The following is a 57,671-nucleotide window of genomic DNA, read 5'->3' on the forward strand; positions in this document are numbered from 1 at the left end:
ATCATCCGCAGGGTGGTGGACTTGCCGGCGCCGTTGGGGCCGAGGAAGCCGGTGACGGTGCCCGGCCGGACGGTGAAGGTGAGGCGGTCGACGGCGGCCCGTGCGGTGGTGCCGCGGCCGTAGCGTTTGGTCAGCTCGATGAGTTCGATCACGGGATCCACGGTGCCGGGGCACGGGCCGCGGCACATCGGACCGGTGTCGACAGCGGGTGCCACCCCCGGCCGTACAACCACGGGTGGATGACGGCTCGTCGGCCCGCCGTTACGATCTTGAACCATGTCCACGACCCCCGCTCCGCCGCTGTTCCGGCGCCTCCCACCCGAGGCGTGGGTCGGGCTCGCCTGGTGCGTGGCCGTCGCCTACCCCGCCGTCCGGCTCGGCGGCGGCGCCGCGCAGCACCACGGCGCCGCCGCGCACGGCGGCTGGGCGTTCACGCTCGCCGACACGGGGGTGGCCTTCGCCGGCGCCGCGCTGGTGCGCCGGCTCCCGGTGCCGGCGGTCGCGCTGCTGCTGATCGCCGCCTGGACCGAGACCGACGGCTGGGCCGGGGGAACCCAGGTGCCGCCCGGCGCGCTGCTCGCCGTGGACACCGCGCTCTGCCTGATCACCGCCACCCGGCCGCGCCGCACCTCGCGGGCGGTGTTCGCCCTGGTCATGGGCTTCCTGGTACTGCACATCGGCCTGGTGCGGGGCAACACCGTCGGAATTTTCACCGGCACCCACATCGGCTCCGCCGATGGCGCCGCCCTGCTCGCCCTGGTCGCCTGGCTGGTCGGCCGCTCGGTGCGGCAGAACCGGGAGCACGCCGAGGCGCTGAGCAGCCGGGCGGCCGACGAGGCGGTCACCGCAGAACGGCTGCGGATCGCCCGGGAGATGCACGACACCGTCGCGCACAGCCTCGGTATCGTCGCCCTGCAGGCGGGCGCCGCCCGCCGGGTCATCGACAGCCGGCCCGAGCGCGCCAAAGCGGCGCTGGGCGAGATCGAGACCGCCGGGCGGGACACCCTGGCCGCGCTGCGCCGGATGCTCGTCGTCCTGCGGCGGGCCGCCGGCGAGACCTCGGCCACCGTGCCGCAGGGTCTGGCCGACCTCGACCGGCTGGCCGGGGCGACCACCGCTGCGGGCGTACGGGTGGAGGTCCGGCGGCACGGCGAACAGCGGCCGCTGCCACCGGAGATCGACCTCGCGGCCTTCCGGATCATCCAGGAGTCGGTCACCAACGTCGTCCGGCACGCGGACTCCGGCGCCTGCGTCGTCTCCGTCGACCACCGGACGGCCGGGGAGCTGTCCGTCGAGGTCACCGACCGGGGCCGGGGGCGCGGCACCGACCCGGGCAGCGGCTTCGGGCTGGCCGGGCTGCGCGAGCGGGTCACCCTGCTGCACGGCGAGTTCGACGCCGGGCCGCGCGCCGACGGCGGCTTCCGGGTTGCCGCCCGGCTGCCGGTCCCGGTGGAGGTGGGACCGTGATCCGGGTCGTGCTGGCCGACGACCAGCCGCTGGTGCGGGCCGCGTTGGAGATGGTCATCGCGGAGACCACCGACATCGAGGTGGCCGGTGAGGCGGGCGACGGGGCCGAGGCCGTCCGACTGGCCGCCGAACTGCGCCCGGACGTCGTGGTGATGGACATCCGGATGCGCCCCCAGCCCGGCGGCGGGGAGACGCCCCCGGTCCTGGACGGCATCGAGGCCACCCGGCTGGTGACCGCCGCCGGCGGCCCGACCAGGGTGGTCGTGCTCACCACCTTCGACGAGGACGAGCACGTCTACGCGGCCCTGCACGCCGGGGCGTCCGGCTTCCTGGTCAAGGACATGGCGCTGGACGACATCCTCGGCGCGGTACGGGTGGTCGCCGCCGGGGAGGCCCTGATCGCGCCGAGCGTCACCCGGCGGCTGATCGGCGCGTTCGTCGCCGGCCGGCCGCCGGAGCAGGTGACCGGGAGGGGGGCGCACGACGGAGCCGTCCGCCGGCTGGAGGTGATCACCGGGCGCGAGCGCGAGATCCTCACGTTGGTCGGCCGGGGCCTGTCCAACACCGAGATCGCCGCCGAGCTGGTGCTCAGCATCGCCACCGTCAAGACCTATATGACCCGGCTGCTCGCCAAGCTCGACGCCCGCGACCGGGTGCACCTGGTCATCCTGGCCTATGAGGCGGGCCTGGTCTCCGTCGCCGGCTGAGCTCCGACGGACGGCGCGGGCCCGCCCCCCTCGGCGCCGCTCAGCGCTTGACCGCGACGCCCGCGTACATCGCGATGTCCCGGTCGCGCACGGGCGCGGCACCGGCGTCCGGGCGCCAGTGGTGGACCAGGGTGACGCCCGGGTCGAGCAGCTCGAAGCCGTCGAAGAAGGCCTCCGTCTCGGCCTTGTCGCGGATCTGCAGCGGGATGCCGCGCGCGTTGTACTCCCGGCCGACGCCGCCCACGCCCACCGGGTCGGTGTCACCGGTGAAGACGGTCAGGGCGAGGAAGCTGCCCGGCGCCAGGGCGTCCATGAAGCGGCGCACGATGCCCTGCGGGTCGTCCTCGTCCAGCACGAAGTGGACGATGGCGATCAGCGACAGTGCCACCGGCTGCGAGAGGTCGAGCACCTCGCGCAGCCGGGCGTTGCCGATGATCGATTCCGGGTCGCGGAAGTCGGCGTCCACGTAACAGGTGCGGCCCTCGGGCGTGCTGTCCATCAGCGCACGCGCGTGGGTCAGCACGATCGGGTCGTTGTCCACGTACGCGACCCGGGCCCCGGGCGCGATCCCCTGGGCGATCTCGTGCACGTTCGGCGAGGTGGGGATGCCGGTGCCGATGTCCAGGAACTGCCGCACGCCGTACTGCTCGGTGAGGTGGCGCACCGAACGCTGCATGAAGTCGCGGGTGGTGCGCATCGAGATCGGCAGCGACGGCCAGGCCTGCACCGAGGCGTGCGCGGCGACCCGGTCCGCCTCGAAGTTGGTCTTGCCGCCGATGAGGTAGTCGTAGACCCGGGCGGAGTGCGGGACGTCCATCCGCAGGTCCACCGACGGGTAATCCTGCTGCGGGCCTCGCTCCGCCCGGACCTCGTTCGCCATGCTCGCCCTCCCGTTGGGGATCCGTCACCGGCCGCCGCGGTGGCGGTCCTTGGTGCGCATGGTAACGGTCGTCCGGTACGACGAGATGACAGGGCCTCAGTCTCGCGCCCCGACGGCCCGGGGCCCCGACGGCCCGGGTCCGGGTGGTCGGGCCCGGGCCCTCGGGGCCCGCCGTCACGCCGGGGCCTCCGGCTGGACCGCCTCCGTCACCGCGCCGCCCGGCTGCCGCGGCACGACGGCCCGGTCGGAGTCGCCCCGGTGATGCGCGGCCAGTTCGCGCGCGGCCCCGATCCAGGCCGCACCGAACGACCACGTCGCCAGCCACTCGCTCAGGTACAGCGGCCGCACCGCCCAGTCGTCGCCGACGCCCGTCGCCCCGGCCGCGACGGAGAGCAGCAGGGCGACCAGGATCAGCACCCCCGCCGCCAGGTAGGCCGCGCCGACCCGGGCCGGCTGGGTCGACCGGGGATTGCGGAAGGAGTAGAGGCAGAACATCGCCAGCATGACGAACAGCAGGCTCGCGAAGACCAGGTGCAGCACCCCGACGGTGCGCTGGAGGGCCGACGCGTCCGACGGGGACGTCGGGCACAGCGCCACCCCGAGTGCGAAGACCCCGGCGGCCGAACTCCACCGGTCGTCCCGGCGGTCGAAGCGGTAGCAGATCAGGAACACCCCGAGCGCGCACAGGGCGCCGACGAAGACGTTCCGCGTGCCGGTGTAGTACGAGGCGCTCATCGAGCCCGGCCAGAAGCCGTCCGTGCTGCGCCCCGTCACCTCGGCGGCCAGCCAGTTGCCGAACGGCAGGGCCGGCGGCAGCAGGATGCCGATCAGGCCGACGCCGAGACGGAGGAATGTGACGGTCCGTTCGTCCTGGACGCCCCGCCGGGCGCCAGGGGAGTTCTGCGCGCGTGAGTCGTGGGTCACGGACGCCTCCTTGCATGCGTACGGGCGCGGGCGCCCGCGGACTTCTCGGGCCGCGTGGGGACAGGGCGGATCGGCACCGACGGGCACCACCTCACCTGAACGACCGTCAGCTTGTGTACCCGCAAAGACGTTCGGAGCACCACCGAATCGGGTGGTTTACCGGCCGGGCCGGCCCCCGGGATTCCCCCGGTGACCAGCGTCGATCAGGCCGCCCCCGGCGGCCCGGCCCGACCCGGCTGCCCGTCGCGGTTGCCCGACCCGGCTGCCCGTCGCGGGCGCCCGCCGCGGCGGACCTTACTGACCGGCCGGCTGCCCGGTGCGCGCGATCAGCGCGTTGAGCAGGGCGGCGCCGCGCTCGGCGTCGTCGACACTGACCGCGAAGTCGGTGCCCCGGCGGGTGCGCACCACCAGGCAGCCGCCGCCGCGCAGCATCACCGTGGTGCCGAGCCGGTTGATCCGGTAGCCCCAGCCGCCCGCCTGCGCGGCGGTGCGGTGCTCGGCGCGGGCCGAGGCGAGGTCGGCGGGGGACCAGTGCCGGGCCGGCCGGCCGAACGGGCCGAACCCGACGGTCAGGCCCCGCTCGGTCACCCGGGCCTGGACCGAGGAGCAGGCGAGGACGGCGACCGCGGGAAGCGCGAACGGCAGGACGAACGACCAGTCCAGCCCGGCCAGTCCGCTCGCGGCCGCCAGCACGCCCACGGCGGCGGCCAGCCCGAGGACGACGGCCAGCAGCTGCAGCCACGGGTTCGCGGCCCGCGACAGCCAGACGAACCGCTCGCCCTCCGGTACGTCCAGCACCGGCGCCCCGGCGTCCGGCCCCTTCCCGGCCGGGCCGCGGAGCTTGCGGCCCGACAGCCAGGCCAGCGCCCCGGCGGTGGCCGTGGCCGCGAGTACCAGGACCACCTCGATGCCCATCGGCGCGGCGTCCTGCCAGCGGGCGCGGTCCAGGTTCGCGTGCACGATGGCGGTCTGCGCACCCGTCAGCAGCACCCCGCCGGCCACCAGCGCCGCCGCCCCGCTGCCGGGCGACCGCTCGGCGCAGTACCGCTGCAGCAGCGCGGCGACCAGCACCAGGACCAGCCAGATGCCCGCCGGGAACAGCGCGGCCGCCGTCACCGACATCGAGCCGTCCGCGGCCCGGCCGCCCCAGTGGGTGGCCAGCGGGTCCGGCAAGCGGTGGCGCGCCACCAGCGGCAGCGCGACCAGCAGCGCCGTCACGCCGAGCGACCAGGCCGCCGCCCCCCACCACGCGCCCCGGTGGGCCGGCTTCGCCGGCTGTGATCCTTCGTCCGTCACGACATCCCCCTGATCATGTCCACGAGATCGTTCCTGCTGTAGCCGAACCGGGCCGCGTCCTCCACCAACTGCCGTACTCGCTCGGCAAGTTCGGAGCGGGTATCGGCGCCGGCCGCGATCGTGATGCCGCGGCCCCGACGGAACTCCAGCACCCCCTCGTCGCGCAGCGTCCGCAGTCCGCGCAGCACGGTGTTGGTGTTCACGCCCAGCGCCCGGGACAGCTCCCGGGCGGGCGGCAGTTTGTCCCCGGGGGCGCACTCGCCCTCGGCGACGGCGCGTCGGATCGCCCCCGCGACCTGTTCGTGCAGTGGTCGGGTGTCCCCGACGTCCAGCTTCAGCAACATGGTGCTACTGACGATAGCACCATGTTGGTCTCGGGGCCGGGGCGCGGTGCCTCCCCACAGGCCGCTCCCGCTCTCGTCGCCGGCCGCTCCGGCTCTCGCCGTATGGGGTGCGTACGGATCGCTCCCCCGGCCGTCAGGGAGGCGTCAAGGAGCAGGGCGGGCGCCCGCCCCGGCGGTTGGGTGGAGAGCACGAGGCATCACGGCACCCACGACACGAGGACGGACCATGCACGGCAGCGGGCGGCAGCAAGGCGGCGCGGCACCCAGGGTGGTGGTCGGGGTCAGTGGCTCGCTGGGAAGTCTGGCGGCACTGCACCGGGGAGCGGCCGAGGCGTGGGAGCGGGGAGCGGAACTGCTGCCGGTCCTGGCCTGGGAGCCGCCGGGCGGCGAGTTCGGCTACCGGCGGTCGCCCTGCCCGCCGCTGCTCGCCGCCGTCCGGGACGCCGCCGAACAGCGCCTGCGCACGGCCCTCGACGAGGCCTTCGGCGGCGCCGACCCCGGGGTGCCGCTGCGCCCGGTGGTGATCCGGGGCGAGACCGGACCGGCGCTGGTCGACGTCGCCGACCGGCCCGGCGACCTGCTGGTCCTCGGGCGGGGTGGCGGCCTGCTGCGCCGCAGGCTGCGGCGTTCGGTGTCCGCGTACTGCGCGCGGACGGCGGGCTGCCCGGTGCTCACCGTGCCCACCCCCGAACTCCTCGCCGAACTGCGCCAGCTGGAGGCGAGTCACCGGCGCTGGGCCCGGCCCGAAGCCGAACTCCTCCCGGTGCGGGGGTAGTCCGCGATGCGGATGTACTCGGCCCGCCCGGGTGGCACCCGCTACCACCCCGTGCCGGCGCGGCCGTCGGCCGGCACCTCGGGCACGCTCGCCCTGCTCGCGGGCGGCGCGCCGGCGCTCGGACTCGGCGGATTCGGCGCACTGCACTCCGGACGCCCCGCCTTCGTCGCCTATCTGGCCCTGCGCGGCCTGGTCGGCGCCTTCTCCCGGCCGCGGGCCGCACCGCTGGTCGGTCTGGCCGGGTGGCTGTGCGGCAACGCCCTCGCCGAGCACCACCACGCCGAACTCGGCTGGTCCGGCATCCGGTGGGAGGGCGGCCACTACGCGGTGTTCACCGCCGCCGCCCTGCTGCTCGCCGTGCCCGCGGCGCTGCCGCGACGCACCGTACGGGTCTCCGTGGTGCGTCTCGACCGGCCGCACTGAGGCCTCCCCGGACGGCCCCCGTCGCCCCCGGCGGCGGGCCGCACCGGGGGCCGGGGGCTCCGGCCGGTACTCCGGAGCCCCCGGCGACCCGGCGAGGGGACGGGCGGGCGGGTGCGCGGAGCGGTCGCCGGTTCGGACAGCGGGGCCCGTCCGGGTGGACGGACCCCGCCGCGACCGGCTCCGCGCGCCCGGCCGGCTACCGGCCGAGCAGGACGCGGCCGGCCATCCGGGTGTCCCGGGGGGCCCGAGGGCGAGCCGGACCGGCGCGAGGACGTTGTCGTCGTCGGCGATCCGCTCGGGGCTCGACTCCGTTCAGGACAGGCCATGGCGGATGACCGGCCGCCCGCCGTCCGGGCGGCCGGCCAGGCAGATCGGGCCGTGGTTGCGGTGGGCGGTGCCAGGGCGTCCGACGGCAGCCGACGCAGCGGAACCCGCGCGCCCGGTGGCCGCCCCGACGGTGCGGGACGTCCTGGTGCCGCTGTCGGCGGCGTTGTGGCCGGCCGTCGCCGGCGCTGTTCGTGCGTCGGGGCATCGACGGGTCCTCCCTCCTCCCGGCGGGCGCGTCAGGAAGTGCCGAACGCTTCGAGCGGGAAGGGCGGTCGGGCGAGCGGCCGGACGGCCGGCCGGATCAGGACGAGCCGGTTGTCGTCCGTGCAGGCCGGCATGGACGTCAGTGCGTCGCAGCGCACGCCACGGCGGACGACCGTCCGGTCGCCGGTGCGCAGCACGGCGTCGGCGATCGGCGACATCCGGCCGTGGCAGTCGCCCGGACGGTCACCGACGTGGTCGAGGGCGTGCCGGGACTGCGGGCAGGACGGGCCGTTGGTTGCGCCGCGTGCCGTCGGCGGCGTACACGGTGACGGCCGAACCGCAACAGGCGCAGGCAGTGCAGCGGCAGGAGATGTGACACGCTGTGGCAAACTCGGCGTCATGATCGCCCCCCTGCCCGAGCCGAGCACGCAACTCTCCGACCCCGGCACCCTGTTGCTGGATTACCTCGACTACTACCGCTCCGCGATCGGAGCCAAGATCGAGGGACTGTCCGACGAGGACCTGCGCACCAGCCGCCTCCCCTCCGGCTGGACGATGCTCGAACTCCTCAAGCACCTCGTCCACATGGAGCAGCGCTGGCTGCGATGGGGATTCCGCGCCGAGCCGGTCCCGGCCCCCTGGGGCGACCGCGGTCCGGAGGGCCGCTGGCACGTCACCCCGCAGGAGAGCGCCGCCGACCTCCTCGCCGCCCTGCGTGCCGGTGGCGAGTACACCCGGGCCGTCGCCTCGGGAACGCCCCTGTCCGCCGTCGCCGCAGCCGGCGGCCGCTTCCCCGACGATGGCCCCGAGCGCGCCACCCTGGGCTGGATCCTGTTCCACGTCCTCCAGGAGTACGCCCGCCACGCGGGCCACCTCGACATCGTTCGCGAACTCACTGACGGCGCCACCGACGAGTGACACCCGCGCACAGGAAGTCGGCGCCGCCGACTTCCTGTGCCACCGCCCTACCTGGTAGGGCTTGGTCAGGTTCGTATGAGTGCGGGTATGTCGCGGCGGCCGGTCCCGCTGCAGGACGGGGTGAACGGCCGCGCGGAGCCCGGCTGGGCACTGAGTGTGGTGGAGATTCCCACCACGTAGCTCAGCCCGCGCTCGCCCAGACCCAGGCGGAACGCCACCGCGTCGCCGTAGCCGGCATCCGCGACGACGAGCGGGACGTGGACGCCCCAGGAGCGGGTCTCATCGACCATGTCCAGGGCGAGTTGCCCTTCTCCACATGGCCCAGGTCCGCGGGAATCCGGCAGCGCTCGCGGCGGGCCACCTTCGCGGGCTCGGCCTTCTCGGAAGTCGGGTCCCAGGGCTTGGGGAGGAACAGTCGCCAGTCGACGGCGGTGGAGGCACGGTCGGTGGCCAGGTGCAGGGAGACGCCCACTTGGCAGTTGGTAACCTTGCCGGCGGTGCCGGTGTACTGCCGCGACACGCTGGCAGAGGCATCGCCGTCCTTGAGGAAACCGGTGTCGTCGATGATCAGCGCCGTCGGGTTCAACTCGGTCTGCATCTTCCACGCCAGCCGGGCCCGCACATGCGCCGGGTCCCACGGGCTGCTGGTCACGAAGTGCGCGAGCGCCTGCCGGTTGCCGTCCTCGCCCAGCCGGGCCGCCATCGGCTCCACCGACTTGCGCCCGCCGTCCAGCAGCAGTCCACGCAGTTAGACCTGCCCCCAGCGGCGCTGATCGTTGCGGGTGAACGCCTCGAACAGCTCCGCCGTGAACGCTTCCAGGCCCTCTCGGACCTCAGCCATCTCCCCGGGTGTCACACACCCTCAACGACACAACCCGCCAAAGGACACGCCCAACCACAACGAACCTGACCAAGCACTACTAGTCGTCCGACGGCAGTTCGGTCGGGACGGCGATCACGTCGACGAGGGCTTGGCCGCGCAGCACCGTGAGCGCCAGCGGGCTGCCGATCGCGTCGGCCAGCATCAGGTGCTGCAGGGCTTGGGCGCTGCTCGTCGGCTCTCCGGAGGCGGTGAGCAGCAGGTCGCCCTCGTGCAGTCCGGCGCGGTCGGCGGGGGCGCCGGGGACCACCTCGACGATCCGCAGGCCGGTGCGCTGCCCGGTGCGGTCGTGCAGGGCGGGCGGCAGCGGGGCGGGCACCCCGGCGAGGCCCAGGTAGGCGCGGCGGATCCGGCCGTCGGTGAGCAGGGTGGCGACGATCTGTCGGCTGGTGGCGTCGATCGGCACGGCCAGGCCGAGCCCGTTCCCGGCCACCGCCGTGGTGATCCCGACGACCTCGCCGTTCGCGGTGACCAGCGCGCCGCCGGAGTTGCCGGGGTTGAGGGCGGCGTCGGTCTGGACGACGTTGTCGATGACGCGCACGGTGCTGCCGGAGCGGGCCGGGAGCGAGCGGCCGAGGGCGCTGACCACGCCCGCCGTGACCGTCCCGGCCAGCCCGAGCGGGTTGCCGACGGCGACGACCAACTGGCCGACCTTCAGGGCGGTCGCCTCGCCGAGCCGTACCGGTGCGGGGGTCGGACCGTCGGCGCGCAGCACGGCCAGGTCGGAGAACGGATCGGCACCGATGGTGTGGAACGGGCAGGTGGTCCCGTCGGCGAACGCCAGCGTCCCGGCGTCGGCGTGGCCGACCACGTGGGCGTTGGTGAGCAGGAAGCCGTCGTCGGTGAAGACCACCGCCGAGCCGAGCGCGGTGCTGAACCAGCCGCCCCGGCCGCGTCGTGGCACCTGGAGCGAGGCGACGCGCGGGGTCACCGCGGCGGCCACGGTCGTGACGATCCGCGAGTAGGCGTCCAGCGCCTCCGAGGTCCCGTCGTCGAGGTGCGTGTCGTCGTCGGGGGCGTGTTCGGGCCCGGGGAGCGTGTCGGCCACGGTGCTCACCCCTTTCGCCGGCGCGGGTTCTGCCGCTCCCAACAACGCCGTGGTGCAGATGCTTCCGCCGTCGGCTCGCGGCGGTGCCGAGGCGTGCAGGGCCGACTACAAAGGACAGGCAAAGCAAGCGTATGGTGTGGGCAAAGCCACCTGGGCGGGGAGGGCCTGATGGAGACCACGCTGGAAGCGGACTGGCGCACGCTCGACGTCACGGGCGACGGTCGGCTCGGGACGGAGCACCTGCTGGCCGCGGTGGCGGGGGCGAGCGGCCCGGCCGGTGCCGCGCTGACCGCCGCCGGAGTCGCCGAGGGGGACCTGCGGGCCCTGCTGCGCGAGCGAGCCCACGGGCACGGCGCGGGCTGGGGCGCGGACGACGGGGCGGAGAGCGGGGTGCCCGCCCGGGAGGTCCTCGGCTCGACCGGGGCCCCGGACCTCGTCCTGACCGGCGCCGCCGCCCGCGTGCTGTCCGCCGCGGTGGCGCAGGTGCGGCGCGACGGCGGGCGGAAGCTCACGGCCGAGCACGTCCTGCGCGCCCTGCTCGCCGACGATCGCACCAGGGCCGCCGAACTGCTGCGTGCGGCGGGCGTCGTACCGTCGGCGGTCCGGGAGCGGCTGGACGGCGTGGCCGGCGGCCTCGATCCGCTGCTGCTCCCCACCCGGGACACGCTGCTCGGCCGCCGGTCGCACCGGCTCCCGCGCTGGCGGCGGATGGTGCGGTCCGGCACGGCCGGACCGGCGGCGTCCTCCGCGGACTGGATCCGGCGGGAGACGGACGACCAGGCCCGGCGCCTCGGCCGCCGCACGCCCGGTACGGAGCACGTCCTGCTCGCCGTCCTGGCCGTCCACGAGGTCCTGCGGCACGAGCCGCAGCCGGACGTGGACGACGCCGGGGGAGAGCTGCTGGCCTGGCTCGGCTTCGACTACGCCCGGGTCCGGGTGGCCGTCACCGCGGGGACGGTCGCGCTCCCGGCCGACCCGCGTTCCGTCGAGACCTACCTGGCCGGCGCGGCCCCCGGCCCGCTGGTGCGGGTGCTCCTCGACGAGGACACCCGGGCCCGGCGGCTGGCCGAGGCGCTGCGAGCAGGCGGCGTCGGGGCGGACGTGGCGGGGGTGGCTATGGCGGGGGCCGACGGCCGGACCGGGGGCGGCCGGACCGCAGACGCAGTGGCCCGCCCCGCCGGGTGGCAGGACGGGTGGTCGGACAGGCGGCAGGACGGACCCGGGCGGTGGCCGGAGGGTCAGCGCGTGGTGTAGCCGCCGTCGTCGAAGCGGGTCCGGCCGGTGATCCACCCGCCGTCGGTGGCCGGGAAGGTGACGATCGGCGCGATGTCCTCGGGCCGGTCCCCGCACCAGCAGCCGGTCCGGCTGCGCCTCGAACGCGCCGGCCGCGCCCTGCTCACCGCCCTGCTCGCCACCGACACTCCGATCGCGGCGATCGCCCGGCTGTGCGGCTCCGCCGGCCAGGGCCACCACGCCCGGACCGTGCGCCTGCACGCCGGCCTCACCCCGGCGGGGCTCCGCGCGGGCCGGGAGCGCCGAGGCGCCGAGCGGGTCAGAGCAGCGTCACCGCCAGGCCGACCGCGCCCAGCACCGTCAGCACGCCGAGCGCGAGGAACCCGTACTCCAGCCCCGCCCGCTCCCGCCCGTCCACCAGCACCTGCCGGGGATCGGCGGGGTCGTAGCGGACCGGTACGTAGCGGCCGTCCGGCAGCGGGTGGCGGGCGGTGGACGGGACGGGCGAGAAGACCTCGACCACCCGGCCGTCCGCGGTCTCGAACTGCAGCAGCGGACGCGGCGGCGGGGCGTGGTCCTCGGGCCGCCGGGCGCGGGCCCGCACCAGTGCCGACGCGGGGACGCCGACCCGGCGCAGGCGGCGCAGTTCGCGCAGCCCGACCACCCCGGCGAGATAGGCGACCACGCCGCCCAGCACGCCGAACACCACCACGGCGAACCCGGCCGTGCCGCCCACCGCGCCTCCCTGACCGAAGGGTTCCCCCTGCCGCCCAGTATCGCCCACCGCAGGCGCTCTTGACGCTCCGGAATGGTCCAGTCCACTGTGATCGACGGCATGTTCCTGCCACTCTCGACCGCGTAGGGAGCACCGTCCGTGAAGCCGCAGCCCGTGAACCCGCAGTCCGTGAACCCGCAGTCCGCCGGCCCGAAGCCCAGCCTCCTCCCGGGCGCCGTCCTTACCGCCCTCACCGCGCTCGTCCTCGGCAGCGCCCCCGTCGCGACGGCCGCCCCCGCCGCCCCGGCCGGGACCGTCGTCAAGGTCGCCACCGCCAAGCAGCTCCAGGCGGCGCTCGCCGCCGCCGTACCCGGCCGGACCATCCAGCTCGCCGACGGCACCTACTCCGGTACCTTCAGGGCCACCGTGCCCGGCACCCCCGCCGCCCGGATCACCCTCACCGGATCGGCCAGGGCCGTGCTCACCACCCCGACCGGCGGCGGCTACGGCCTCCACCTCGACGGCGCGAGCTACTGGACCGTCCACGGCCTGACCGTCACCGGCGCCCAGAAGGGCATCATGGCGGACGCCGCGAACTACGTGGTGATCGACGACGTGACGGTCCACCACACCACCATGGAGGGTGTGCACTTCCGCAACTCCAGCGCCCACGGCACGTTGCGCGGCTCGCGCATCCACGACACCGGACTGGCCCGGGACGGCCTGGGTGAGGGCGTCTACGTCGGCACCGCCAACACGCTCGCCGACCGCAGTGACCACGTGCAGATCGTCGGCAACACCTTCGGCCCGAACATCGGCGCGGAGAACGTCGACCTCAAGGAGGGCACCACCGGCGGCCTGGTCTCCGGCAACTCCTTCGACGGCGACGGCCTCACCGGCCGCAACCACGACGACTCCTGGGTCGACGTGAAGGGCAACGACTACGTCATCGAGGACAACACCGGTCGGCGCACCACCGACGACGGCTACCAGACCCACAGCGTCCGGCCGGGCTGGGGCTGCGGCACGGTGTTCCGGGGCAACCGCTCCGACCTCACCGGCGCCACCGGGCCGGACCGCTACGCGATCGACGTGACGAACCACGACGCCGCGACGTGCCCGGTGACGATCGGCGCGGGAAACACCGTCACCGGGGGCCGGGGCCTGGTGAACCCCGGCATCCCCGTCGGCTGACCGCTGCGACTCGCCGCTGCAGCTCGCCGCTACAGGTCGCCGAGCGGCACGTTCGGATCGGCCAGCGCCTTGGTGTCCACCGCCCGCCCGGAGCGCACCAGTTCGCGGATCGGGTCGGTGACGTCCCAGACATTGACGTTCATCCCGGCGAGCACCCGGCCGCCGGACAGCCAGAACGCGATGAATTCGCGGCCGGCCCGGTCGCCGCGGAAGACCACCTGGTCGTAGCCCCCGGGCTCGACGTAGCCGACGTACTCCATGCCGAGGTCGTACTGGTCGGAGAAGAAGTACGGGATCCGGTCGTGGACCGCGTCCGCCTGCCCGAGCAGGGCGCGGGCGGCGGTCTGCGGCTGGTTCAGGGCGTTGGCCCAGTGCTCGACCCGGATGTGCTTGCCGAACAGCGGGTGGTAGGCGTTGGCGACGTCGCCGGCCGCGTAGACGTCCGGGTCCGAGGTGCGCAGGTGCCGGTCGGTCTTGATGCCGTTGTCGACCTCCAGCCCGGCCGCCTCGGCGAGCCCGGTGGCGGGGACGATGCCGATGCCCACGACGACCGCGTCGGCCGCCACCGTCGTCCCGTCGGCGAGCACGACGCCGGTCACCGTGCCGCCGTCGCCGGTCAGTTCGGTCACCTGGACGCCGAAGCGCAGGTCCACCCCGTGCTCCCGGTGGAGGTCGGCGAAGACCTCGGCGACCTCCCGGCCGAGCACCCGCAGCAGCGGCAGTTCGAGCGACTCCAGCACCGTCACCTCGGCGCCGGCCGTCCGGGCCGCGGCCGCCACCTCCAGGCCGATCCAGCCCGCGCCGATCACCACGATCCGGGCGCCTGGCCGCAGCGCCGCCTTGATCCGGTCGCTGTCGTCGACCCGGCGCAGGTACAGCACGCCGTCCTGGTCCGCGCCCGGCACCGGCAGGCGGCGCGGCACCGAGCCGGTGGTCAGCAGCAGCTTCGCGTACTCCACCCGGCCGTCGTCGGCGAGCGTCACGGTGTGCCCGGCCGGGTCGATCGAGGCCACCGCCGTGCCCAGGCGCAGCGTGACGTCGTGCTCGGCGTACCACTGCGGCGGGTGGACGTAGATCTTCTCCCGGGCGTCCTTGCCGAGCAGGTAGCCCTTGGACAGCGGCGGCCGCTCGTACGGGCGCTCGTGCTCCTCGCCGATCAGGACGATGCCGCCCTCCCACCCGGCCCCGCGCAGCGCCTCGGCGGCCTTCGCGCCGCCCAGGGAGGCGCCGACGATCACGATCGGGCGGTCCTGCCCGCCGCCGGTTCCGGTGGTGCCGCTGTCCGTGCCCGCCATGCTCGACTCCTCGTAGTCCGGCCGTGGATGCGGGGCCAGCCTGCCGCCGTCCGGGTGGTGTGTCGAGGCCGCGCCGGGCGCGCCGCGCCACCCTCGCCCGTACGGGTGAACCGGTGGGCCGGGGCGGCGGGCCGCCGCTATGGGGTCATCGCGTCCCTGACCAGCGCGGTGTCGGTGAACTGCTCGAAGCGCACGATCCGGCCGCCGCGCACGGTGAAGTGGTGGGCGACCCGGACCGCGAGCGGTTTTCCGGTGGTCCTGTGGACGGCCGTGTAGCGGGCCAGCACCACGACGTCCTCGCCGTCCACCACGTAGGTGTCGTCGTGCGCCGTCCAGCCGTCCCACTCGGCGGCCAGCCGCTCCATCACGTTGGCGGTGACGCCCTTGGGGGTGCGGTAGGTGCCGGCCAGCGGGAAACCGGCCATCTCGGTCCACTCGACGTCCTCGGCGAGCGTGGCGCGCAGCGCGGCCAGGTCGCCCCGCGCGGAGGCCAGGTACTGGCGGCGGACCACGTCGGCGGGGGCGGTGGACTCGGCGAAGGCGGCGACGTCCCGGGGGATCTCGATCATCGTTCGCTCACCCCCACGCCATCTCGCCCATGACGACCTTGGTGCCGATGTCCACCGCGATCCGCAGCCCCAGCTCCGGGAAGCGGCGCTCCAGCGCCTCCTTGGCGGCGGACGCGTCCGCGGCCCGGCCGATCTCGGTCTCGAAGGCGCGCAGGTAGGCACGGGTGTGGTCGACGGCGTTCAGGTCTGTGGGCGCGCCGGCGACCCGGTGGCCGGCCGCCACCCAGGTCGGGTGGAGCGCCTCGATGCCGTCCAGCAGGTCGATCCAGGCGGCCCGTTGGGCCGGGCCCGGGGTGTCGGCCGTCCACACGTGCAGGCCCTCGAAGAGCAGCACCCCGCCGAGCACGGCGCGGTGGTGGTGCTGCCAGAGGTAGTGCCGGTCCGGGAGGTGGAAGTCGGCGCCGCGCAGCTCGAACCGGTGGCCCTCGAAGACGAGCTCGTCCCCGGGCAGCACCTCCGGCCGGACCAGCCGGGTGGGCAACTCGGGGCCCAGGTGGGACCAGGCGCGCAGCTTGTCGTCGAAGGTCTCCTGGATGTGCTCGACGGTCGAGGCGGTGGCCAGGAAGCGGGCCTGCGGGAAGGCGTCCTGCACTTCCTGGGCGCCGAAGTAGAAGTCCGGGTCGCCGTGGCTGACGAACACGGTGGTGAGCCGCTTGCCGGTGGCCCTGACCCGTTCGACCAGACGGCGGCCGTCGGAGCGGGTGAACCCGGCGTCGACCAGCAGCGCGTCCCGCGGCCCGGTGACCAGGACGGAGGTCTTGTTGAGCGAGCTGTCGGGGCCGTCGACGATCTCGAAGTCGAGTGCGCTCACGTCGGGTTTCCTTCCGCGGGGCCGGGCGTGCCTCGCCGCCAGCATCGGTGCTGGGTGTCGCGCCCGCATCCGGAGGGCGCCGGTGTCAGGCGCGCGTCCAGAGCGTGAGGTCACTGCTGGTGGCCACCGTGAGGGTCCGGCCGGTGGGGGAGAAGCCGGCGGCGCGCAGGGTCGACCAGCCGGAGTCGAAGACCTGCCACCAGCTCTCGCCGTGCTCGCCCTGCCACGGCCCCCGGCCGGTCGCGAGCAGCACCCGGTGGTGCGGCCACTCCGGGGCGGCGACCTCCACGTGCCAGCCGCCCTCGGCGCCGGTGTGCAGACCGCCGCCCCACGACCCGGCCACCGGGATCCGCACGTCCGTGACCTGGCCGAGGCCGGGGCAGCAGAGGTCCGGGCCGTCCGGGTCCTCGTCCGGCTCGTGGTCGCGCGCCAGCTTGAGGCCCGTCACCGCGTCGAACAGGCCGTGGCCGCTGTGCGACACGGTCAGCACCAGGTCGTGCCCGCTCTCCGGGTGGACGGCGAAGCCGATGCCGAGCAGCCCGCCGACCGCGATCGTGCCGTGGCCGACCGGCCGCCACGGCTCCGGCGGAGCGGTCACCGCGGCGGCCAGGATCCGGTCGCGCAGGTGCTGCTGGTACGGGGTCAGGGCCATGGGGCCGATCATCCCACCGGGCCGCTCCTACTGCGCCGGGCCCAGCCGCAGCACCGCCAGCGCTCCCAGCGCGGTGGCGGCGGCGAGCGGCACCCACAGCGCGCCCGGACCGGCCGCGAGCAGCGCCGTCAGCACCGCCGGCGCGGCCGCCCGGCCCACCCCCATCGACAGCTCCCAGCGCGCCAGCGCCCGCCCGAGCAGGTGCGGCGGGGCGACGGCCGCCACCAGCGCCGTCCCCGACCCGGTGTAGAGGATCTCGCCCAGCGTGTACAGCACCGCGACCACCGCGATGCCCGCCGCCCCCGGTGCTCCGCCGAGCGCCCCGGCCGCCCAGAAACCCAGGTACGAGACCGACAGCAGCGCCCCCGAGGCCGCCAGCACGGCCCGCCGCGGACGGTCCGCCAGCCGCAGCACCAGCGCCAGCTGCAGGGCGATCACCAGCACCGTGTTGCCCACGAACAGGCCCGAGGACCAGGCCGGGGACGCGTGCAGCTGCAGCACCAGCAGCGCGGGCAGCGCCACCTCCAGCACGTCGAAGCAGAACGCGTACGGCAGGTTGGCGAGGCTCAGCAGGCTGATCCGGCGCAGCGGTGCGCTCCCCTCCGCGGGGCCGTCCTGCGCCGCCCGCCGCGGAGCCTGTCGGTCGGCCCGCACCCGCAGCGAGCCCACCAGTGCGGCCGCGCCCAGGCAGGCCGCGCCGGTCACCCCGGCCAACAGCCGGATCGCCCCCGCCCCACCGCTCACCGCCACCGTGGCCAGCAGCGCGCCCACGCCCAGCCCCGCGTTGCGCACCGACCGCCCGGCGGCGAGCGCCGCGTCCCGCAGCCGCCCCTGCGTCAGGGTGCTCACCACCGCCGCGTGCGTGGTCGGCCAGGACTGGCTGCCCACCCCGAACAGCACCGCCGCCGCCGTGAACCCCGGCAGGCCGTCGGCGAGCAGCAGCGCCAGCGCGCCCGCCGCCCGCAGCAGGAGGGTGACGGCCGCCGGGAGCGTGCGGGCGCCCCGGTCGATCCAGCGGCCGGTCAGCGGCACCACCAGCAGGCCCGCCACCATCCCGGTCGACAGCGCCAGCCCGACCGCCCTCGCCCCCAGGTGCAGCATGCCGACGCCGTACAGCAGCAGGAACGGCCGCAGCATGCCGCCGCCCACGGCGTCCACCGCCAGCGCGACGGCGTACCGGGGACCGCCGGCGGCGGTCAGCAGGCCCAGCAGCGCGGACGGGCCCCGGCGGCCCGCGCCGATCGGCGGGGCGGGCGGCCCGCCGTCGCGGACGGCGGCGTGGTCATGGACGGACTTCTCCTGGATCAGGCTCATGACCGGTACCGTCCGCCCGGGCCGGGCCCCCTGGCACGTCGATTGACGGTTCCCGTCAATCGGTGGCGGACGTCGCCGGAACGGGTGACAGGATCTGCTGCGTGAGCGAGTGGAGCGCGTGGAAAGCGCGGCACGGGCCGCACGGGCCGTACGGGCCGAACGGACGGACCATCGGGAACGGCGCGCGGGCGGAGGCCCCCGCCGAGAGCAGCAGGGCGGACGCATGAGCGTGACCATCGACATCAGCGGCCTGCCCGACGAGCGCCTGCTCTTCACGCCCTCCCCGCTCGCCGAGCTGAACGCCATGCTGCACGTGCTCGCCGAGCCGGCGCACCACCCCGCGCTGCACGGCTGGGCGAGCAGCACCACCGCGTCGATCCCGCCCGAACTGGCCGAGCGGCTGCTGGAGGCCGACTTCCTCTGGCGCTCCTCGCGCGCCGACTTCCTCGTCCCCGGGCTGCCCGGCGCCACCCTCGCCGAGGAACTCGACGCCGTCGACCGGATCGACGACGAGCTGTTCGTGGCCGGCGCCCTCATCACCACCTGCGGCTCCTCCCGGCTCAACCCGCGCACCGCCTCCCCGCTCACCGACCCCGCCGCCAACGAACGCGCCCGCGAACTCGCCCTCGCCCGCGGCCCCCGGCAGGCCGCGTTCGCCGACCGGCTGCTCGCCGACCCGCCCGCGGTCCGGGCCCTGGTGCGCCGGATGCTGGAGGACTGCGCCTCCGCGTTCTTCACCGACGCCTGGCAGCGCGTGCTGCCCGCCCTCGCCGCCGACGCCCGGCACAAGACCGACCTGCTGGCCCGCCGGGGCCTCGGCGAGACACTGGCCGCCGTCTCCCCGTCCGTCACCCTCGACCAGGGCGGCGACGGGCGGCGACGGATCGTCATCGACAAGCTGCAGGACAGCACCACCAGTGCCGTCGACAGCGGGGGCGTCACCTTCATCCCCACCGCCTTCGGCCGCCCCCACCTGCTGGTGGTCTACGCCCCCGGCTGGCGGCCCGTCCTCCAGTACCCGGTCGCCGAGGCCGGCCTGCCCGAGCCGGTCTCCCTCGCCCTCGTCCAGCAGCGACTGGAGGCGCTCGCCCACCCCGTCCGGCTGCGTCTCGCCCGCACCATGGCCCGCGGCCCGCACACCACCGGCGAACTCGCCTCCGCCTGGCAGCTGAGCGCCCCCGAGGTCTCCCGCCACCTGGCCGTGCTGCGCAAGGCCGGGCTGCTCGCGACCCAGCGGCGCGGGCGGTACATGCTCTACCAGCTGGACCTGGCGGGCAGCGCCCGGCTCGGCTCGGACTTCCTGGAGGCGGTGCTGAGGTGATCCGGCGCGCGCGGGAGGGAACAGCGGCCGGGTGGAACGCGTTCGTCCGGGCATGACCGACGACGCGGCCACCGCCGCCCCCACGCCCGGGATCCTGCGCTACGCCGCCTTCGCCACCCGCCCCGAGGGCGGCAACCCGGCGGGCGTGGTGCTCGACGCCACCGGGCTGACCGACCGGCGGATGCTCGCCCTGGCCGCCGAGATCGGCTACTCCGAGACTGCCTTCCTGACCGCGGGCCCGGCCGAAGGGGCCTACCGGGTGCGGTACTTCAGCCCGCTCGCGGAGGTCCCGTTCTGCGGGCACGCGACGGTCGCCTCCGCGGTCGCCCTCGCCGAGCGCACCGGCCCCGGCCGGTACGTGTTCGTGACGGCTGCCGGTGACGTCCCGGTCGAGGTCGAGCGCGACACCGACGGGCTGCTGCGGGCGACCCTCACCAGCGTCGAACCGAAGGTCGAGGAGGTCCCCGCGGCCGACGTCGAGGAGGCACTGGCCCTGCTCGGCTGGTCCGCCGCCGACCTGGACCCGGCGCTGCCGCCGCGGATCGCCTACGCCGGCGCCCGGCACCTCGTCCTCGCCGTCGGCACCCGCGCGCGACTGGCCCGCCTCGACTACGACTTCGACGGCCTGGCGGACCACATGCGGGCCCGCGACCTCACCACCCTCCAGCTGGTCTGGCGCGAGGCCCCCGAGGTCTTCCACGTCCGCGACCCCTTCCCGGTCGGCGGCGTGGTCGAGGACCCGGCCACCGGCGCCGCCGCGGCCGCCTTCGGCGCGTACCTGCGGGAGCTGGGCGCGGTGGCGGCCCCGGCGGTGCTGACGCTGCACCAGGGCGAGGACCTGGGCCGCCCGGGCGTGCTGCGGGTCGAACTACGGGCGGAGGACGCGCGGGTGCGGGTCTCGGGCACGGCGGTGGCAATCGGCTGAGGCCGAACGTGACCCGGGGTGCGACGCCGGGCGCCGTCAGGACGGGCGTCGGGGCGGTCTGCCGGGGCGGGGCGCCGGCGGGCACCGGGGTGAGGCGTCGACGGGCCGGCTCACCAGCCGGCGGAAGGGCCGAAGGGGATCGATGGGCTCGGCGATCCATGAGCCGGGCTCATCGGTCGGGGGTGTCCGGGGCCCGGTGTCCGGTGGTGCCCGCGCCGCCCGCTGCTCGTGGCGAGCGACGGGCGGCGGGCACCACCGGAGCGGGGCACTCCGCCGGGTCGATCCGGTAGCCGCCGCGGGCCGAGTGGAGGGTGAGCGCCTCGACCGGGCAGAAGTCCACCGCCTCGGCCAGCTCGTCCGTCAACTCCGCTCCGCCGTCGGCGAATGCGGCCAGGGGTGCGGCCAGTCCGTCCGCGCCGAGGGCCAGCGAGTCGGGGGCGCTGAGTGCGCACATCCCGGAGCCGATGCAGCGGTCCCGGTCGACCCGGACGATCACCGGCTCGGTGTCCGCCCGGCCCGTCACCAGGCCACCTGCAGGGAGTTCGGGCTGCGCGTCAGCAGGCCGCGCCGCCAGTCGATCCGTGAGGCCGCGTCGGCGATCCGCAGGGCGGGCAGCCGGCGGGCCAGCCGGTGCAGGGCCAGCTCCAGCTCCATCCGGGCGAGCCAGGCGCCCAGGCAGTGGTGCGGCCCGGCGCCGAAGGTCAGCATGGGTGCGGCCAGCGGGGAGAACAGCTCGGTGCGCAGGTCCCCGGTGAAGACCTCCGGGTCCTGGTTGGCGGCGGCGGTGTCGGCGGCGACCACGCTGCCGGCCGGGATGGACACCCCGCCGATCTCCACGTCCTCGACGGTGCGGCGCATCAGTCCGGGCATGTGCTCGTGGGCGTCGCCGAGCGGAACGGCGCGCAGCAGCTGCTCGGTCGCGGCGGCGGCGCTGGCCTCGTCGGAGGCGAGCTGCTGCCAGGCCTCGCGCCCGTCGCCGAGCAGGTAGACCAGGGCGTTGCCGAGGCTGGTCATGGTGGTCTCGTGACCGGCCACGACGAGGCCGATGACCAGCGCGACCAGCTGGGCCTCGGTGATCGAACCGTCCTCGGCGGCGGCCGCCAGCAGACTGCTGACCAGGTCGTCGCCGGGCTCGGCGCGGCGCTCGGCGATCACCCCGGCGCCGAAGGCGGCGAACTCGGTCATCGCGGTGACGATCGCCTCGGCGGAGTAGGCGGTGGTGGACAGCGCGTGGTCGCTCCAGTGGGCGAGCCGCTTGCCGTCCAGGCTGTCCAGGCCCATCAGCCGGCTGATCACCGCGACCGGCAGCGGGCGGGTGTAGGCGGCGACGATGTCGGCGGGGGAACCGTGGTCGATCAGCTCGTCGATGAGCGACTCGACGACCGAGGCCACCCACGGTTTCCAGCGGGCTATCGCGCGCGGGGTGAAGGCCCGCTGCACGGTGCGACGCAGCCGCTGGTGCTCGGTGCCGTCGATGTTCAGCATGCTCTGCGGGTCGTCCAGGATGTTGGGCGTGACCGTCACCGGCGGCGCGTCCGGCGCGTAGAGCGGGGCGCGGCCCAGGCGGGGGTCCGTCAGCACCTGCCGCACGTCGGCGTGCCGGCTGACCAGCCAGACCGGCGTGCCGGTGGGCAGTGCGGCGAGCCGGGGCGGACCGGGTTCCAGGTGGCGCAGGCAGTGCAGCGGGGGAAGCGGGGCGGTGCCGGTTCCGGCGCCGGTCGCACTGTTCTCGGTGGACATCCGTACTCCAGACTCCAGGGCGATGGACCGCACGAGGCGGTCCGACGGGGGGTGGATCCGAGGATGGCGCGGGGGACGGGTGGTGCGGCCGGCTGGGCGGCTCGACACGGGCCGGGGCGGGTCGGGCATCTGCTGCGGGGTGGCGCGAAATGTGCGGGGGCGTACGGTGGGTACGCGCCGGGCACGGGCGGCGCGCGGTGGCGCGCCGTCGGGTGGGGCGGGTGTGCTGAGCGTGGTCGCGTGGACCGTCTCTGCTACGACCGTACGTGGGCCGCGGGGCGCCCGTCTGCGGGACTTCCAGCCAACACCGGTGCTTTCAGGGCAGTTCGACGCGCGCTGACGGGCGCTCAGCGCCGCCTGTGCGCCCCCGCCGTCGGGGCCGCGGCGAGGTGCCTCCGGGTAGGCCTCCGGCATGTGCCGGGTGAGGCGCCGTGAGGTGGCGGAACGTCGGCCCGCCCGCCGGCGGCACGGCCGGTGCGCCGGATCACCCCGCCCGCTCCGCAGGTGGTCGGGGGCGTGGGCGCTACGCTTCGTGGGCAGTGCGCCTGCAGTCCGTCTGCAGGCTGTCGTCGCAGGTCACGCCGGTGCGGAGCGGCACCGGCCGTCGGAGGTGGAATCGGATGGCCCAGCAGGTCAAGGCAGTGATCGCGCGCGCCAAGGGCGCGCCCGTGGAGGTGACCACGATCGTGGTCCCGGACCCCGGTCCGGGTGAGGCGGTGGTCCGGATCCAGGCTTGCGGCGTCTGCCACACCGACCTCCACTACCGGGAGGGGGGCATCAACGACGAGTTCCCGTTCCTGCTCGGCCACGAGGCCGCGGGCATCGTGGAGTCCGTCGGCGAGGGCGTCACCGAGGTCGCGCCCGGCGACTTCGTGGTCCTCAACTGGCGCGCGGTGTGCGGCCAGTGCCGCGCCTGCAGGCGCGGGCGCCCGCAGTACTGCTTCGACACCCACAACGCCGAGCAGAAGATGACGCTGCTGGACGGCACCGAGCTGTCCCCGGCGCTGGGCATCGGCGCGTTCGCCGAGAAGACCCTGGTCGCGGCCGGTCAGTGCACCAAGGTCGACCCGGCGGCCGAGCCGGCCGTCGCCGGCCTGCTGGGCTGCGGCGTGATGGCGGGCCTCGGCGCCGCGATCAACACCGGCAACGTGGGCCGCGGCGACTCGGTCGCCGTCATCGGCTGCGGCGGCGTCGGCGGCGCGGCCGTGATGGGCTCCCGGCTGGCGGGCGCGTCGAAGATCATCGCCGTCGACATCGACGACCGCAAGCTGGAGACCGCCCGCACGCTCGGCGCCACCCACACCGTCAACTCCCGTACCACCGACCCGGTCGAGGCCATCCGCGAACTGACCGGCGGCAACGGCGCGGACGTGGTCGTCGAGGCCGTCGGCCGGCCCGAGACCTACCGGCAGGCCTTCTACGCCCGCGACCTGGCCGGCACCGTCGTCCTGGTCGGCGTGCCGACCCCGGAGATGAAGCTGGAACTCCCGCTGCTCGACGTCTTCGGCCGCGGCGGCGCCCTGAAGTCCTCCTGGTACGGCGACTGCCTGCCCTCGCGGGACTTCCCGATGCTCATCGACCTCTACCTCCAGGGCCGTCTGGACCTGCGCGCCTTCGTCACCGAGACGATCGAGCTCGACGCGGTGGAGCAGGCCTTCGAGCGGATGCACCAGGGCGACGTCCTGCGTTCGGTGGTGGTCCTGTGAGCGCCCCCCGCGTCGACCGGCTGGTGACCGCCGGGACCTTCGAACTCGACGGCGGCAGCTGGGAGGTGGAGAACAACGTCTGGATCGTCGGCGACGACGAGGAGGCGGTGGTGATCGACGCCGCGCACGACGCCGGGGCCATCGAGGCCGCGCTCGGCGGGCGCCGCCTGCGGGCGATCGTCTCCACGCACGCGCACAACGACCACGTCGACGCGGCCCCGGACCTCGCCGACCGGACCGGCGCGCCGATCCTGCTGCACCCGGACGACCTGCCGCTGTGGAAGCTCACCCACCCCGACCGCCTTCCGGACGGCGAACTCGCCGACGGCCAGCGGATCGAGGTGGCCGGCACCGAGCTGACCGTCCTGCACACCCCGGGCCACGCCCCGGGCGCGGTCTGCCTGTACGCGCCCGGCCTGGGCACCGTCTTCACCGGCGACACCCTGTTCCAGGGCGGCCCGGGCGCGACCGGCCGGTCGTTCTCGCACTTCCCGACCATCATCGACTCGATCCGCGAGCGTCTGCTGACGCTCCCGGCCGACACGGTGGTGCGCACCGGCCACGGCGAGCCGACCACCATCGGCGCCGAGGCCCCGGCCCTGCCGGAGTGGATCGCCCGCGGGCACTGACCCGCCGCGGGCGCCGCTCCGCGACGGGTACCGCGCCGTCGCGCGGGACGGCGCGGTACCCGAACGGCCCCCGGGGGCTTGATCGTTCCCCGGGGGCCGTACGATCGCGATCATGGCCCATGACCCGCGCGACCTCGACGACGCCATGCTCGCCTTCTGGCGTGAGCGGCACATCTCCACCCTGACCACCACCCGCCCGGACGGCACGCCGCACGTGGTGCCGGTCGGCGTGACGTTCCAGCCGGAGACGGCGACCGCCCGGGTGATCACCAGCCGTACCAGCCGCAAGGCGCGCAACGTCGCGGAGGCCGGGCCGGAGGGCCTGCGGGTCGCGGTCTGCCAGGTCGACCGGGCGCGCTGGGCGACCCTGGAGGGTGTGGCGGTCGTCCGCGACGAGCCCGAGCAGGTCGCCGAGGCCGAGCGGCGTTACGCCGAGCGGTACCGCCAGCCCCGGGTCAACCCGGACCGCGTGGTCATCGAGATCGCCGTGGACCGCGTGCTCGGCCGCGGCTGAGCCCCGGGCTGCTCCGGAACGGCCGTCCTCGCTTCCGGGAACGGCCGTTCCGCCGTTCGGTGTGGCCCCGTCGGAAGGCCGCCGCCGCGCTCGGGTGAGCGCGGCGGCGGCCTTCGGGGCCGGCGGGGTCAGCGGGCGGGGCGCAGGGCCGCGGTCGCCGTACGGCCGAGCCAGACGCCCAGCAGGGCCTGCAGCAGTCCGAGCAGCAGCGTGACCGCGATGACCAGGGAGGCCAGGGCGGGCAGCCCGGCCAGGGCGGCCACCGTGCGGGCGGTGCCGGCCACGGCCTCCCCGGAGGCGGCGCGCCACACGAGGGGGGCGCCCCAGCCGGCCAGGGCGGCCGCGGTGCCGGCCAGGACGGCGGTGCGGGCGCGCAGAGCGCGGACCGCCGTCGCCGTCCCGATGGCCAGGCCGCTCAGGAACGGCAGGTACCAGAGGCCCCAGAGCGAGCCGACGGCCACCACGGCGGCCGCACCGACCAGTGCGGCGGGGAGGGCGAACCGGACGGCCTCGGGGTCGGCCTCGGGGTCGGCCGCGGGGTCGGACGGGCGGACCGCCTCCTCCTGCGCCGGGCCGTCCTGGGCCGGGCCGTCCGGCGCGGTCCGGTCCGGCGTGGACTGCTTCTGAAGTTCCGTCACGGTGCTCACGCTCCCGGTCGCAGGGTCCACACCTTGGTGGAGGCAGGTTGGTCCGCCGCCATCAGCAGCGGCAGGTTGCGGCCCTCCCACCAGTACGGGACGAAGGTCCGGTACCAGGGCGACGCCGGGTTCTCGCTCTGTCCGCCCGGGTAGACGGCTTGCGCGGTGGCGGTGCCCGGCGCCTTCCAGTCGACCACCATGCGCCAGCTCGGACCGAAGGTGGAGGTCATGCCGCCGTCGGCCGCGTTGACGGTCCAGCGGTCGCCCTCGGCGGGCTTCGGGCCGTAGCCGAGCGCGTCGACGTCGGTCAGCGACGGGATCTGCCGGCTGTGCACGCGGTCCCAGGTCCAGGTCGCCGGGTCGTTGCCGAGGTCCTGGGAGAGTTCGGAGACGGCCTGGGCGAACGCGGTGCGCATGGCGTCGGTGGCGGTGCGGGCCGGCCCGCCGGGCGAGGTGAACGTCGGGTTGGCCGGGTCGCGCAGGGTCCAGGCCTCAAGGTTCTCGTCGAGGCTGGGCAGGGCGCTGGAGACCCTGAGGTAGCGGCGGTCGCGGTCGACCGGCACCTTGGCCTGGTCCCACCAGGGCTGGAAGGTCGTCTCCAGGTAGTCGTTCCAGAAGGTCCACCAGATCGGCCCGCCGGCGACGCCGGGCCGCATGGTGTGGTCCCAGCGGTCGAGCACGTCCAGGGCGGCCTGCTGGCGGGCGTCGAGGGTGGTGCCGGCCAGGGCCTCCTTCAGGTGCGGCACGATGACGGTGGCGAGGTAGTCCGTCACGTCGTTCTGCAGCGCGGTGAAGTCGGCTGCGGTCATCGCCGGGTGGCTCTCCAGGAACTGGTAGATCCGGTTGGCCCGGTAGCCGTTGTCGAAGGCGTTGAGGGAGGTGCCGATGTAGTACGGGTAGTCGGCCGAGACCGGGCGCTGGTTGGCGGTCGCCACCACGTGGTTCGGCGGGTTGTAGGCCTGCGGGGTGGCGTCGTACGGGATGGCGCCGGTCACGTCGTACTCGCCGGTGCCGGGCAGCGGGAACCAGGGGTTGCCGCCCTTGGTCAGCGGGAAGTACCCGGCCGCGACCACGCCGATGTTGCCGCCGCCGTCGGCGTAGGCGAAGTTGAGCGTGGGGGCGTGCCAGTCGGCCAGCGCGGTGCGGAACTCCTGGTAGTCGCGGGCCTTGTTGACGGAGAGCAGGACGGCCAGGTCGGGGGAGGGGATGTTGCCCATCCAGTCGACCGAGGTGGTCTGCCCGGCCCGGGTCAGCACCGGTCCGTGCACCGTGAGGTCGACGGCGAAGTGCTCGGCGTCGCCGCCGCGGACCGGGATGGTGTACTCCACCCGCTCCATCGGGTGCCAGGCGTTGTTCCAGTAGTACTGGCCGGGGTGGTCGGGGCTGGTCTGCTCGCTGTAGAAGACCGTCGACTGGTTCTGCGCGTCCGTCAGGGACCAGGAGATGTCGGCGTTCCGGCCGATCAGCACACCGGGCATGCCGGCCATGCTGGCGCCGGTGACGTTGGTCTCCGGCGAGGAGAGCGCGATCTGGTACCAGTACGACGGCAGGGTCATCGGCAGGTGCGGGTCGCCCGCGAGCATCGCGTTGCCGCCGGCCACCGCCGGGCCGTTGGCGGCCCAGGCGTTGCTGTCCGGGAAGGTGTGGATCTGGGTGGCCGGCAGGGCGCGGATGGTGTCGAGCAGGGTCCGGGCGGCGGTGGCCTCCCCGGCGGGGTCGGACCCGCCGGTGGGCGCGACGGGCGCGGGGCGCGGCTGTGACCGGTTGGCGGCGGTGCGGCCGTCGGGTCCGGCGGTGTTGACGTTGGCGGGCAGCGGCGCGATGCCGAGGTCGCGGTACGGCCCGGGGTCGTACGGCCGCTGGTCGTTGGGCGCGTGGACCGGGAACCAGTCCATGGTGCGCTCCTCGCCGAAGGAGTCGCGGAAGATCGCGTAGTCCAGCGGGGTGCTGGTGAAGTCCATGCTCTGGGTGAGGACTTCCTGGATGACCAGGCTGTCCACCGGGGTCCAGTCGGACGGGTAGACGCCGGTGAGGGAGAAGATCGCCGGCCACTGCCCGTTGTGGCGCAGCTCGGAGATCCAGGCGTTGACCCCGCGCGTGTAGCCGGTGAGGGCGCGGCCCGCCGGGCTGTCGGGCGGGGTGGCGGCCCACTCGGCCTCGGCGGTGCGCAGGAGTCCCATCTGCAGCTCGAAGCGGTCGGATTCGAGGCTCGCCGGGCCGTTGAGCTCGGCGAGGCGGCCGCGGCCCGCGCGTCGTTCCAGGTCGAGCTGGGCGAGCCGGAACCGGGCGTGCAGGTAGCCCTGGGCCTGGAACAGGTCGGTGTCGGAGGCCGCCTTGACGGTGGGGACGCCGTTGTCGTCGAAGGCGACCGTCACCGGGGCGTCCAGGCCGGCCAGGGCGAGGGTCTCGGTGTGGGGGAGTTCGGCGCCGGCCGCGGAGTCCCACACCCCGGCCCCGGGGACGAGTGCGGTTCCGAGGGCGGGGACCGGCCCGATACCCAGCGCGAGCAGCGCCAGGACCAGGCCGGAGACGACGGCTGCCGCCACCGCGTGGGTGGCTGTGCGTATTCGCCGCGGCAAGTTGACTCCAGAGGTGCGAGGTTGAGCGGATGTGCGGTGGGGGAGGGGCGGCGGTCTCACACGTCGGTGACGAACCGGGCCACGAAGGAGACCCGGATGTCCGCGCGCATCGGTCAGGCGGCGCCGGCGCCGTGTCGGACCGGATCGGTACCGGCCACCGCATCGGGCGTGCGCGCCGGAAGTTTGGACCACCGGAACGGAGCCAGCAGGAGGCCCAGGTAGGAGTCGGGCAGCCGGACGTCGTCGGCGAGGCCGATGTCCTCGGGGGGAATGCGGTCGGCGGGCAGGAGGAAGGTTCCGAACAGCAGGTCCCAGATGACGACCTTGCCGCCGAAGTTGTTGTTCGCTTCGCGCATGTTCCTGGAGTGGTGCCAGCGGTGCTGCTCCGGGCCGGGCACCAGGTAGTTCAGCGGGCCAAGGCGGACATCCATGTTGGAGTGCATGGTGACGCCGTGGCAGTTGTAGAAGGTGAGCAGGATGATCAAGCCCGAGATGCTGTGCAGGGTCCACCCGGTGAGGGCCAGTGGGAAGACGATCGCCACGTCGTCGAGGAAGAAGTCGATCGGGTGGAACCGGGCCGAGTTGAGCCAGTAGAGCCGCTCCGAGCTGTGGTGCACCGCGTGAAAGCGCCAGAAGAACCCTGCACTGTGGATCCAGCGGTGCATCCAGTAGTAGAAGAACTCTCCGACGAGGAGCGCCAGTGCGGCCTGGGCGACGGGGGGCCAACTCGTGGGCCACAGCGTGCTGTCCAGTTCGTTCGAGAGCAGGACGGAGCCGCCGAACAGCACCGACAGGAACAGCGGCTCGATCAGCCGGGCGACCACCAACAGGGCCACGAGGCTGGAGGTGGCGTCCGTGACCACGTCGTTGCGCGAGCGGTTCCATCCCTCGTAGAACGGCTGGACCCGCTCCAGCACGGCCACGTACACCGAGGCGAAGACCGTGACCATCGGCACGATCGCCCACTGCGGGAAAGAGGTGTCGACCAGCGAGATCGCTGCGCCGAGGGTCAGCACCATGAGAACCGGGTAGCTGAAATAGCGGATCACGAGACGCACGGTTCGTCCACCTTTCTGCATTCTCTGTGGATGTTCCTTTGCCATACCCGCAACGGCCCCAGCGAGTGGAAACCGTTCGCTGTCGCAGCTGCCAGCTGAGCACCTCGTTCGTAGCCGACTAGGTCGACTCCGGGCACCTCCCGCGCAGCGCAGGACACGAGGCCGGCCCAGCTCGATTCCGCCTCTCCGGCCGGACCGAAGACATTCGACACCCCCGCCACGCCGTGGCTGATGTGCAGAACGGCTCCGGATTCCAGCCGGTCGCCGGAGAATCCACCGACGATGATCACTCGGTCATCACGGAGAAGTGATTCGGGAAATTCCCCGGAGGATTCCTCCGAACCGGATCGTGCCTTCTCCCACTGTCGCAGGTCGTCGATATCAGTGATACGCATCCACTGGCATCCTGCCCGCGCAGCCGGAGCCGGGCGGTGTATCCATTCCGCCTCGAAGAGGATTCCGTAATCGTCGGGCAGGAGGTCCAGGGAGGCGAAACTGTCCTTGACTGACATTGCTCCCTGTGATTCGCCTCGCAGTGCCTCGCGGACGTCGGCACCGGAGACGGACGGACTCAGGGTCACCAGGTTGGGATAGTAGGCGAGGTTGTTCTGCGGATTGACCCATGCGAGGTCCGACAGCTCTCCAGGACGACCGTGCGCCTGACACATCGCCTCGCACCAGGACGCGTTGTTCCGCGCGGCCAAGGCAATGACCGCAGGCGCTGCCTGGCAGCAGTGGACCTGTCGCTTTGTTCCCATTCCCATCCCCTCTGCCCTCCATCACTCGGCCGAATCATTGCTCCGCGGTGATAATAAGGACGGTCGAATTCGAAGAAATGATTGCACGCTGAAAGTGGCCACGTCAAGATCTTGGACTTGCGGCGGGTGTTGAATTCGGCTATTTCGAAGCCTGGTTCCGGTAAGGCAATGGCTTTCGGCGAGAATTCGATCCGCCGTGGGCCCGCCCCGGGCTCAGGTCCAGAAGGCGTCCATCCGGCGGTGGATGCCCTCGACGGTGGCCCGCAGTGCGGCGTGGTCGGCGGTGGAGCCGTAGACCGTCCCGATCAGCCACTCGGTGCCGGCCCGCCAGTTCGCCCGCCAGGACGGGTCGATCCGGGCGTCCACCAGGTCCACCCCGGGGACGGCCTGGAGGTCGTCGACCAGGTCGCCGCCGCCGGGGGCGAGCCCGTCGGCAGGCGGGGAGAGGAAGTACTGGAAGGCCACGGCGGGGCAGTTCGCGCCGAGGCCGAGCACCGGCTCGGGCGGGGCGAACCCGCCGAGGGCGAGCCGGAGGGCGAGGGCGAGCAGGTCGGTGCCGGCCGAGCGCTTGAGGACGTCCGAGACGTGGCCGCCCAGGCGCCCGTTGACCTCGATCAGCCGCGGCCCGTCGGGGGTGAACTTGATCTCGGTGTGGGTGACGCCCTCGCGGATGCCGAGGGCCCGCAGCGCGCTCTGTTCCAGGGCCACGACCTCCTCGGCCAGGCCGTCGGGGAGCAGGGCCGGGGTGAAGTAGCCGGTCTCCCGGAAGGGGTGGGCCAGCGGGAGCTTGCCGGTGACCGCGACGGTGCGGATCTCGCCGCCGCTGATCGCGGACTCGATCGAGACGTAGTCGCCCCAGAACTCCCCCACCACGGTGGGGTCGCTCACCAGGTACTCCTCCAGCACGAACACCGCGGGATCGGCCGAGTCGCCGGTGAACTCGGCGTACCGGTCGGCCAGTTCGGCGGCGTCGCGGACCAGGCAGGTGTCCACGCTGCCGGCCCCCGAGCGGGGCTTGAGGACGGCGGGCAGGCCGGTCGCGGCCAGCGCCGGTCCGAGGTCGGCGGCGGAGCGCACCGTCCGGCAGGCGGTGGCCTGCACCCCGGCCGCCGCCAGCGCCTCGCGCTGGCGGAACTTGTCGACCAGGACCTCCACGGTGGCGCGGTCGTGGAACGGCACGCCGCACTGCTCGGCCACGGCCGCGGCCGTGCGGAGCAGGCCGTCACTGAAGGTGATCACGCCCGAGATGCCGAACCCGGCCGCCCGGTCGCACAGTTGCTCCTCGGTCAGGCCGGCGGTGTCGACCACGGTGGCCGACTTCGGCAGCGCGGCCAGGTCGGCGGCCGTCCTCGGGTCGCCGAGGTCGCCGAAGAAGACCACCGTGCACACCCGGCGCGCGGCGGTCAGGACTCCGCGCGGAGTCGCCGAGCCCCGGCCGTAGACGACCAGGAGGACCGGCGGGGCCGGGGCGGCGGAGGGGGTGCCGGTCGGGTCGGAAGGTGCCACGGTCAGTGCTCCTGCGGGGGGTTCGGGGTGAACGCGGCCCGCTCGGCGGCGACGGACCGGTGCTCCCAGGCCTCCCGGTCGCGCAGGTAGCGGGGGCGCTCGGCGACGATGGCGCGGGTCTCGGCCGAGCCGGCCGACAGCCGCCAGCGGACCGAGCCGGTGACGCGCGCCGAGCAGACCTCGATGAACGACTGGCTGGCCTCGCGCAGTTCGCCGAACCAGCGGCCCTCCAGGGCCTCGCGGACCCACAGCTGCTCCTGGTGCATCTTCTCCCGCAGCAGCTCGGCCGAGAGGGTGGCCGTCTCCAGGTGGCGGCGCGAGCGCAGCAGCAGCCAGGCGGCGGGCATCTCGCGGATCTCCAGCACCTTCGGGCCGTGACCCAGGTGCTCCAGCCCGCTGTAGCGGCCCAGTCCGTGGGCGCCGACCGCGTGGTTGAGGGTGTCGATCAGTTCGACCAGCGGCAGCCGCCGGCCGTCCACCGCGACGGGCCGGCCGGCCTCGAAGGCGACCTCGACCGTCTCCGGGGCCTCGGCGGGGCGCAGCGCGCTCCACCGGTAGAGCGCCTCGGGCACGGCGTGGTCCTCGGGGTCGTCGAGGATCCCCGACTCGAACTCCCGGCACCACAGGTTGGAGTCGCCGCTGACCAGCCGCTCGCTGAGCTGCTCCAGGCCGGCCTCCTTGAGCTCGCGCATCTTCTGGTCCCGGTCCACCGGGTCCAGGTCGTACGGGCTGCCGTAGCGGCCGGTGAAGCCGAGCAGGTCGAGGGCGCCGTTGAGCCGGCGCAGCGTGTTCTGGGAGCGGTTGGCGGTGTGCAGCACCGTGGTGGCGCCGAGTTCGCGGGCGGTCCGGACGGCGACCTCGGCGATCAGCGGGCGGCTGAGCGTGGAGCTGACGGGGTGGGTGTCGAGGTAGACGGCGTGCGCGGCGATGGCCGGGCGGACGAAGTCCTCGGCGAACTCCCGTCTGCCGTCGACCAGGTGGAGCCGGATGCCGAGCCGGTCGGCGATCCGCTGCTTGTGCTCGCTGCTCTCGTCCTCGCCGAGGTCGACGCTGACGGCGTGGACGTTGCGGGCGCCAGCCCGTACCAGGCGGTGCAGCAGGTAGCTGCTGTCCAGCCCGCCGCTGAACAGGGTGACGACGGGGGCGGACGGGTCGCGGGCGATCGCGTCGAGCTCGGCGAAGGAGCGCAGGACCTGGGACGTCATCGGGCCGACACCTCCACGCCGTGCTCGGCCAGGGCGGCGGTGAAGCCCGCCACCGTCGGTTCGTCGAACGCCAGGTCCATCGGGACCTCGGTGCCGAGCAGCGCCTCCAGTTTGCGGACGGCGCGCACCACCTTGAACGAGTCGCCGCCGATGTCGAAGAAGTCGTCGTCCGGGCCGATCGCGGGCAGCCCGAGGACCTCGCACCACACGCCGGTGACCACGGTGGCCAGGCTGTCGCCGTCCGCCGCCCGCGGTCCGGCGGCGGGGTCGGTGCCGGTGGCGTCGGCGGTCGCGGTGGGGCCGGCGGTGGGCAGCACCTCCCCGGCGCGCGCGGTCAGCAGGGTGCGGTCCAGCTTGCCGTTGGCCGTCAGCGGCATGGCGTCCAGGGTGGTGAACGCCGCCGGGACCATGTACGAGGGCAGCGCGCCGCGCAGCGCCTCGCGCACGGCGGCCGTGACGGGCGCGGGCTCGGCGCCGGCCTCGACGACGAGGAAGCCGACCAGCCGGGCGTCGCTGCCCTTGCCGTGGGCGACCGCCGCGGCCTGCCGGACCCCGGGCACGGCCAGGGCGGCGGACTCGATCTCGCCCAGTTCGATCCGGTAGCCGCGGATCTTCACCTGGAGGTCGACCCGGCCGAGGAACTCCAGGCCGCCCACCGGGTGGGTGCGCACCAGGTCGCCGGAGCGGTAGAGCGGTCCGGAGCCGTCGCCGAGGTGGTCCGGGACGAAGCGCTCCGCGGTGAGCTCGGGGCGGTTCAGGTAACCGAGGGCCAGGCCCGGGCCGCCGATGTAGAGCTCGCCGGGTTCGCCGTCCGGTACGGGCTTGCCGTCCTCGTCCAGGATCCACAGGGTGGTGTCCTCGATCGCGGGGCCGATGTAGACGGCGTCGAGGTCCGGGTCGCGCGGGGGTACCCAGGCGGTGCAGTAGATGGTGCACTCGCTCGGCCCGTAGAGGTTGGTGAGCGGCGCGGTGGACTGCGCGTGGAAGCGGCGGACCAGCTCGGGGGCGAGCGGCTCGCCGCCGGTGAGGACGCGCCGCAGGCCGTCGAAGCGCTCCTCGGGCCCGCGGGCCAGCAGGAACAGCTCCAGCAGCGAGACGACGCAGTAGAAGATCGTGATGTCGGCCGAGCGGATGGTCTCGGCGAGGTAGTCGGCGTCGCGCTGGCGGCCGGGGGCGGCGATGACGACGGTGGTGCCGGTGATGAGCGGCCAGTACACCTCGATCAGGAACATGTCGAAGCTGCACGCGGTGTGGTGCAGCATCCGGTCGTCCGGGCCGAGGCCGTGGCCGCGCTGGAGCGCCCGCAGGCGGGTGGTCACCGCGCGGTGCGGGATCAGCGAGGCCTTCGGGCGGCCGGTGGAGCCGGAGGTGTAGATGACCACCGCGGGCTGCTCGGCCAGGTCGTCCGCGGGCTCGAACGGGACGGCCGGTTCGGCCGCCGCGCACTCGGCGACGGTGACCACCTCGGTGGCGAGGTCCTCGGGGAAGCGGGCGCGCAGTTCGGGGGTGGTGATCAGCAGCCGGGGCCCGCAGTCGGCCAGCATGTCGAGGGTGCGGGCCACCGGGTCGTTGACGTCGAAGGCGACCTGGGCGGCGCCGGCCAGGACGACCCCGGTCACGGCGATCACGAAGTCGGCCGAGCGCTCCAGGTAGACCGCGACCCGCTCGCCCGGGCGCACGCCACGCTCCCGCAGCAGGGAGGCGACCCGCACGGTCCGGTCCCTGAGTTCGCCCGCGGGCAGCACCCGGTCGCCGTCGACGACGGCGGGGTGCGCCGGGTCGGCGTCCCACCGGGACAGCAGCAGGGTGTCGAGCCGGCGTTCGCCGTCGTCGAGAAGGGTGGCCGTAGTGCTAGCCATGGCGGTTCTTGTCCAATCGGTGGGGTCGGTGCGGGGGCGTCCCGGCCGGGGCCGGCCGGGACACCGGGCGGGTCACTGGTCGGCGTCGTCGAGGGCCGGGCCGAGGGCCGCGGTCAGCTCGCGGACCGTGGCCGCGTCGAAGAGCAGCTCGATGTCGAGCGAGCGGTCGAGTTCGGTCTCCAGGCGGGAGACCAGCCGCAGGGCGCGCAGCGAGTCGCCGCCCAGCTCGAAGAAGTCGTCGTCCGGGCCGACCTCGGGCAGGGCCAGGACCTCGCGGAACAGCCGGGCGACCAGCGCCTCGTGGTCGGTCGCGCCGGCGGGCCGGTCGGCGGGCCCGGCCTCGCCGGCGAGCGCCGCCGGGGTGGGCAGGGCGAGCAGGTCGGTCTTGCCGGCCGGGGTGAGCGGCAGTTCGGCGAGGACGGTGACCGCCTCGGGGACCATGTAGGAGGGCAGCGAGCGGCGCAGCCCGGCCTGGAGCCCGGGGGTGTCGAGCGGGGCGTCCCGGTCGGCGGGCACCACCCAGGCGACCAGGCGGCCCTCCCGGACGGCGACCGCGGCGGCCGCCACGGTGGGCAGGGCGAGCAGCACCTGCTCGATCTCGCCGGGCTCGATCCGGTAGCCGCGCAGCTTGAGCTGGCGGTCCATCCGGCCGAGCAGTTCGATCCGGCCGTCGGGCAGGCGGCGGGCGTGGTCGCCGGTGCGGTACATCCGGCCGCCGGTGAACGGGTCGGTGACGAACCGCTCCGCCGTCAGCTCGGGCCGCTGCCAGTAGCCCTGGGCCACGCCGTCGCCCCCGATGCACAGTTCGCCGACGCAGCCGACCGGCAGCAGCCCGCCGTCCACGGTGTCCAGCACGTGCAGCACGGTGTTGGAGATCGGGCGGCCGACGGTGACCCGGGTGGTGTCGGCGGTGATCGGCTCGACGCTGGAGTACACGGTGGTCTCGGTCGGCCCGTACATGTTCCACACCGACGCGCCGCGCTCGGCCAGCGGCGCGGCGAGGTCCGCCGGGAAGGCCTCGCCGCAGCTGTAGAGCCGGGGCCGGCCGGCGCCCTGCCAGTCGGAGTCCAGCAGCGCCCGGTAGCGGGAGGGGGTGGCCTGCAGCGCGGTGATGCCGTGTTCCACGACGTAGCGGTCGAGCTCGCGGCCGCTCAGGCCGAGGGCCTGGCCGCCCACGTGGACCGTCCCGCCGACGGCGAGCGGCACCAGCAGTTCGGCCAGCGAGGTGTCGAAGCCGAGCGTGGTGAGGGCGAGGAAGCGGGTGTCGGCGTCGAGGCCGGGGTGGCGGCGGGCCAGGCTGTCCACCAGGTTCGCCAGTGCCCGGTGGCCGACGGCGACGCCCTTGGGGCGTCCGGTGGAGCCCGAGGTGAACATCAGGTAGGCGAGCCCGTCCGGGTCGGCGCCGGGGAGGGCGCCGGCCGGCTCGGGCGTGGGGGCCGGGGCGGCGGGGTCGAGCGCGGCGAGGTCGAGGACGGTGCCGTCCCAACCGGCCAGGGCGGGCAGGCCGGCGGCGTCGGCGAGCACCACGGCCGGCGCGGCGTCCGCCAGGACGAGGCCGATCCGCTCCACCGGGTGGGCCGGGTCGAGCGGGACGAACGCGGCCCCGGCCCGGGCGACCGCCAGCATCGCGGTCACCAGGTCGGCGCCGCGGCCCAGGCAGATGCCCACCCGGTCGCCGGGCCGCACGCCGTGGCCGACCAGCCGGTGGGCCAGGGCGTCGGCCCGCAGGTCCAACTCCCGGTAGCCGTAACGGTTCTGCTGGTCGATGACGGCCGGGTGGTCGGGCCGGGTGCGGACCGCGCCGTCGATCAGCCCGGCCAGCAGGGCGGCGGGCTCGGTGCGGTCGATCTCGCTGCCGTTCCAGGTGTCCAGCTGCCGGGCGCGGACCGCCTCGGGGACGGCCAGCAGCTCCCCGACGGCACGGCCGGGCCCGGCGGCGAAGCGGCCGAGCACCGCGACGACGTGGTCGAGCAGCGCCCGGGCCTCCTCCGGGGTGATCCGGCCGGCGTCCACCACCGCCTGCAGCTGCATCTCCGTCGCGGCCCGGACGACCAGGGTGACCGGGTAGTTGGTCCGGGTCTCGTAGCGGACGTCGCTGACCGTGACCGCGCCGTGGGAGAGCACCGCCTCGGTCCGGTCGGGGTAGTTCTCGACCACCACGACGGTGTCGAAGAGCGGCACGCCGGGGGCGGTCTCGGCCCAGCGCTGGATGTCGGTCAGCGCGGTGTGCTGGTGGTCCAGCACGGGGTGGCGGGTGGCGGCGTGGGCGGCCAGCCAGGCGTCGCCGGGCAGCTGTCGGTCGATCCGCACCCGGACCGGGACGGTGTTGATGAACATCCCGAGCATCCGGTCCGCCCGGTCGAGGTCGACCGGGCGCCCGGAGACGGTCACGCCGACCACCACGTCGTCGCGGCCGCTGTGGCGGGCGACCGTTCCCGCCCAGGCCGCCTCGACCAGACCGCTGAGCGTGGTGGCGTTGACGGCGGCCAGGCGCCGCAGCGCGGTGAGGGTCTCCGTGGGAAGCTCCGCCCGGACGGTCAGGAACTCGCCGGACGGCTTGGCGCCCGGACGCGTCCCGGGCAGGCTCAGTGCCGCCGGCTCGCGGTAGCCCGCCAGGTAGTCGGTCCAGAACGCCCGGTCGCGGTCCGGCTCCTGACGGCCCAGCCAGGCGATGTAGTCGCGGAAGGCGGGCGGCGCGGGCAGCTCGACGGCGCCGTCGGACAGCCCGGCGGTGACCTCGGCCAGCAGCAGCGCGGCGGACCAGCCGTCCAGCAGCAGGTGGTGGTAGGTCCACACCACCAGGTGCTCGCCGGGCAGACGCAGCACCAGCAGCCGCATCAGCGGCGGCCTGGTCAGGTCGAAGCGCTCGCGGGCGCGCTGCTCCAGCTCCTCGGCGACGGCCGCCTCGCGGGCCGCCGAGTCCAGGCCGGTCAGGTCGCGGAACTCGATCGGCAGGTCCGCCTTCGGCAGCACCACCTGGTGCGGGGTGCGGATCCGTTCCCGGACGAAGGCGGTGCGCAGCACCGGGTGCCGGGCGATCGCCCGCTGCCAGGCGGCGCCCAGCTCGGCGAGGTCCAGCTCGCCGTGCACCCGGAAGGTGGTCAGCTCGACGTACAGGCCGTGCTCGGGGGAGGTGGTGCTGTGGTAGAGCATCCCCTCCTGGGTGGGCGAGAGGGGGTAGATGTCCTCGATGTCGTTCACTTGGTGTCCTCTCCTGACCGGAACAGGGCGAATACCCGGGCCAGGTCGTCTGCGCTGAGGTCCGCGTCCGAGAAGGCCTCGCGCGTCCCCTGCGACGGGGCGGGGGCGGGCGCGGCGGGAGCGGTGGGCGGGGCTGGGGTGTCGGGCGCGGGCGCGGCGGCCGGTTCGCGGTCCGCGCGGAGCCGGGCGGCGAGCTGTCCGACGGTGGGGTGGGCGAAGAGGTCGCCGGGGGAGACGGCCATTCCGAGCCGCTGGAGTTCGGAGGTGATCTGGACGATCAGCAGGGAGTCGCCGCCGAGCTCGAAGAGGCTGTCCTCGGGGCCGATGCCGGGCACGCCCAGCAGGCGGGACCAGACCGCGGCGATCCGCTCCTCCAACCCCTCGGGGCCGGCCGGCCCGGCCTCCGGCGGGGCGGCCGTGGTCGTGGCGGTCGCGGCGGCGGTCGGCGGCGTGGTGCGTCCGGCCGCGCGGGGGCTGACCAGGACGTGCGGGAGGTGACGGTTGGCCAGGATCCGGTCGAGCGCCAGCAGGCCCTCCCGGGTGGGGATCCCGCCCTGCTCGGGCTCGACGGCCCGCCCGGCCCCGTCGGCACCGGCGGCCGCGCCGTCCGGGCCGGAGGCCGGGGCCGGACGCAGCACGAAGCCCTCGACCAGCACGCCCGGCGTGCCGTCCGGACCGGCGACGACCACGTCGACGACCAGCGTGCCGCCGGCCCCGGCCGCACCGGAGCGGCGCAGCACCCGGACCACGGCGTCGGGGCCGAGCGGGCCGAGCACCACCAGCCGCCGGTACGCCACCGGCAGGTGGCTGCCGGTGCGGGCGGTGACGGCGCCGGTGGCGGTGTCCAGCAGCGCGGGGTGCAGCGGGTGCGCCGCCAGGTCGCCGTGGAACGGCTCGGGCAGGCGCAGCCGCAGCATCGCCTCGCCCTGGTCCCCGCTCTCACGGACCTCCGTGACGCTCTCCCAGCGCGGCCCGGTGCGCAGCCCGCTCGCCCCGCCGGGCCGCGGTCCGGCGGACGGCGCGACGGCGGCGCAGCGTTCCGCGAGCCCGTCGAGGTCGAGGCGCTCGGGGGCGGTGCCCGAGTGGGGCGCGATCCGGCCCTGGGCGTGCGGCCTGGACGGTACGGCGCTGGAGCGGACCTCCCACAGGTGCCCGCCGTCGGGCGCCGGCCGCAGCCGCAGGGTCACCTCCGGCGGCTGGTCGGCGGGCATCCGCAGCGGGTGGGTGAAGACCGCGTCCAGTTCGACCGGCCCGTCCCCGAGTACCGACCGGTGGCCGGCGACGGCGAGTTCGAGCAGCGCCGTGCCGGGCAGCACCGGGACGTCGCCGATCCGGTGCTCCTCGGCGGGCCAGCGGGTCTGCGCGCTGCGGCGCATCCGCAGCTCCACCGTCCCGTCCGGCTCGGTGCGGCGGGCGTCGAAGAGGGCGTGGTCGAGGGCCTCGCCGCCGTCGAGCCAGTCGCGCAGGCCGGAGCGGACCGCCATGCCGGTCTGCGACCAGCGGTCCCAGCCGATCGACACCGCCGCCCGGGTGCCGGTGGCGAAGCTGTCCAGGAAGGCGTTGGCCCCGGTGTAGTCGGCCTGGCCGACCGCGCCGGTGACCGCCAGCGCCGAGGAGCAGAGCACCAGCAGCGGCCGGTCACGGGCCGTCAGCCGCTCCAGCAGGACGGTCCCGAGCACCTTGGGGGCGAGCACCCGCGCCATCTCCGCGGGGCCGCGCAGCGCCGTGACGCCGCCGCCGGGCACCCCGGCGGCGTGCACCACCCCGGCGATCGGGCCGTATGCGGCCCGCACCCGGTCGAGCGTGGCGGCCAGCGCGGCCTCGTCGGTGACGTCGGCCTGGGCGAGGCAGAGCCGGGCGCCGTGCGCGGTGAGTCCGGCGAGGGCCGCGGCCAGCTCCGGCGGGCAGCTCGCGGCGGGCGCCGCGCCCTCGGGGCGCAGGCTGTGCCAGCCCTCGCCGTCGGGCACCGCGCGCCGGGTGAGCAGGACAAGGGTCCGGCCGGCGTCCTCGGCGAGTCGGCCGGCCACGGCCAGGCCGATCCCGCCGAGGCCGCCGGTGACCAGCCACGGGCCGGTCGGCGGGGCCGTCCGCGGGGCGGCCGGATCGGTCAGGACGGGACGGTCCGGGGCGGGCACCAGGTGGGCGCGGCCGCGCACGGCGGTCAGCGGCGCCGGGGCGTGCTCGGAGCACAGCTGCGCCACCACGGTCTCCGCCGCGAGCGCCAGGTCGGCGGGCTCCCGGGACGGGCAGTCGAGGTCGAGTGTCTGCGCGGTGAGCCCGGGCACCTCCTGGGGCAGCACCCGGACCGCGCCGAGCCCGGCGGCGGCCTGCGGGGTGCGCGCGGGCTGCCCGTGGACCCCGTGCGCGGCGTCGGTGACCAGCAGCATCCGAAGCGGCCGGCCGGGGAAGGCCTCGCCGAGGGCCCGGGCCAGCTGGACCGGGACGGTCAGCGCGCGCAGCGCGCCGTCGGCCGCCTCGCCGGGGGTGGCCCGCTCCAACGGCGGCTCGTCCAGGGCGAGGCAGGACACCACGGCGTCCGGCGGGGTGCCGCGCTCGGCCAGGGCGGCGGCCAGCGCCGGGAAGGCGGCGGGGTCGTCGGGGTCGAGGGCGAACGGCGCGTCGGCGGCGGTGGACGCCCCGCCGGGGGCGTGGACCAGGGTGACCCGGGCACCGGCGGCGGCGAGCCGCTCGGCGACCGGACCGGCGAGGCCGGAGGCGTCGGCGAGCAGCAGTACGGACGACGGGACGGGCCCGGTGCCGGCCGGCGGGAGGGCCGGGGTCCAGGACAGGACGTGCAGCCAGGAGTCCACGTCGTCGGGGGCGGTGGGCGCCGGGGCGGCGGACAGGGCGGCCACGGCCGGGGCGGCGGGCAGGGCGTCCTCGACGGGCTCGAACCAGTGCCGGACGGGCTCGAACGGGTAGCCCGGCAGCGAGGCGTGCCGGCGCCCGGCCCGCTCGCCGACGGCGGACCAGTCGACCTCGGCGCCCCGCTCCCACAGCCGGGCCAGCGCGGTGAGCCGCGCGGGTGGTCGCGGCGCCCCGGCCGGGGTGGGCTCCAGGGAGGGCAGGGCCGGCCGGTCGGTGCCCAGGGTGCGGACGGCGAAGCCGCTGAGGCCCCGGCCGGGGCCGAGCTCCAGGAGCGGCCCGTCGCCCGGCAGCGCGGCGAGCGCGTCGGCGAACCGGACGGTGTGCCGCAGCTGGCGCGCCCAGTACTCCGGCGAGACGGCCTCCTCGGCGGTCAGCTCACGCCCGGTCAGACCGGAGACGACCGGCAGCGCGGGCGCCTGGGCCGGCACGGAGGCCACCAGCCGCGCGAACTCCGCGAGCAGCGGTTCGGCGTCCCGGGAGTGGAAGGCGTGCCGGACGGCCAGCGGCCTGGCCGTGACGCCGCGTTCGGCCAGCCGCCCGGCCAGCCGCGACACCGCGTCGGGGGCACCGGCCACCACGCAGCGGTCGGGCGCGTTGACGGCGGCCGGTTCGAGGCCGTCCGGGCCGTCCAGGAACGCGCGCAGCTCCTGCTCGGGCAGCGGGACGCTCAGCATCGCGCCGGGCGCCATGGTGCCCATCAGTCGGCCGCGTTCGGCCACCAGCCGGGCCGCGTCGGGCAGTTCGAAGACCCCGGCGGCGCAGGCGGCGGCGAACTCGCCGACGCTGTGCCCGGCCAGCGCGACCGGACGGACGCCGAGCGCCGTCCACCACTCGGTGAGGGCGTGCTCCACGGCGAACAGGGCCGGCTGGGCGACCTCGGTCCGGTCGAACAGGTCCGGGTGGGCCGGGTCGAGCAGCAGGGCGCGCAGCGGCGCGGCGGTCCACGGGCGCAGGGCCTCCAGGCAGCGGTCCAGCGCGGCGCGGAAGACCGGCTCGGTGCGGTACGGCTCCGCGGCCACGCCCGGGCGGCCCGCGCCCTGGCCCGGGTAGAGGAAGGCGACGTCCTGGCCGTGGCCGACGGCCCGGACGGCGCGCGAGCGCACCTCCTGGCCGGCGCCGGCCAGGACGGTGCGGCGCCACGGGTGGTGCCTGCGCCTGGTCTGCAGGGTGAAGGCGGCGTCGGCCGCCGTGGGCGCGGCGGGGGCGGCCAGCGCGGCGCCGAGCCGCTCGGTGGCCCGGTCGAGCGCCCGCTCGGTGCGGGCGGTCACCGGCAGCAGCTCCCACGCGGCCGGTGCGGCCGACCCGGAAGTCAACACCGGCGCGGCGGATACGGCCGGCAGCGGCGGCGCGTCCTGGAGGACCAGGTGGGCGTTGGTGCCGCCGATGCCGAAGGAACTGACCCCGGCGATCCGGGCGCCGTCCGGGCCGGTCCACGGCTCGGCCTCGGTCAGCACCCGGAACAGGCCCGGGTCCAGCTCGGGGCTGGGGCTCTCGAAGTGCGCGGTCGGCAGCAGCGTGCGGTGCTGCAGGGCCAGCACCGTCTTGATCAGCCCGGCCATCCCGGCGCAGGTGTCCAGGTGGCCGACGTTGGACTTGACCGCGCCGAGCACTCGGCGGGAGTCCGGCGCATCCCCGAACACCCGTGCCAGCGCGGCGAGTTCGATCCGGTCGCCGAGCGCAGTGCCGGTGCCGTGCGCCTCGACGCAGGAGACCTCGCCGGGCGCGACCCCGGCCACCGACTGGGCCGCCGCGATGACCCGGACCTGGCCGTCCAGGCTGGGCGCGGTGAAGCCGACCTTGCGGTTCCCGTCGTTGTTGACCGCCGAGCCGAGCAGGACGGCCCGGACGGTGTCCCCGTCGGCGACCGCGTCGGCCAGCCGCTTCAGCACCACCACGCCGACGCCGCTGCCGAAGACCGTGCCGGTCGCGGCGGCGTCGAACGGACGGCAGTGGCCGTCGGCGGAGAGGATCCCGCCCTCCGCGTGCAGGTAGCCGAGCCCCTGGCCGACCCCGGCGGAGACGGCGCCGGCCAGCGCCACGTCGCACTCGCCGCTCAGCAGCGCCTCGGCCGCCAGGTGGACCGCGACCAGCGCGGAGGAGCAGGCGCTCTGCACGCTCAGGCTCGGGCCGGTGAGGCCGAGCCGGTAGGAGGTCTGGGTGGCGAGGTAGTCCTTGTCGCCCGCGGCCAGCCACTGGACCTCGGCCCGGTCGGCCAGGTGGGCCGCGCGGGGCAGCAGTTGGTGCGTCAGGTAGGAGTTGAAGCCGGCTGAGGCGTAGACACCGACGCCGCCCTCGACCCGGTCGGTCGACTGCCCGGCGTCCTCCAGCGCGGTCACCGCGCACTGCAGGAACAGCCGGTGCTGGGGGTCCATCAGCTCGGCGTCGCGGGGCGGGATGCCGAAGTACTCGGCGTCGAACTCCGCCAGGCCGTCCAGCACGCCGCCGGCCCCGACGAAGCGGGGGTCGGCGAGCCGTTCGGCCGGGACGCCCAGGGCCGCCAGCTCCTCGGCGGTCCGGAAGGTGATGCTCTCCCGGCCCGCGACCAGATTGGCCCAGAAGGTCCCGGCGTCGGGGGCGCCGGGGAACCGGCAGGCCAGGCCGGTGACGGCGATCGCGTCCGGCAGGTCCGGCGGCGTGGTGGCCGGGCCGCCGGGGGCGTGGGTGGACATCGGAGTTCTCTCCTTACGGGGTGGTGATGCGACGCGGCTCACGGGGCCGGCGGCCGGTCCGGGCACGGGGTGCCGGGACCGGCCGCCGGCCGTCCGGGTCAGCCGGTCGGGCCGGTGCCGGAGCCGCCCCGGCGGGCGGCGCGGCGCCGTTCGTGGTGCCGGCCGCGGTCGCCGCCGGCGGTCGGCGCACCGGCCTCGGGGGCCGGCGACGGCTGCGCCGTCGGCTCCGGTGCCGTCGGCCGGGCGGGCGCGGCGGCGGGAGCCGGGCGCTCCAGCAGCTCGGCGAGGTGACGGATGGTCGGCCGGTCGAACATCTCGACCACCGACAGTTCCCGCCCGAAGTCCTCGGCGATGCGCCGCTGGACCCGGACCAGGTGGATGGAGTTGGCGCCGGCTTCGAAGAAGTTGGTGTCGACGTCGACCTCCGCTCCGTCCATCACCTCCCGCCACAGCGCGGTGAGCCGCTCCACCGCGCCGAGCGCGGCGGGCTGTGCCGCCGGTCGCGCGGCGGGAACCGGTGCCGGGGCGGCGGCCCGGGCCCGCGGGGCCTGCTGCGCCTGCGGGGCCGGTGCGGCGGGCGGCGCGGTGCCCAGGCGGGCGAGCGCCGCCCGGTCGACCTTGCCGTTGGCGGACAGCGGCAGCGCGTCGACCAGCCGGACCCGCTGCGGCACCATGTAGCCGGGCAGCCGCTCCGCCAGCGCGTCGCGCAGCCCGATCGTCCAGTCGGCGCCGGAGTCCGGCGCGTCGTCCGCGGTGCCCGGCGGCCGGCCGCCGACCAGGGTGTGCAGCACGCTCTGGCCGTCCTCCAGCAGCAGCGCCCCGCGCAGCGGCTCGGGGAACACGTCGCCGATCGGGCAGAGCGCCACCGCCGTGTCGGCGGCCCGGTGCCGGAGCAGCTGGGCCATCGCACCGGCCTCCAGCAGGCAGAAGCGGTCGGCGAGTTCGCCGTACAACGGGGTGATCGCGGTGCCCCGGGCGACCAGGAAGAGCGCGAAGCCGGCCCGGTCGATCAGCGGCCGGTTGGCCTCGCTGTAGAGCGCCGGGTCGAGCGCCCGCGCCGCGCCGGGCGCGCCGTCGAGGGTGACCAGCGCCGGTCCGGCCGGGTCGACGTAGTAGGTGCCGGCCGCCAGGCCCGCCACCCCGCCCGGGGCGACGGCCAGGTAGGTCTGCACCGGGTACAGGCCGCCGGCCGACCCGTAGGCGTACCGGGGCACGCCGTCCTCGTCCTGGCGGGCGAGCACGGTCAGCAGCGCGTGCAGGTCCGCGAGGGAGACCGGGGTGCCGGCGAAGCCGGTGGCGGCGCCGCGCAGGGCGGCCGAGCGGCGCAGGTCGAGGGTGTCGGACGGCAGCCCGAACGGCAGCACCTCACGGCCCGCCAGGTCGGCGCGGCGGCCGGGCTGGCGCAGGCGCGCCTCCAGCCGGCGGACCCGCTCGGCGTCCAGGGCGGGGGCCGCCGCCGGGGCCGGGGCGGCGGGCTGCGGGCGGGCGGCCTCGCGGACCACGTAGGCCGCGAGGTTGGCGCCGAGTCCCTTGCCCTCGACCAGGGCCGCCGCCTCCCGCACGCCGTCCATCCGGACCAGCGCCGACTCGATCTCGCCCAGCTCGATCCGCATGCCGCGCACCTTGACCTGGGAGTCCTCGCGGCCGAGGAACTCCAGGTCGCCGTCGGGCAGCAGCCGGGCCAGGTCGCCGGTGCGGTAGAGGCGCTCACCGGTGACCGGGTGGGTCGGGAAGGCGCGGGCGGTGATCCCGGGGGCGTTGCGGTAGCCGACGGCCAGGCCCGCGCCGGTGATGAACAGGGCGCCGGCCACGCCGACCGGACGCGGCCGGAAGGCCTCGTCGAGGACGACCATGCCCTGGTTCCGCATCGGGCGGCCGTACGGGATGCTCGGGCGGTCCGGGGCGACCGCGCCGATCGGGTGCAGCACCGACCAGATCGACGCCTCGGTGGCGCCGCCCAGGCTGATCACCTCGGCCTTGGGCGACAGCGCGCGGACGTTGTCGGGCATGCCGACCGGGATCCAGTCGCCGCTGAGCATGACCAGGCGCAGCGACTCCAGGTCGGCCGCCGGGTTGCCGTCGGCGTACGCCAGCAGCATCTCCATCAGCGCGGGGACGGAGTTCCAGACGGTGACCCGGTGCTCGGCGACCAGCCGCGACCAGCGCGACGGGTCGCGCTCCTCGCCGGCGCCGACCAGCACCAGGGCGGCCCCGGCGGCGAGGGTGCCGAAGACGTCGTACACCGAGAGGTCGAAGCCGAGCGAGGAGATCCCGAGGACCCGGTCGGACGGTTCGATCCGGAAGCGGTCGTTGACGTCCACCACGGTGTTCAGCGCGCCCCGGTGGTCGATCATCACGCCCTTGGGGTCACCGGTGGAGCCCGAGGTGTAGATGACGTACGCGAGGTCCGACGGGGTGGTCGGCACCGGGACCGGCGGGGTGTCGGCCGGGGCGGACAGGGCCTGCTCGAAGGTCAGCAGGGTGACCCCGGCGGGCACGGCGTCCTCGGGGTTCCAGGACTCCCGGGCCAGCAGCGCGGTGGCGCCGGCGTGCTCCAGCGAGCGGGCGACGCGGGCGGCCGGCAGTCCGGCGTCCAGCGGCAGGTAGGCGCCGCCGGCCCGGATCACGCCGATCGCCGCGGCCACCTGCTCCCAGCCCCGGTCGGCGCGCACGCCGACCAGGTCGCCGGGGCGGACGCCGGCCGCGCGCAGTGCGTGGGCGACGGCGGCGGAGGCCCGCTCCAGCTCGCCGTAGGTCACCGTGCCCGTGGCCGAGACCACGGCGGTGCGTCCGGGCGCGGTCCGGGCCCGGGTGAGGAACGGCTCGTGCAGCAGTCCCTCGGGCAGCGGTCCGTCGGTGGCGTTGAGCGCGCGGTAGGCGTCGAGCTGGGCGGCGGGCAGGACGCCGAGGTACGGGTCCGTCCAGGCGTCGGGCCGCTCGGCGAGCGCGGTCAGCAGGCCGGTGTAGGCCTCGAACATGGCGTCGAGCAGGCCTTCGGGGAAGAGCTCCTCGACGGCGTCCCAGGTCAGCCGCAGCCGGCCCTCGTCCTCGGAGATCTGGTGGTCCAGCCAGACCTGGGGGGTCTGGGTGATGGTGTGGGCGACCTCGGCGCCCAGCTCCCGCAGCACCCGGCTGCCGCCGACGCCGTCGGCGCCGAGCTCGCTGGTGAAGACGACCGGCATGGCCGCCTCGGCGACCCCGCGCCGGCGGGCGAGTTCGCCGCCGACCCGGACGCCGCTGACCAGCTGGTGGTCCAGGTCCTCCCAGAGCCGGTCCTGCAGGCGGCGGGCCCGGTCGGCGAAGGAGCCGGCGGTCGCGCCGTCCACCTCGAAGAGGCTGAGCGCGGTGAAGTCGCCGACCATGGCGGCCAGGTCGGGGTGGTCGCCGACCCGGTTGAACAGGGTCAGATTGAGGGTGAAGCGGTCGGCTGCGGACCAGGCGCCGATCACGGTGGAGTAGGCGGCCAGGGCGAGCGCGGACGGGGTGACCCGGCCGGCCGCGGCCCGGCTCTTCAGCCGGTCCCACAGCTCGGTGGGCAGGTGCGCCTCGCGGCGGCGGAACCGGGTCTGCTCCAGCTCCTCCGGGCGCCGGGCGAGCGGCAGTGCGGGGGCGGGCGGGAGGGTCTCCAGGCGGCCGTGCCAGTAGTCGAGGTCGCGCTGCAGGGCGGGGCCCTCGCGGCGGGCCTGCTCGGCCAGCACGTAGTCGCGGAAGGAGAGTTCGAGCGGGCGCGGCTCCAGTGAGCCCTGGTAGACGGCGAGCAGTTCGCGCAGCAGGATCTGCACGCTGCCGCCGTCGGCGATCAGGGTGTCGATGCTCAGGTGCAGGCGGACGTCGGCGCCCCCGGTGCGGCTGGCCCGCAGCTCGAACAGCGGCCAGGTGTCGGCCGGCAGCACCTGGTGCGACATCCGGGCACGGGTGCCGGTGAGGCGTTCGGCGCGGTCGTGCTCCGGCAGGTCGCGCAGGTCGTCGACGGCCAGCGCGTACGCGGGCACCTCGGGCAGGACGCGCTGGGTGCCGTCCTCGCCGAAGACCAGGCGCAGTGCGTCGTGCCGGCGGACCATGGCCTGCCAGGCGTCCTGGAGCCGGACCGGGTCGACGTCGGCGACGTCCACCTCCAGGTAGAGGTGGCAGGCGACGTCGCCGCCGACGGCGCCGCTGCGGCCGATCCAGTAGGCGCGCTGCACGTCGGTGAGCGGGAAGGGCTCGTGGCGGCGGGCCGGGTCGGGGAGCAGTTCGGTGCGTTCGGCGGGCGCCTCGGCGTCCCCGCCCGCGCCGAGCGCGTCCACGGCCCGGGCCAGGGCGGCCACGGTCGGCGAGTCGAACAGGGAGCGCAGCGGCAGCCGCACGTTCAGTTCGTCGCGGATGCCGGCCACCATCCGGGCGGCGAGCAGCGAGTGGCCGCCGAGTTCGAAGAAGTCCTCCTCGGTGCCGACCTCGTCGAGCTGCAGGGCGGAGCGCCAGATCGCGGCGATCCGCTCCTCGGTGGGCGTGGCGGGCGGGGTGCGGTCGCGGCCGGCGGCGGGGACGGACTCGGGCGCGGGCAGCGCCGCGCGGTCGACCTTGCCGTTGCCGGTGAGCGGCAGCGCGTCGAGCGGGATGAACCGGGACGGGATCAGGAAGCCCGGCAGCTGTCCGGCCAGGGCGGCCCGCAGCTCGGCCGGGGCCGGCGGCGCGGCCGGGTCCTCGGCGACCAGGTAGGCGGCGAGCGCGGCCCGGGAGGTGCCCAGGCCGTAGGCGGTGACGACGCACTGGCGGATGCCGGGCAGCGCGGTGAGCGCGGCCTCGACCTCGCCGGTCTCGATCCGGAAGCCGCGGATCTTCACCTGGTGGTCGTTGCGCGAGAGGTACTGGATCCGGCCGTCGGCCAGGGTGCGGACGAGGTCGCCGGTGCGGTACAGCCGGGCGGCCGGGTCCGGTGACTCCGGGTCGGCGACGAAGCGGTCGGCGGTCAGCTCGGGCCGGTCGAGGTAGCCGGCCGTCACCCCGGCGCCGCCGATGAGGAGTTCGCCGGGCACGCCGACGGGGACCCGTCGCCCGGACGGGTCGAGGACGCGGACGGTGGTGCCGGCGATCGGCCGGCCGATGGTGACGACGCCCTCGGTCGGGTCGACCTCGTCGCTGGTGGACCAGACGGTGGTCTCGGTCGGGCCGTACATGTTGCGGATCCGGCCGTCGAGGTGCCCGGCCAGGCGGCGCACCAGGTCGGCGTCGAGGGCCTCGCCGCCGAGCAGTAGCTGCCGCAGGCCGCGCAGGGCCTGCGGGTCGGCCTCGTCGAGCAGGGTGCGGGCCCGCGAGGGCGTGCACTGCAGGTGGGTGACGCCGTGGGCGCGGATCAGCGCGGTCAGCTCGGTCTCGGCGGGCGCGCCGGCGGTCCGGGCGGTGGCCGGTGCGGCGGCCGCGGTGCGTCGCAGTTCGGCCAGCCGGGGCAGGGCCGCCAGCGCGACGTCGGTGTCGACGCCGAAGTCGACCAGGCAGCCGATCTCGTCGACCCCGGCCGCGGCCAGCCGCTGCACCAGCGGCAGGCACTCCTCGGCGGTGCCGATCAGCGAGCCGTGGCCCAGGTAGCGGGCGCAGGCGTGGTCGAGCAGGGCCTCCTGGTCCTCGGCGGTGAAGTCGCTGCTGCGGACGTCCATGCCGAGGCCGCGGGCCAGGTTCTCGATCAGGCCGACCGAGCTGCGCAGGTAGTCGCGGAACGGCTGCCGGGCGTGCGCCCGGACGTCGTCGGCGTCGGCGCCGACGTAGCTGTGCAGCATCAGGGTGACGTGCGGCCGGCCGGGGTGGCCGGCCTCCTGCCAGGCCTGGCGGTAGAGGGCGATCTTCTCGGCGAGTTCCTCGACGCTCTGGCCCAGCAGGTGGGTCAGCAGCCGGGCGCCGAGCCGGCCGGCTGTGCGGCAGGTCTCGGGGTTGCCCGAGGAGGTGAGCCAGTACGGCAGTTCGGCCTGGACGGGGCGGGGCAGCACCTCGACGTCGACGGTGCGGCCGCCGGGTCCCTCGAAGGGCAGCCGGTCGCCGCGCCACAGCCGCCGGACCTGTTCGATCCCGCTGACAGTGAGCGCCTGGCGGTCCTGGTAGGAGTCCTTGGCGAGGACGAAGTCGTCGGCGTGCCAGCCGGAGGCGAAGGACAGGCCGACCCGCCCGCCGGACAGGTTGTCGACGACGGACCACTCCTCGGCCACCCGCACCGGGTGGTGCAGCGGCAGCACCACGCTGCCGGCCCGGATGCCGATCCGCTCGGTGGCCTGGGCGATCGCGGCGGCCAGCACGGAGGGGGCCGGGAACGGCCCGCCGAAGGCGTGGAAGTGCCGCTCGGGCAGCCAGACGGCGGAGAAGCCGTTGGTGTCGGCGAAGCGGGCGCCGTCCAGCAGCAGCCGGTACTGGCCGGGGCCGGGCTCGGCGCCGGCGGTGTCGCTGGCGAAGTAGAACAGGCTGAACTCGGGGACGGCCGGGGCCTGGGTGACCCGGGTGACGGCGGCGGTGGCGGCCGGGACGGGGGCCGTCGTGCCGGGGTCGGGGTTGACCACGACGCGGTGGCCCCGGCTGAGGGTCCAGAGCAGTTCCAGGACGGAGATGTCGAAGGAGACGCTGGTGACGGCCAGCCAGGTCGCCTGCCCGGCGTCGGCCGGGCCGTCGGCGCCGGCGGCGTCGGCCGCCTCGTCCGGGCGCTCGGCGAGCACCCGGTCCATCGCCGCCAGGAAGGCGGTGAGGTTGCGGCGCAGCACGACGACGCCCTTGGGGCGGCCGGTCGAGCCGGAGGTGTGGATGACGTACGCGGGGGCGTCCGGGTCCACCGGCGCGGCCTCGACGGGAGCGCCTGCGGCCCCGGCGGACGCGTCGTCGGCCCCGGCCGGGGTGTCGAGGTCGAGCAGCGGCGCACCGGCCGGCGCGGCGTCGCGGGTCGCCGCGTGCACCACGACGGCGGCGGGCCGGGCGTCCTCGACCACGTGGGCCAGCCGGGCCGCCGGGTAGTCGGGGTCGAGCGGCAGGTAGGCGGCGCCGGCCCGGAGCACGGCGAGCATGGCCGCGGGCAGGTCGGTGCCGCGGCGCAGGCACAGGCCGACGCGGTCGCCGGGGCGGACCCCGGCGGCGCGCAGCCGGGCGAGCAGCTCGTCGACCCGGGCGTCCAGTCCCGCGTAGGTGAGGGCCAGTTCGGGGTGGCCGCCGGGCAGGACGGCCTCGCTGTCGGGGCGGGTGCGGACTGCCTGGGCGAAGGCGGTCAGGACGTCCGGGGCGTCCTCGGGAAGCGGGCCGCCGTCCCCGGCGGAGGCCAGCAGGGTCTGTTCCACGGGGGTGAGGGCGAGCAGCTCGGAGAGCCGCAGGCCGGGGTCGGCGGCGCCGCGGGCGAGGACCCGCCGCAGCGCGTCGGTGAGTTCGCGCACGGTGTCGTCGTCGAACAGGTCCCGGCTGAACTCGCAGACGCCGGAGGTGAGTTCTCCGTCCCTGGCGAGTTCCAGGCTCAGGTCGGTGCGGCACAGGCCGTTGTCCAGGTCGACGAGTTCGACCGTGACGCCGGGCAGCGCGATGTCCGGCGTCGGGACGTTCCGGTAGCCGAACTGCACCTGGTAGAGCGGCGCGTGACTGAGGTCGCGGTCCGGGCGCAGTTCGCGGACCAGACGCTCGAAGGGCACCTGGGCGTGGGCGAGCGCGCCGAGCGCGGTCTCCCGCACCCGGTCGAGCAGGTCGCCGAACGCCGGGTCGCCGGAGAGGTCCGAGCGCAGCACCAGGCTGTTGACGAACATGCCGACGAGACCGGCGAGTTCGGGCCGGTCGCGGCCCGCGGTGGGCACCCCGACCAGCACGTCCTGCTGCCCGGAGTGACGCATCAGGACGGCCTGCCAGGCCGCCAGGGTGACCATGAACGGGGTGGCCCGGGCGGCGCGGGCCGCCTGCTCCACGGCCTCGGTGGTGGCGGCGTCCAGGGTGAAGTGCACCCGGCCGCCCCGGTGGCTGGGCACGGCCGGCCGGGGCCGGTCGGTGGCGAGCTCCAGGACGTGCGGGGCGCCGTCCAGCCGCTCGCGCCAGTAGGCGAGCGGCTCGGCCAGCGCGGTGTCGGTGAGTTCGGCGCGCTGCCACTGCGCCCAGTCGGCGTACTGCACGGTGAGCGGCTCGGGCACCGGGCCGCCGTCACGGAAGGACCGGTAGCGGGCGCAGAGCTCCTCCACCAGCACCGAGCGGGACCAGGCGTCGCCGACCAGGTGGTGGTTGACCACGACCAACAGGGCGCGCTCGGGCGCGGAGCGGATCAGCAGGGCGCGCAGCATCGGGCCGTGCTCCGCGTCGAACGGCAGGGCCGCCTCCCGCTCGGCGAGTTCGCGCTCCCGCTCCGCGCTCCAGTCGGCCTCGCCGTCGGCGGGGCCGACCACCCGGAGCACCGGGGCGGTCTGCTCCAGCACCCGCTGCACCGGTCCGTCCTCGCCGTCGGCGACGACGGTGCGCAGCGCCTCGTGCCGCTCGACCAGACCGGTCAGCGCGGCCTCCAGGGCGGGGACGTCGAGCGGGCCGGTGAGGCGCAGCCCGACGTACTCGTTGAACACCCCGAGGCCGGGGGCGAGCTGCTCCACGAACCAGAGCCGTTCCTGGCCGAAGGACAGCGGAGCGGGCCGGGTGCGGTCGCGCGGCGGCAGTGCGGGGGCGGCGGTGGAGCCCGGAGCGGTGGCCGGGGCCGCGCCGACGCGGCCCCGGGCGCGCGCCTCGAAGGCGGCGCGCTGCTCGGGGGTGAGCCGGGCGAGGCGGTCCTCGCGGCCCCGGGGGTTCCGGTCTGCGGGGTTGGTCACTGCTGCTCCAGTTCGGCGATGATGCGGTCTTCGATCTCGACGGCGAGGTCGGCGATGCGGCCGCCCTCGAAGAAGAGCCGGGCGGGGACGTCGACCTCGAACTCGGCCCGCAGCCGGGCCGCGACCTGGGCGGCCAGCAGCGAGTGGCCGCCGAGCTCCAGGAAGTCGTCGTCCACCCCGACCCGGTCGAGGCCGAGCAGTTCGGCGTAGATCTCGGCCAGGCGCTCCTCGGTCGGGGTGGCCGGGGCGGTGTACGGCGTGGCGAGCTCGGGGCGGGGCAGGGCCGCCGTCCGGGGCAGCTCGGCGGCCGGGGCGGTGGAGGTGCGCAGCGCGCCGTCCACGACGCCGGCGCCGACCCGGGCCACCACGGCCCGTCCGGGCGGCCCGTCCAGCAGGGCGGCGAAGGCGCGGGCGCCCTGCTCGGGGGTGAGCGCGCCGGCCAGCATGTCGGCCTGGAAGGCGCGCAGGGCCTCCGGGACCTCGGCCTGGCTGGCCATGCCGACCTCGGCCCACATGTCCCAGTCGACCGCCACCGCGTGGCGCTCGCCGCGGGCGGCCTCGGCCTCCGCGGCGGCGTCGAGGTAGGCGTTGGCGGCGGCGTAGTCGGACTGCCCGTAGGTCGGGATCAGGGTGGCGAGCGAGGAGCAGAGCACCAGCACCTCGGCCTCCCCGGGGTGCAGGGCGTCGAGCAGGTGGCGCAGGCCGGCGGTCTTCGGGGCGAGCACGGTGCGCATGTCGTCGTCGGAGCGCAGCTCGACCGAGCCGCCGCCGGGCAGGCCGGCGGCGTGGATGACGCCGTCGATCCGGCCGAAGGCCGAACGGGCCTGCTCCAGCGCCCGGTCCAGCGACCCGGCGTCGGTGACGTCGGCGCGGACGGCCAGTGCCTCGGCGCCGGCCTCGCGCAGTCCGGCGAGGGCGTTCTCGGCGGCCTTGCCGTCGGCGCCGCGGCCGAGCAGGACGAGCCGGGCGACGCCGGCCCTGGCCAGGTAGCGGGCGAGGGTCAGGCCGATGCCGCCGAGGCCGCCGGTGATCAGCCAGGTGCTGTCGGGGCGGACCCGGGCGGGGGCCGCCGGGACGGGCCGCTCGGCGCGCTCGACCGTGCGGGTGAGCAGGGCGCCGTCGCGCAGGGCGAGCAGCCGGGCCGGGCCGGTGAGCACGGCGCGGACCACGGCGGTGGCGGCGGCCTCGTCGAGGGCGGTTCCGGCGGCGAGGTCGACCTGGGTGCAGCGCAGGTTGCGGTACTCCTCGCCGAACACCTGGACCGGGCCGCTGAGCAGGGCCGCGGCGGGCCGGGGCCGCTCGCCGGGGGAGGCCGGGAAGGCGCCGGCGGTCACCACGCCGAGCCGCACCTCGTGCACCACGCTCTCGGCGGACATCGCCCGGGCGAGGTGGACCAGGCCGAAGTATCCGTCGGTCTCGTCGGCGGTCTCGTCCAGCCCCCAGGCGTACAGGACGGCGGTGGGCGTCCGGACCAGGGCGCGCAGGTCGGCGAGCAGCTTGGCGTACTGGGCCGGGTCGGCCGGGTCGAGCTCGTAGACGCCGCGGCGCACCCGGCGGTAGGCGGGGCCGGGCTGGACGGTGGTGACGATCTGGCCGCGCGCGGTCAGCAGGTCGACCAGCGGCCGGGCCGTGGCGGCGCGGTCCAGCAGGACCAGCCAGGTCTGCCGGCGGCCGGTCAGCGGGTCGTCCCCGGCGGGCTCGGCGAGCGGCCGCCAGCCGACGGTCGCGTGGACCGCGTCGAGGTCCGAGGCGGGCAGCGCGGTGGCGGGCGCCCGGCCGGGGACGGTCGGCTCGATCCAGTGCGGCAGCCGCTCGAAGGGGTAGCCGGGCAGGTCGGCGGGGCGGGCCGCGGCGTCGACCGGCTCCCAGTCGACCGGGACGCCGTGCGTCCACAGGCTGCCGAGGGCCAGGACGGCGCTGCCGGGCTCGTCCTCGGGGCCGCGCCGGCCCCGGGTCGGCAGCGGCGGCTGGGCGAGCCGCGGTGCGGCGGTGCCCTCGGCGGCCGAGCGGGCCAGGTCGGTCAGCACGCTGCCGGGGCCGGTCTCGACCAGCACCGTCCGCTCGTCGAACGCGGCCAGGCGGGTGAGCCCGTCGTGGAAGCGGACCGGGGAGAGCATCTGGCGCGTCCAGTACCCGGGGTCGGTGGCCTGCTCCGGGGTGATCCAGTCGCCGGTGAGGTTGGAGAGGAAGGGCACGGTGGGCTCGCGCAGCGTCACCTTGGCCAGCTCGGCGGCGAACCGCTCGGCGGCCGGGGCGCACAGGGCGCTGTGGAAGGCCCGGTCGACCGGCAGGGGCAGGGCGCGCAGGCCGCGCTCGCCGAGTTCGGCGGCGGCGCGTGCGGTGGCCTCGGGGGTGCCGGAGAGCACGGTGGCGGCGGGGCCGTTGACGGCGGCCAGGTCCAGGCCGTGCCGGGCGGCGAGGTCGGCGGCCGCCGGCTCGTCCAGCGGGACGGCGAGCATCGCGCCGGGCGCGGTGTCCTCCATCAGCCGGCCGCGGGCGGCGACCAGGGCGAGCGCCTCGGGGAGGTCGAGGACGCCGGAGAGCAGGGCCGCGGTGTACTCGCCGAGGCTGTGGCCGAGCAGGGCGGCCGGGCGGACGCCCCAGTGGCGCCACAGGGCGGCCACGGCGTGGCCGACCGCGAGGACGGCGGGCTGGGTGATCGAGCTGCGGCGCAGCTGGTCGGCGTCGCCGTCGCGGAGCAGGTCGACCAGGTCGAGTCCGAGGTGCGGGCGCAGCAGGTCGGCGGCCTCGTCCAGGGCGGTCCGGAACACCGGGTGCGCCCGGTGCAGGCCGAGGGCCATGCCCGGGTACTGGGCGCCCTGGCCGGGCAGCAGGAAGGCGACCGGGGCGGCGCCCTGCTCGGCGCGGGCCCGGACGGACTCGCGGCGGCCGCCGTCGCGCAGCGCGGCCACGGCTTCGGCGGTGTCCCGGGCGATCACGACCCGGCGCTGGACGAGTTGGCGGCGGCCGGTGCGCAGGGTCCGGGCGACGTCGGCGAGCGGACGGTCCGGGTGGGCGGCGAGGTCGTCGGCGAGCCGCTCGGCGGCGGCGTCCAGGGCGGCGCCGGTGCGGGCGGACAGCGGCAGGGCGACCGGGACCGGGGTCGGCTCGGCGCCTTCGCGGGCGGCGGCCTCGGGGGCCTGCTCCAGGATCACGTGCGCGTTGGTGCCGCCGATGCCGAAGGCGCTGACGGCGGCCCGGCGCGGGCCCGCGGTGACCGGCCAGTCGGTGAGGGTGCCCGGGACGAAGAACGGGCTGTCGGCCAGGCCGAGTTCGGGGTTGACGGACTCGGCGTGCAGGCTGGCCGGGATCCGGCCGCTGCGGACGGTCAGGATGGTCTTGATCAGGCCGGTGACGCCCGCGGCGGTGTCCAGGTGGCCGAGGTTGGACTTCACCGAGCCGAGGCCGCACCAGCCGGTGGACGAGCGCAGGTCGGCGTCCTGCTCGGCACGGAAGGCGGCGGTGAGCGCCTCGACCTCGATCGGGTCGCCGATCGGGGTGCCGGTGCCGTGCGCCTCGACGTAGCCGATGGTGTCCGGGGCGACGCCCGCGACGGACAGCGCCTCGCGGATCACGGCGGTCTGCCCGGCCACCCCGGGGGCGGTGTAACCCGCCTTGTTGGCGCCGTCGTTGTTGACGGCCGAGCCGAGGATGACGGCGTGCACCCGGTCGCCGTCGGCGAGCGCGTCGGCGAGCCGCTTGAGCACCACGACGCCCGCGCCGTTGCCGAAGACGGTGCCGGCCGCGTCGGCGCCGAAGGGCCGGCAGTGCCCGTCCGGTGACTCGATGCCGCCGGGCACCGGCAGGTAGCCGGAGCGGTGCGGCACGGTGACGGTGACGCCGCCGGCCAGGGCCAGGTCGCACTCCTCGGACAGCAGGCTCTGCACCGCGAGGTGCACCGCCACCAGCGAGGTCGAGCAGGCGGTCTGCACGCTGACCGCCGGGCCGCGCAGGTTGAGCTTGTACGCGGCCCGGGCGGCGAGCTGGTCGGGCTGGTTGCCCTGGAAGAGCATCGGCACGCCGAGCGAGTCCCGCAGGTCGGTGCGGGGCAGCAGGTTGTGGATCAGGTAGGTGCTCAGCAGCGAGCCGGCGTAGACCGCGACCGGCCCGCGCGCCCGGTCGGGGTCGCAGCCGGCGTCCTCCAGCGCCTCCCAGGCGCACTCCAGGAAGATGCGCTGCTGCGGGTCGATGACCGAGGCCTCCAGCGCGTTGTAGCCGAACAGCTGGGAGTCGAAGCCGGCGACGTCCGACAGCACCCCCTTGGCGGCCACGTACCCGGGCTTGCCGGCCTCGGCGTCCGGCACGCCGGCGGCCCGCAGTTCCTCGGGGCCGAACCGGCTGACCGCCTCGGTGCCGGCGGCCAGCAGCTCCCACAAAGCGTCGACGGAATCGGCTCCGGGGAAGCGGCCCGCGAGGCCGACGACGGCGACCCGGCCGTCGGTCTCGGCCGCGTCGGGAAGGACCGGCTGTGCGTTCAAGGTGTTCTCCGTGGTGTGGTGGGCTCCGCGCGCGGCGGGGCGGGCAGGACCGGGGACGACCGGGGACGGGGCCGGGCTCAGACCGCCATGAGGTAGCGCTGGAAGCGGGGCATCAGGAACTCCAGGGCCCGGACCTCGACGGGCGTCAGCTCCGGGTGCCAGACGTCCCAGAGCAGGACGGCGCGCTGCTGGGTGCCCTTGTTCCAGGCCTCGTGGATGAAGCTGTCGTCGAAGAGGATGGCCTTGCCCTCCTCCCAGCCCCGCTCGTCGTCACCGACCTTGATGCCGCAGCCGGGCGGGACGATCAGCGGCAGGTGCGCGGTGAGCAGCAGGTTCACGCCGCCGGTGTGCGGGGTGATGTGCACGCCGGGGTTGAGGATGGTGAACATGCCGTCGCGCGGCCCGTGCGGGGTCGCGGACACGGCGGCGTGGGTCGCGGGGCAGCGCTCCACGACCTCGTCGCGCCAGGCGCCGTTGCGGTAGAGCTGGTAGGTGTCCCAGCCCTGCCAGCCGAGTTCCTTGGTGTACAGGTCCTCGTACGGGGCGAAGCGGGCCTGTTCCTCGCGCAGCGCCAGGAACTCCGCCTTGATCTGCTCGTAGGACTCCTCGACCCGTGCCACCCACGGCAGTTCGGCGGTGTCGTGCCAGGGCAGGGCGCTGATCCCGGGGAAGAACAGCCGGGTCGGCTCCTGGTCCTCGTGCAGGTACTCCGGGGCCTGCTCGCCGGTGAGGATGCGCAGGCACTCCTCGACCCGCTCCAGGCCCTCGGTGCCCCCGGTGCCCCCGGTGCCCTCGGTGCCGAGGAAGTCGTGCAGTTCCGTCATCACGCTCTGGACGTCCATGGATTCAGTCCCTCCCTGTCGGTGTGTGCTGGTCGGCGGCGGTCGTCCCGTCGGCCCGGTCGCGGGCCTCGCGACGCGCCCGGGCCCGGGCCCGGACGGCGTTCTGGCGTCGCTCGCCGCGCGGCTCGGCGGACTCGGCCGGGGCCCGGCCGTCCGGGGTGCCGGCGCCGCCGGTGAGGCCGGCCGCGAACTCGGCGATGGTCGGCCGGCCGAAGACGTCGACCAGCCGGACCGGCCGCTCCAGCCGGCGGGCCAGCTCCAGCTGGAGCCGGGCCGCCAGCAGCGAGTCGCCGCCGGCTTCGAAGAAGTTGGTGTGCCGGCCCACCGGACCGCCGCCGAGCAACTGCCGCCAGGCGTCGGCGACGACCTGCTCGACGCCCGCCAGCGGGGCCGCGTCGGCGGGCCGCGCGGCGGCCTCGGGCCGGGGC

40 protein-coding genes and 2 pseudogenes (1 of these 42 running past the window's edge) are annotated in these 57,671 nt (G+C 75.6%); 12 read left to right on the forward strand and 30 right to left on the reverse strand.

Annotated features, from left to right (window positions below):
- Positions 1 to 152 (reverse strand): ATP-binding cassette domain-containing protein (locus tag AB0D10_RS28310; protein WP_360261845.1); only part of this gene is annotated, 152 nt, incomplete at its 3' end.
- Between the two features lie 124 nt (positions 153 to 276).
- On the opposite strand from AB0D10_RS28310, the gene AB0D10_RS28315 reads away from it, so the two are divergent.
- Together AB0D10_RS28315 and AB0D10_RS28320 are read left to right on the forward strand one after the other, a co-directional pair.
- Positions 277 to 1,467, forward strand: coding sequence for a sensor histidine kinase (locus AB0D10_RS28315; protein WP_360261763.1), 1,191 nt, complete (start codon positions 277 to 279; stop codon positions 1,465 to 1,467).
- Positions 1,464 to 2,174: a response regulator transcription factor gene (locus AB0D10_RS28320; protein ID WP_360261765.1), complete on the forward strand. Its 711-nt coding sequence runs from the start codon at positions 1,464 to 1,466 to the stop codon at positions 2,172 to 2,174. Before AB0D10_RS28315 ends, AB0D10_RS28320 begins: the two co-directional genes overlap by 4 nt.
- A 40-nt stretch (positions 2,175 to 2,214) precedes the next feature.
- Here the strand turns inward: AB0D10_RS28320 and AB0D10_RS28325 are convergent, their stop codons facing one another.
- From AB0D10_RS28325 to AB0D10_RS28340, 4 genes are all read right to left on the reverse strand, one after another.
- Entirely contained in the window at positions 2,215 to 3,054 is an 840-nt protein-coding gene (locus AB0D10_RS28325) for an SAM-dependent methyltransferase (RefSeq protein ID WP_360261767.1), read from the reverse strand.
- Between the two features lie 174 nt (positions 3,055 to 3,228).
- Positions 3,229 to 3,978, reverse strand: a complete 750-nt coding sequence (locus AB0D10_RS28330) for a hypothetical protein (protein WP_360261769.1) — start codon at positions 3,976 to 3,978, stop codon at positions 3,229 to 3,231.
- A gap of 294 nt (positions 3,979 to 4,272) precedes the next feature.
- On the reverse strand, positions 4,273 to 5,274 hold the full coding sequence (locus tag AB0D10_RS28335) for a DUF1648 domain-containing protein (protein WP_360261771.1): 1,002 nt from the start codon (positions 5,272 to 5,274) through the stop codon (positions 4,273 to 4,275).
- Positions 5,271 to 5,618 (reverse strand): GntR family transcriptional regulator, encoded by a 348-nt coding sequence (locus tag AB0D10_RS28340; protein ID WP_360261773.1) that lies wholly within the window; start codon positions 5,616 to 5,618, stop codon positions 5,271 to 5,273. The genes AB0D10_RS28335 and AB0D10_RS28340 overlap by 4 nt, the downstream gene beginning before the upstream one ends.
- Positions 5,619 to 5,844: 226 nt before the next feature.
- Here AB0D10_RS28340 and AB0D10_RS28345 point away from each other — a divergent pair, with 226 nt between their 5' ends.
- Both AB0D10_RS28345 and AB0D10_RS28350 read left to right on the forward strand, forming a co-directional pair.
- Entirely contained in the window at positions 5,845 to 6,393 is a 549-nt protein-coding gene (locus AB0D10_RS28345) for a universal stress protein (protein WP_360261775.1), read from the forward strand.
- Between the two features lie 6 nt (positions 6,394 to 6,399).
- Positions 6,400 to 6,816, forward strand: coding sequence for a hypothetical protein (locus AB0D10_RS28350; RefSeq protein ID WP_360261777.1), 417 nt, complete (start codon positions 6,400 to 6,402; stop codon positions 6,814 to 6,816).
- A gap of 563 nt (positions 6,817 to 7,379) precedes the next feature.
- On the opposite strand, the pseudogene AB0D10_RS28355 reads toward AB0D10_RS28350, so the two are convergent.
- Positions 7,380 to 7,719, reverse strand: a pseudogene (locus AB0D10_RS28355) (RNHCP domain-containing protein).
- A 27-nt stretch (positions 7,720 to 7,746) separates the two neighbouring features.
- Between AB0D10_RS28355 and AB0D10_RS28360 the strand changes: the two are divergent.
- Positions 7,747 to 8,265 carry a DinB family protein gene (locus AB0D10_RS28360; RefSeq protein WP_360261779.1) on the forward strand — a complete coding sequence of 173 codons (519 nt, stop codon included), beginning with the start codon at positions 7,747 to 7,749 and terminating at the stop codon, positions 8,263 to 8,265.
- 65 nt (positions 8,266 to 8,330) lie between these two features.
- Here AB0D10_RS28360 and AB0D10_RS28365 read toward each other — a convergent pair.
- Together AB0D10_RS28365 and AB0D10_RS28370 are read right to left on the reverse strand one after the other, a co-directional pair.
- Positions 8,331 to 8,968 (reverse strand): annotated as a pseudogene (locus tag AB0D10_RS28365) (transposase).
- A 217-nt stretch (positions 8,969 to 9,185) separates the two neighbouring features.
- The gene (locus AB0D10_RS28370) at positions 9,186 to 10,193 is read right to left on the reverse strand and encodes a trypsin-like peptidase domain-containing protein (protein WP_360261781.1); all 1,008 of its coding nucleotides are present in this window, start codon (positions 10,191 to 10,193) and stop codon (positions 9,186 to 9,188) included.
- Positions 10,194 to 10,361: 168 nt separating this feature from the next.
- Between AB0D10_RS28370 and AB0D10_RS28375 the strand changes: the two genes are divergently transcribed.
- Positions 10,362 to 11,447, forward strand: coding sequence for a Clp protease N-terminal domain-containing protein (locus AB0D10_RS28375; protein WP_360261783.1), 1,086 nt, complete (start codon positions 10,362 to 10,364; stop codon positions 11,445 to 11,447).
- On the opposite strand, the gene AB0D10_RS28380 is transcribed toward AB0D10_RS28375, so the two are convergent.
- Together AB0D10_RS28380 and AB0D10_RS28385 are read right to left on the reverse strand one after the other, a co-directional pair.
- Entirely contained in the window at positions 11,432 to 11,593 is a 162-nt protein-coding gene (locus tag AB0D10_RS28380) for a hypothetical protein (protein ID WP_360261785.1), read from the reverse strand. The two genes, AB0D10_RS28375 and AB0D10_RS28380, sit on opposite strands and share 16 nt — an antisense overlap.
- Before the next feature lie 152 nt (positions 11,594 to 11,745).
- Positions 11,746 to 12,162 (reverse strand): DUF3592 domain-containing protein, encoded by a 417-nt coding sequence (locus AB0D10_RS28385; RefSeq protein ID WP_360261787.1) that lies wholly within the window; start codon positions 12,160 to 12,162, stop codon positions 11,746 to 11,748.
- Between the two features lie 138 nt (positions 12,163 to 12,300).
- On the opposite strand from AB0D10_RS28385, the gene AB0D10_RS28390 reads away from it, so the two are divergent.
- On the forward strand, positions 12,301 to 13,335 hold the full coding sequence (locus tag AB0D10_RS28390) for a right-handed parallel beta-helix repeat-containing protein (RefSeq protein ID WP_360261788.1): 1,035 nt from the start codon (positions 12,301 to 12,303) through the stop codon (positions 13,333 to 13,335).
- A gap of 29 nt (positions 13,336 to 13,364) precedes the next feature.
- On the opposite strand, the gene AB0D10_RS28395 is transcribed toward AB0D10_RS28390, so the two are convergent.
- From AB0D10_RS28395 to AB0D10_RS28415, 5 genes are all read right to left on the reverse strand, one after another.
- Positions 13,365 to 14,630: an FAD-dependent oxidoreductase gene (locus AB0D10_RS28395; RefSeq protein ID WP_360261789.1), complete on the reverse strand. Its 1,266-nt coding sequence runs from the start codon at positions 14,628 to 14,630 to the stop codon at positions 13,365 to 13,367.
- A gap of 137 nt (positions 14,631 to 14,767) precedes the next feature.
- Complete coding sequence (locus AB0D10_RS28400; RefSeq protein ID WP_360261790.1) at positions 14,768 to 15,199, reverse strand: nuclear transport factor 2 family protein; 432 nt, start codon at positions 15,197 to 15,199, stop codon at positions 14,768 to 14,770.
- A gap of 7 nt (positions 15,200 to 15,206) precedes the next feature.
- Positions 15,207 to 16,010 (reverse strand): MBL fold metallo-hydrolase, encoded by an 804-nt coding sequence (locus tag AB0D10_RS28405; protein ID WP_360261791.1) that lies wholly within the window; start codon positions 16,008 to 16,010, stop codon positions 15,207 to 15,209.
- Between the two features lie 85 nt (positions 16,011 to 16,095).
- Positions 16,096 to 16,662: a hypothetical protein gene (locus AB0D10_RS28410; RefSeq protein WP_360261792.1), complete on the reverse strand. Its 567-nt coding sequence runs from the start codon at positions 16,660 to 16,662 to the stop codon at positions 16,096 to 16,098.
- A gap of 27 nt (positions 16,663 to 16,689) precedes the next feature.
- Positions 16,690 to 17,976 (reverse strand): MFS transporter, encoded by a 1,287-nt coding sequence (locus tag AB0D10_RS28415; protein ID WP_360261793.1) that lies wholly within the window; start codon positions 17,974 to 17,976, stop codon positions 16,690 to 16,692.
- Between the two features lie 223 nt (positions 17,977 to 18,199).
- Between AB0D10_RS28415 and AB0D10_RS28420 the strand changes: the two genes are divergently transcribed.
- Together AB0D10_RS28420 and AB0D10_RS28425 are read left to right on the forward strand one after the other, a co-directional pair.
- On the forward strand, positions 18,200 to 19,297 hold the full coding sequence (locus tag AB0D10_RS28420; RefSeq protein ID WP_360261794.1) for a DUF5937 family protein: 1,098 nt from the start codon (positions 18,200 to 18,202) through the stop codon (positions 19,295 to 19,297).
- A gap of 52 nt (positions 19,298 to 19,349) precedes the next feature.
- The gene (locus AB0D10_RS28425) at positions 19,350 to 20,222 is read left to right on the forward strand and encodes a PhzF family phenazine biosynthesis isomerase (RefSeq protein ID WP_360261795.1); all 873 of its coding nucleotides are present in this window, start codon (positions 19,350 to 19,352) and stop codon (positions 20,220 to 20,222) included.
- A gap of 169 nt (positions 20,223 to 20,391) precedes the next feature.
- Here AB0D10_RS28425 and AB0D10_RS28430 read toward each other — a convergent pair whose 3' ends face one another.
- Both AB0D10_RS28430 and AB0D10_RS28435 read right to left on the reverse strand, forming a co-directional pair.
- Positions 20,392 to 20,745, reverse strand: a complete 354-nt coding sequence (locus tag AB0D10_RS28430; RefSeq protein ID WP_360261796.1) for a ferredoxin — start codon at positions 20,743 to 20,745, stop codon at positions 20,392 to 20,394.
- A complete protein-coding gene (locus tag AB0D10_RS28435) occupies positions 20,742 to 21,962 on the reverse strand; it encodes a cytochrome P450 (protein WP_360261797.1) in 1,221 nt (406 codons plus the stop codon). The genes AB0D10_RS28430 and AB0D10_RS28435 overlap by 4 nt, the downstream gene beginning before the upstream one ends.
- Before the next feature lie 620 nt (positions 21,963 to 22,582).
- Between AB0D10_RS28435 and AB0D10_RS28440 the strand changes: the two genes are divergently transcribed.
- The 3 genes from AB0D10_RS28440 to AB0D10_RS28450 all read left to right on the forward strand — a co-directional run bounded on the left by AB0D10_RS28440 (position 22,583) and on the right by AB0D10_RS28450 (position 24,811).
- Positions 22,583 to 23,668 (forward strand): S-(hydroxymethyl)mycothiol dehydrogenase, encoded by a 1,086-nt coding sequence (locus AB0D10_RS28440; RefSeq protein ID WP_360261798.1) that lies wholly within the window; start codon positions 22,583 to 22,585, stop codon positions 23,666 to 23,668.
- The gene (locus AB0D10_RS28445) at positions 23,665 to 24,297 is read left to right on the forward strand and encodes an MBL fold metallo-hydrolase (RefSeq protein ID WP_360261799.1); all 633 of its coding nucleotides are present in this window, start codon (positions 23,665 to 23,667) and stop codon (positions 24,295 to 24,297) included. The genes AB0D10_RS28440 and AB0D10_RS28445 overlap by 4 nt, the downstream gene beginning before the upstream one ends.
- Positions 24,298 to 24,409: 112 nt before the next feature.
- Positions 24,410 to 24,811 (forward strand): TIGR03618 family F420-dependent PPOX class oxidoreductase, encoded by a 402-nt coding sequence (locus AB0D10_RS28450; RefSeq protein WP_360261800.1) that lies wholly within the window; start codon positions 24,410 to 24,412, stop codon positions 24,809 to 24,811.
- 128 nt (positions 24,812 to 24,939) lie between these two features.
- Here AB0D10_RS28450 and AB0D10_RS28455 read toward each other — a convergent pair whose 3' ends face one another.
- From AB0D10_RS28455 to AB0D10_RS28515, 13 genes are all read right to left on the reverse strand, one after another.
- Positions 24,940 to 25,449, reverse strand: coding sequence for a hypothetical protein (locus AB0D10_RS28455; RefSeq protein ID WP_360261801.1), 510 nt, complete (start codon positions 25,447 to 25,449; stop codon positions 24,940 to 24,942).
- Between the two features lie 5 nt (positions 25,450 to 25,454).
- Positions 25,455 to 28,028 carry a penicillin acylase family protein gene (locus AB0D10_RS28460; protein WP_360261802.1) on the reverse strand — a complete coding sequence of 858 codons (2,574 nt, stop codon included), beginning with the start codon at positions 28,026 to 28,028 and terminating at the stop codon, positions 25,455 to 25,457.
- A gap of 113 nt (positions 28,029 to 28,141) precedes the next feature.
- On the reverse strand, positions 28,142 to 29,086 hold the full coding sequence (locus tag AB0D10_RS28465) for a sterol desaturase family protein (RefSeq protein ID WP_360261803.1): 945 nt from the start codon (positions 29,084 to 29,086) through the stop codon (positions 28,142 to 28,144).
- Positions 29,074 to 29,790 (reverse strand): hypothetical protein, encoded by a 717-nt coding sequence (locus tag AB0D10_RS28470; protein WP_360261804.1) that lies wholly within the window; start codon positions 29,788 to 29,790, stop codon positions 29,074 to 29,076. Before AB0D10_RS28470 ends, AB0D10_RS28465 begins: the two co-directional genes overlap by 13 nt.
- Before the next feature lie 267 nt (positions 29,791 to 30,057).
- Positions 30,058 to 31,350, reverse strand: coding sequence for an ATP-grasp domain-containing protein (locus AB0D10_RS28475; protein WP_360261805.1), 1,293 nt, complete (start codon positions 31,348 to 31,350; stop codon positions 30,058 to 30,060).
- Between the two features lie 2 nt (positions 31,351 to 31,352).
- A complete protein-coding gene (locus AB0D10_RS28480) occupies positions 31,353 to 32,555 on the reverse strand; it encodes an argininosuccinate synthase-related protein (RefSeq protein WP_360261806.1) in 1,203 nt (400 codons plus the stop codon).
- Positions 32,552 to 34,414: an amino acid adenylation domain-containing protein gene (locus AB0D10_RS28485; RefSeq protein ID WP_360261807.1), complete on the reverse strand. Its 1,863-nt coding sequence runs from the start codon at positions 34,412 to 34,414 to the stop codon at positions 32,552 to 32,554. Before AB0D10_RS28485 ends, AB0D10_RS28480 begins: the two co-directional genes overlap by 4 nt.
- A 72-nt stretch (positions 34,415 to 34,486) precedes the next feature.
- A complete protein-coding gene (locus AB0D10_RS28490; RefSeq protein ID WP_360261808.1) occupies positions 34,487 to 37,615 on the reverse strand; it encodes an amino acid adenylation domain-containing protein in 3,129 nt (1,042 codons plus the stop codon).
- The gene (locus AB0D10_RS28495; RefSeq protein WP_360261809.1) at positions 37,612 to 43,152 is read right to left on the reverse strand and encodes an SDR family NAD(P)-dependent oxidoreductase; all 5,541 of its coding nucleotides are present in this window, start codon (positions 43,150 to 43,152) and stop codon (positions 37,612 to 37,614) included. Before AB0D10_RS28495 ends, AB0D10_RS28490 begins: the two co-directional genes overlap by 4 nt.
- A gap of 98 nt (positions 43,153 to 43,250) precedes the next feature.
- Positions 43,251 to 51,923, reverse strand: a complete 8,673-nt coding sequence (locus tag AB0D10_RS28500) for an amino acid adenylation domain-containing protein (RefSeq protein WP_360261810.1) — start codon at positions 51,921 to 51,923, stop codon at positions 43,251 to 43,253.
- Positions 51,920 to 56,401 carry an SDR family NAD(P)-dependent oxidoreductase gene (locus tag AB0D10_RS28505; protein WP_360261811.1) on the reverse strand — a complete coding sequence of 1,494 codons (4,482 nt, stop codon included), beginning with the start codon at positions 56,399 to 56,401 and terminating at the stop codon, positions 51,920 to 51,922. The genes AB0D10_RS28500 and AB0D10_RS28505 overlap by 4 nt, the downstream gene beginning before the upstream one ends.
- 77 nt (positions 56,402 to 56,478) lie before the next feature.
- The gene (locus AB0D10_RS28510; RefSeq protein WP_360261812.1) at positions 56,479 to 57,243 is read right to left on the reverse strand and encodes an aspartyl/asparaginyl beta-hydroxylase domain-containing protein; all 765 of its coding nucleotides are present in this window, start codon (positions 57,241 to 57,243) and stop codon (positions 56,479 to 56,481) included.
- A gap of 4 nt (positions 57,244 to 57,247) precedes the next feature.
- Positions 57,248 to 57,671, reverse strand: the 3' end of a protein-coding gene (locus tag AB0D10_RS28515) for an amino acid adenylation domain-containing protein (RefSeq protein ID WP_360261813.1). 6,029 nt of this gene lie beyond the right edge of the window; the window shows 424 of its 6,453 coding nt (coding positions 6,030-6,453); its start codon lies beyond the right edge, outside the window; the stop codon is at positions 57,248 to 57,250.

It is taken from the genome of Kitasatospora sp. NPDC048545 (assembly GCF_040651155.1).
Lineage (GTDB): Bacteria > Actinomycetota > Actinomycetes > Streptomycetales > Streptomycetaceae > Kitasatospora.

Excerpts from the sequence above, each read along its gene's own strand:
- AB0D10_RS28315 (WP_360261763.1), top strand. The coding sequence starts at position 277 with ATGTCCACGACCCCCGCTCCGCCGCTGTTCCGGCGCCTCCCACCCGAG.
- AB0D10_RS28325 (WP_360261767.1), bottom strand. The coding sequence starts at position 3,054 with ATGGCGAACGAGGTCCGGGCGGAGCGAGGCCCGCAGCAGGATTACCCG.
- AB0D10_RS28340 (WP_360261773.1), bottom strand. The coding sequence starts at position 5,618 with ATGTTGCTGAAGCTGGACGTCGGGGACACCCGACCACTGCACGAACAG.
- AB0D10_RS28345 (WP_360261775.1), top strand. The coding sequence starts at position 5,845 with ATGCACGGCAGCGGGCGGCAGCAAGGCGGCGCGGCACCCAGGGTGGTG.
- AB0D10_RS28350 (WP_360261777.1), top strand. The coding sequence starts at position 6,400 with ATGCGGATGTACTCGGCCCGCCCGGGTGGCACCCGCTACCACCCCGTG.
- AB0D10_RS28360 (WP_360261779.1), top strand. The coding sequence starts at position 7,747 with ATGATCGCCCCCCTGCCCGAGCCGAGCACGCAACTCTCCGACCCCGGC.
- AB0D10_RS28375 (WP_360261783.1), top strand. The coding sequence starts at position 10,362 with ATGGAGACCACGCTGGAAGCGGACTGGCGCACGCTCGACGTCACGGGC.
- AB0D10_RS28395 (WP_360261789.1), bottom strand. The coding sequence starts at position 14,630 with ATGGCGGGCACGGACAGCGGCACCACCGGAACCGGCGGCGGGCAGGAC.
- AB0D10_RS28400 (WP_360261790.1), bottom strand. The coding sequence starts at position 15,199 with ATGATCGAGATCCCCCGGGACGTCGCCGCCTTCGCCGAGTCCACCGCC.
- AB0D10_RS28410 (WP_360261792.1), bottom strand. The coding sequence starts at position 16,662 with ATGGCCCTGACCCCGTACCAGCAGCACCTGCGCGACCGGATCCTGGCC.
- AB0D10_RS28415 (WP_360261793.1), bottom strand. The coding sequence starts at position 17,976 with ATGAGCCTGATCCAGGAGAAGTCCGTCCATGACCACGCCGCCGTCCGC.
- AB0D10_RS28420 (WP_360261794.1), top strand. The coding sequence starts at position 18,200 with ATGAGCGTGACCATCGACATCAGCGGCCTGCCCGACGAGCGCCTGCTC.
- AB0D10_RS28425 (WP_360261795.1), top strand. The coding sequence starts at position 19,350 with ATGACCGACGACGCGGCCACCGCCGCCCCCACGCCCGGGATCCTGCGC.
- AB0D10_RS28435 (WP_360261797.1), bottom strand. The coding sequence starts at position 21,962 with ATGTCCACCGAGAACAGTGCGACCGGCGCCGGAACCGGCACCGCCCCG.
- AB0D10_RS28440 (WP_360261798.1), top strand. The coding sequence starts at position 22,583 with ATGGCCCAGCAGGTCAAGGCAGTGATCGCGCGCGCCAAGGGCGCGCCC.
- AB0D10_RS28450 (WP_360261800.1), top strand. The coding sequence starts at position 24,410 with ATGGCCCATGACCCGCGCGACCTCGACGACGCCATGCTCGCCTTCTGG.
- AB0D10_RS28480 (WP_360261806.1), bottom strand. The coding sequence starts at position 32,555 with ATGACGTCCCAGGTCCTGCGCTCCTTCGCCGAGCTCGACGCGATCGCC.
- AB0D10_RS28485 (WP_360261807.1), bottom strand. The coding sequence starts at position 34,414 with ATGGCTAGCACTACGGCCACCCTTCTCGACGACGGCGAACGCCGGCTC.
- AB0D10_RS28495 (WP_360261809.1), bottom strand. The coding sequence starts at position 43,152 with ATGTCCACCCACGCCCCCGGCGGCCCGGCCACCACGCCGCCGGACCTG.
- AB0D10_RS28510 (WP_360261812.1), bottom strand. The coding sequence starts at position 57,243 with ATGGACGTCCAGAGCGTGATGACGGAACTGCACGACTTCCTCGGCACC.